Below are 45,560 nucleotides of genomic sequence, written 5' to 3'. Positions count from 1 at the left end.
AGGAGAAAATCTAAACTCAGCATTGTATCATTATAAAACGTGCTTGTTTGGCTTAAAAAACACAATCGATTAAAATTCCCAAGTCCATTTGCAAAATAAATCTAAGCTGCTGCGGCTTTTTAATCTTTTACTATTGCTGAGCAAGCACAGCAAATTTCAGGGTACACTCAAACCATAACAATAACCAAATGACTCAAGGAGCGCATATGTCGCTGGTCAATTCATCTTTGTTTCGTCCATTAGATTTAGGTTTTACCACTTTAAAAAATCGTGTGGTGATGGGTTCTATGCACACCGGTTTAGAAGACCGTTTTTATAACTACCCTAAATTAGCCGCTTATTTTGCCGAACGCGCCAAAGGTGGTGTGGGCTTAATGATTACCGGTGGAATTTCGCCCAATCGGCAGGGTTGGTTGTTGCCCATGGGGGGCACATTAAATTATCGCGCTGATGTGATTGCCCACCGTTTGGTCACCCGTGCTGTACATCAACATGGCGGCAAAATTCTATTGCAGATTTTGCATGCCGGACGTTATGGTTATCAGCCTTTTGTGGTGTCGGCGAGTCGGATTAAATCGCCCATTTCACCGTTTAAACCACGTGAGATGAGCCACCAAAATATTTTAGCCACCATTAATGACTATGCCCGCACTGCCGAATTGGCTCAACAAGCCGGTTATGATGGGGTGGAAATTATGGGTTCAGAAGGCTATTTGATTAACCAATTTTTAAGCCGGCATGTGAATTTGCGTAAAGACCGTTGGGGTGGCAGCTTAACCAATCGCATGCGTTTGGCAGTTGAGATTGTTCAAGCCATTCGTGAGCGTGTGGGTGATCAATTTATTTTATGTTTTCGCCTGTCATTACTAGATTTAGTTGAAGGTGGCAATCGTATGGATGAGGTGATTTTAATTGCCCAAGCCTTAGAAAAAGCCGGTATTCATATTTTAAATACAGGGATTGGTTGGCATGAGGCGCGTATTCCGACTATTGTCAGCTCTGTGCCACGTGCCGCTTTTGTCGATTACACCGCCGAAGTAAAACAACATGTAAGCATTGCGGTTATGGCATCTAATCGGATCAATATGCCTGAAACTGCCGCAAGTATTTTAGATCAAGGGCAAGCCGATTTAATTCAAATGGCGCGTCCTTTTCTAGCCGACCCAGAATGGGTCAATAAAGCCCAAAGCGGGCGTAGTGATGAAATTAATACCTGTATTGCGTGTAACCAAGCTTGCCTTGATCATACCTTTAAAAATCAACGTGCTACGTGTTTGGTCAATCCGCAAGCCTGTTATGAAACCGAACTGCGCTATTTACCCACTAAAACAATTAAGAACATTGCCGTGGTGGGTGCAGGTGTGGCAGGTTTGTCAGCCGCTACAGTCGCAGCAGGTCGTGGGCATCAGGTCACATTGTTTGAAGCCCAAAGCCACATTGGTGGGCAATTTAATTTAGCCAAAGTCATTCCTGGTAAAGAGGAGTTTTATGAAACCTTACGTTATTTTGAGGTACAACTTCAAAAGCTGCGGGTAGATTTACAACTCAATACCCAAGTGAGTGCTGAAATCTTGGCGCAATATGCGTTTGACGACGTGATTATTGCCACAGGTGTTGTGCCACGCAGTTTAAAACTACAAGGTGCAGATTCACCCAAAGTTTTATCCTATAGCGATGTATTAAAGGGAGCTCATGTTGGTCAGCGTGTGGCTGTGATTGGGGCAGGGGGCATTGGTTTTGATGTAGCAGAATTTTTATTAAAATCAGCGCATCAATCCGTTGCAGAGTGGAAAAAACAATGGGGTGTAGACCCGACAAGCAATTATCAAACAGCAGGCGGTTTGGTTATTGCCAAAACACCTGAGCCTAAGCGGGAGATTTATTTGTTACAACGCAAAACCACTCCCATGGGTGCAGGTTTAGGTAAAACCAGTGGTTGGGTGCACCGCGCAGAATTAAAAAAACATGGTGTGCGCATGTTAAGTGGTGTGCAATATCAAGCGGTCACCGAAGAAGGTTTATGGATTGAGTTTGCAGGGCAGAGCCAACTATTACGTGTAGATCATATTGTGGTGTGTGCAGGGCAAGAATCTGTAACCGATTTAATGCCGCAACTGCCTTTAAAAGGTCAAACCCATTATCACTTAATTGGTGGAGCCAAGCTTGCCGCTGAACTTGATGCCAAGCGTGCGATTCGTGATGGGGCAGAATTAGCAGCAAAACTTTAAGATTTGATGAAAACTTGTGCATTTAATTCAATTTATTGTATTTTTGCTTGCATGAGTGAAAGCTTGGCCGTAATATACACCGCATGGAAGCGTGGCAGAGCGGTTTAATGCACCGGTCTTGAAAACCGACGAGGGCTTATACCCCTCCGTGAGTTCGAATCTCACCGCTTCCGCCAAATTCAAAAAACCCCTGATTTTTAATCAGGGGTTTTTTTATTGCCTTTATTTTAATGTAAGAAAAAATTTAATTTTGAGTGCACCAAATTAAATAAGACTAAAATAATAAAAAAGAGGGCTAAGAAATGAACATACTTCTTGATTTAATCAAACAAAATAAAAAGATTGATAGTAAGGAAGGAGAACTCGGATATATACAAAAGATTCGACATCAGATTCAACAACAACCCATATCCGATATTGTAGATCAGCAAGGTAATCAATACATTGACTTAGTTTTAGAGGGCGGTACAGTTTGGGGAATTGCATTAATTGGCTATACCTACACGCTTGAAAAAGCAGGTATTCGATTTTTAAACTTGGCAGGAACATCTGCAGGCGCAATTAATGCGACGATACTCGCAGCCTTAGGTACATCATCTGAGCCAAAAAGCGAGAAATTGATTGAAATTTTTTCTGAAATGGATTTTAACAGCTTTATCGATGGCGGAAAAACGGCTCAAAATTTACTGAATGATATCAAAGAAAAAGATAATGTATGGACTGCAATTTTTCCCAAACTGCTTTGGTTAGGAATACGAGGAAAATTTCGTGGCAGCAAACTTGGCATCAATCCAGGGGATGTTTTTGAAGAGTGGCTCGAGAAAACCCTAGAAAAATATCACATAAAAAACACAGCGGATCTATTTCAAAAATTCAAGAATGAAAATTTAAGTATTCGAAAGGATGTACAGCGTACAGGGGCAGATAAAACTAGATTTAATAATAATTTTAAAGTCAATCATTTAGCGATTGTTGCCGCGGATATCACCACAGAAAGCAAAATTATATTTCCAGAAATGGGGTATTTATATTGGGATGAGCCGTTAAAAACCCATCCTAAAAAGTACGTACGTGCATCAATGTCAATTCCATTAATTTTTGAACCCGTACGAATAGAAAAATTACCTCAGAATCGGCAAGAGTATTGGCGTACATTGACGGGTTACCAAGGCCCAGTGCCCGAAATAGCTTATCTTGTAGATGGGGGAGTTATTTCTAATTTCCCAATCGATGTTTTTCATGCCAATGATGTGATTCCGCTATGTCCGACCTTTGGCGTAAAGTTAGGTATTGATAGAAAACAGGCATTAAAGATTAAAGATATACTGGATTTTGGAGGAGCATTGCTATATACAGTCACCAATAATAGTGATTACAGCTTTTTATTTCACAATGAAGACTACAGTAAATTAATTGCTTATATTGATACATCGATACCTTATAAAGCAAAAGAGCTAGATAAAAAAGGCACTTTTTGGCAAAAAATCCTGGCTAAATTTAAGCAGCCTGAGAGTGAGATATTTAGTTCTTTAGATTTTAATATGTCGAATCCCAAAAAAGCGGCACTTTTTGCTTTAGGTACAGAAGCTGCCTATGAGTTTATTTGCGGGAATGATTCTTATCATAAAACTTTAGATAAAGAAAAATTACCTCCCGATGCAATTTGTCCATTCGATTGGGAGGAATATAAGAAATTGCGAGAAAAATTGATTGTTACTGATACAGATTTATATAAGAAGAAAAAAGAACAACGTAGATTAAAATCTTTATTTCCTTAATTGAAAGGTTTGGTAAGTATTTTAAAAAGGATGATTTTTCGTAAGTTAGGCTAAGGACAATAGAAATCAAATAGTCACTGCGTATCACAAAGCGTTATCATAATTGCAATACATGCATTGGATTGCCTTATGAAAATGATTGCCGATGAGAATTTGGCCTTTACCGATTATTTCTTTGCTGAATTTGGCGAGATTCACCATAAAGCAGGACGTACTTTAACTGCGCATGATTTGTCTGATGCCGATGCACTTTTGGTGCGCTCGGTCACGCAAGTCAATGCAGCACTGTTAAAAGACAGCAGCGTGAAATTTGTGGGCAGTGCCACTATTGGTACCGATCATTTAGATCTTCAAGCTTTAGAGGCTCACAAAATTTCATGGTCGAATGCTGCAGGTTGCAATGCACAAGCTGTAGCAGAATACGTGATTACTGCTTTATTACATGTGCAACCTGAACTGTTACATGCTGAAGATCGCTTTACCTTAGGGGTGATTGGTTTAGGTAATGTCGGTTCACGCTTAGTGAAAATGGCGCAACTGTTAGGTTGGCGCGTCATCGGCTATGACCCATTGGTGAAATTAAACGGCGTTGAACAGGTTAGTTTTGAAACCTTGTTGACTTCCTCACAGGCGATCTCTATTCATGTACCTTTAACCAAAGCAGGTTCTTATCCGACTTATCATTTAATCAATGCGCAAGCTTTAGCCCAAATGTCACCGCAAACAATTTTAATTAACTCGGCGCGTGGTCCTGTGGTGGCAGAAGCCGATTTAATTACAGATATTCAAAAAACAGGGCGTAAAGTGGTGCTTGATGTATTTGAACATGAACCTGAAATTACAGCCGAAGTCTTAGATTTAATCACTCTTGTCACCCCACATATTGCAGGCTATAGCCTAGAGGGCAAAGCACGCGGTACACAAATGATCTATGACGCCTTTTGTGCAAAGTTTGCTTTTGATGCCACAAAACGTTTTGAAAGCCAATTGCCTGTGTGTGAGGCCTATTTTCAAGGTCAAGATTTAAAAGCAGCTTTGGCGGCTCATTTAAGCCAAATTTATGATATTGCCCGTGACGATGCCAATTTACGCGCTTGTGTAAAGAATGGCAAAGTTGAACAACACGCTTTTGATTTTTTAAGAAAAACTTATCCGCTGCGCCGTGAGTGGGCAGCCCATGCAGGACCAATCGCATGAGCCTTGAATATCAACCTAGCTGTGAGTTAAGTGCTTTACGTGCCCGTGCCAACATGTATGCACAAATTCGTGAGTTTTTTGCCAAGCGCGAAGTGCTTGAAGTAGAAACACCGATTTTATCGCAAGCAGGGGTGACGGATGTTTATTTGGCATCGGTGCAAGCCACACGCCATATGCTGGGTAAAGCCGCGACGCATTATTTGCATACCTCACCTGAATTTGCCATGAAGCGTTTATTGGCCAGTGGCAGTGGGCCAATTTATCAAATTTGCAAAGTTTTTCGTGATGACGAACATGGACGTAAACATAACAGCGAATTTACTATGCTTGAGTGGTATCGTCCCGGTTTTACTTTAAAAGACTTGATGTTTGAAGTGACCGATTTACTCAATGTGGTGTTACAGCAACGCTTTGGTGAAGTGCGTCCCACAATTTTAAGTTATAAACATGCCTTTATGGATCGGTTGGATCTTGATCCTTTACAAGCCACCACCAAAGAATTGCAAGATGCTGCACGCCGTGTGGGTTTAAACTTAGATTTAGGTGATGATCGTTTAGGATATATCGACTTACTGTTTTCACATATGGTCGAGCCAAGTTTAGGTTTTGATACGCCGGTATTTTTAACTGATTTCCCGCCTGAATTGGCATCGCTTGCCAAAACCCGTACAGATGAAGACGGTGAATTGGTTGCCGCACGTTTTGAGTTATATATAAATGGTTTAGAATTAGCCAATGCGTATGACGAATTAATGGATGCCACAGTGCTACGCAGTCGTTTTGAAGCCGACAATCAAGAACGTGCCAAACTTGGCTTAAGCGTCATGCCGATAGATGAATATTTATTGGCTGCATTGCCCAATATGCCTGAATGCTCAGGTATTGCTTTAGGCTTAGATCGTTTACTGATGATTGCAACAGAAAAAATGCGTTTAAGTGATGTGATCAGCTTTCCTGCCGATCGCGCTTAAATAAAAAAGCACCCTTGGGTGCTTTTTTTTATTCTTGTATAGGTTGTGCCGCTTTTAATTCCGCTAGCGCCAAAATACGCTGTTCAATCAACATTTCGCCAATATCAGGGCCTTGAATATCTCGGGGTAAATCTTGCGCTTTAATACTGCGTACCACTTGCATAGCATCTAATAAGTATTGCGCTTGAGGATAAGCGCGATTTTCTAAGCCTAAACGACCACGCGCATCACACTCACAGGCTTGTACAAAGGCTTCGACTCGTTCAGGACGACGTAGCACGTCTAAGCGTTGTAATAAGCGCCATAAAGTGCCGGGCTTTAAGTTAAACGCCTGATGACACTTTAAATGTTCTTTACACACCGCTAAAGCCAACTGTTTGGTGTTGGTCGGGACTTTTAAACGCTCACAGACTTGGGTGACCGGTTGGATACCACGCTCTTCATGCATAATGTGCCGTGGTAGCTCAGCTGGTGGGGTAAGGGCTTTACCTAAATCATGTACCAATACGGCAAAACGTACATCGAGTGAATAATTGGCCTGACAGGCTTGTTGCAACGACATTAAGGTATGAATGCCACAATCAATTTCTGGATGATATTCAGGGCGTTGGGGAATACCAAACAATGCATCAATTTCAGGAAACAAGACTTGAAGTGCACCACAGCTGCGTAGCACCTCAAAATACACCTCGGCATTGGCTTCCATGAGCGCACGTGAAGTTTCTTTCCACACTCGTTCAGCACTCAATGCTTGGAGCTCGCCTGATTCTGCCAAGCGTTGCATCAATTGCAAGGTTTCAGGGGCAACCTTAAAACCTAAGTGATGATAACGTGCGGCAAAACGTGCAATACGTAATACCCTTAGCGGATCTTCGACAAAGGCGTCGGACACATGTCTTAATAGCCTAAGCTCTAGATCACGTTGCCCATGATATGGATCATACACCTGACCGTCTTGATCCATGGCCATGGCATTGATGGTTAAATCACGGCGGATCAGATCTTCTTCTAAACTGACGTTGGGGTCGGTATAGAATTCAAAGCCATGATAGCCTACGCCTGCCTTACGTTCGGTACGGGCAAGGGCATATTCTTCTTTTGTTTTAGGATGTAAAAAAACAGGAAAATCTTTGCCCACCGGCTCAAAACCGTCGGCAAGCATTTGTTGTGGTGTCGCACCAACAACCACATAATCTTTTTCGTGATAGGGATGACCGAGCAAATGATCTCGTACTGCACCGCCTACTAAATAAACTTGCATGAAAAAACCTCTATTCTTAAGGCAATCATGCAACAGAATAGAGGTTTTCTCAAGTCAAGAAACTGCCTTTTGAGGCATTTGTCTTATAGCGCGTCTTGCTCTGCTTGCTGAATTTCAGCCACAGTTAACGCCGTCATATTCACCACACGACGCGTGGTTGCAGTTGGCGTTAAAATATGTACAGGTTTTGCTGCGCCCAACAAAATAGGACCAATGGTCACGTTATTACCCGATGTCGCTTTGAGTAAGTTAAACGAGATATTGGCAGCATCAAGATTTGGCATAATCAATAAGTTTGCTGAACCTTTAAAACGTGAGTTCGGGAAAGCAAACTGACGGATATTTTCATCCAATGCTGCATCGGCATGCATTTCACCTTCCACTTCAAGCTCAGGTGCAATTTCTGTCAAAATATCAAATACTTTACGCATTTTTTGCGCGCTGGCATCATTTTGATCTGAACCAAAACTTGAATGAGAGACCAATGCCACACGTGGAGTAACACCAAAACGACGCACTTCTTCAGCCGCTAAAATGGTCATTTCAGCCAATTGTTCTGCTGTTGGGTTGCGGTTAATGTAGGTATCGGCAATAAATAAGTTGCGATCTTCAAGCATCAAGGCATTTAAGGTAAAGAAGGTATTGTGACCTTCTTTTAGACCAATGGTGTTTTTCACAAAGTCTAAATGAATGTCATAGCTTGAATAGGTACCACACAACATACCATCTGCTAAACCATGACGCACCAACATTGAAGCAATTAAAGTTGAACGACGACGTACTTCACGCTGTGCGTATTCAGGTGTTACGCCTTTACGCTGCATGATGCTGTAGTAATCATCGGCAAACTTTTGGTAGTCTGGATTATTTTCTTGATCCACGATGGTCACGTTCACGCCATTTTCCAAACGTAAGCCTAACTTTTTAATGTTGGCTTCAATCACCGCAGTACGACCCACCAAAATTGGTTTGGCTAAGTCTTCGTCTACGGCAATTTGCACAGCACGTAATACACGTAAATCTTCACCTTCAGCATAAGCAATGCGTTTTGGATCAGTTTTGGCTTGCGCAAAAATTGGCTTCATCATAAACGCTGAGTTATACACGAACTCAGATAAACGCTGACGATACACCGCAAAGTCTTGGATTGGACGCGTAGCGACACCTGAATCCATCGCAGCTTTAGCCACAGCAGGTGCAATTTCTAAAATCAAGCGTTGATCAAGTGGACGAGGAATTAAGTATTCACGACCAAAAGATGCCGATTTTTCACCATAAGAGGCTGCATCTGCTTCAATGTGTGCCATACGCGCAATCGCATGTACACAGGCAATTTTCATGTCTTCATTGATGGTGGTTGCACCCACATCTAAAGCACCACGGAAAATATACGGGAAGCACAGTGCATTGTTTACTTGGTTTGGATAGTCCGAGCGACCTGTAGCCATAATTACGTCATCACGGGCAGCGTGGGCGTGTTCTGGTAAAATCTCAGGATCTGGATTGGCAAGGGCAAAGATAATCGGATCTTTGGCCATTTGCTTAACCATGTCTTGGCTTAAAATGCCTGCGGCAGATAAACCTAAGAACATATCTGCACCTGCCATCACATCGGCAAGTTGTGTACCTTGAATATCTTGTACATAGCGTTTTTTCGATTCATCTAAACCGGTACGCTGTGTAGTGAGCAAACCGCGTGAGTCGGCCACAGTGATATTTTCTTTTTTCGCACCTAAAGCGCAAAGCAAGTCAAGGCAAGACAACGCAGCTGCACCGGCACCTGAAGCAACAATTTTGATTTCATCAATTTTTTTGCCGTTCAGCTGTAAGGCATTGAGTAATGCTGAACCGACAATAATAGATGTACCGTGTTGGTCATCATGGAACACCGGAATGTTCATGCGCTCGCGCAATTTTTGCTCGATATAGAAACACTCTGGCGCTTTAATGTCTTCTAAATTAATACCACCAAAGGTTGGCTCAAGTGCTGCCACAATCTCTACAATTTTGTCTGGATCATTTTCAGCAATTTCGATGTCAAAAACATCAACACCAGCAAATTTTTTAAATAAAACGCCTTTACCTTCCATCACAGGCTTAGACGCCAATGGACCAATATTACCCAAACCGAGTACCGCAGTACCGTTGGTGATGACAGCAACCAAGTTACCGCGGGCGGTATACAATGCAGCCTTTGATGGATCACGTTCAATCTCTAAACACGGTGCTGCAACGCCTGGAGAATACGCCAAAGCCAAGTCGTGTTGGTTGATCAGTTGTTTACTTGGAGTAACGCTGATTTTCCCCGGGGTTGGGAATTCATGATAGTACAAAGCTTGCTGTTTTAATGATTGATCGTCCATTTGAATCTCTTTTTACCTTAAAATTGCCGACCAGACGTGCTGGTGGTGTTTGACCAAATTTGATCGAATATAACATCAGTACTAGGCTTCTAATAGCTAAGATTGTTGAATTTGTAAGCAATCTTAGAGCTACTATGCCTCAATTAAGATTTAAATTGTATAAATGAGGTGGGTTAAATTTAAGTAATTATTTTTATAAATTTTTCTTATGCTTTTTAAAAGCAATGATGCAAAGTTCTACTGAGTATAAACAAGCCCAAATTCCTGCAATAGCAGGTTTAGACTAAAGTACTTGCCAAATTTAGCCTGTATGTTGGCTTAAAAAGCAATCTTGGCTCAATCTCGGTACACCTAGATCATGTGGATAAGATTAAGTCCTTAAGTACGGCTTAGAAAAATACAACACGGTTTATAAAAACATCAGCTTTGCTTAATTCAAAATAAGTCTTAACTAAGTTTAAGCTTTAGATGCCAAGAGAATGACGTTTTTAAAGCAATCGCAAGATTGAACACAAAAAAAGCAGCGTTATCGCTGCTTTTTAAGATTTAAATATTATGCATCAATAAAATGATAATTTAAGATCGAAAGTGCCACTACAGGTGCTGTTTCTGTACGTAAGACGCGACGCCCAATACACCAATTAACAAAGCCTTGGGTATTAGCAGCAGCAATTTCAGCCTCGCTTAAACCACCTTCAGGCCCAATCAATAAAGCCAAATTTGGTGTCGCTTGCGTTAGCACATTGGCTGCATCTTTATTGGGTGCGAGCACTAATTTGGTCGCAGGCAGTTCACTCTCAAGCCATTGTTCAAGTGGCAAAGGCGCTAAAATTTGTGGCACGATATTCAAACCACATTGCTCACACGCTGCAATTGCAACCCCTTGCCAATGGTCTAATTTCTTTTGATCGCGGTCATATTTTAAGCGCATTTCACAACGCTCAGAGGTCAGTAATTGAATTTGAGCAACCCCCAATTCTACTGCTTTTTGAATGGCATAATCCATACGATCGCCTTTACTCATTACTTGACCCAAAAGGGCAGTAAAAGCAGGTGTACGATTATCGGGGTTAAAACTGAGCACTTGAACACGAGCGGATTTTTTTGCCACTTCAATCAGCTCAACCTGATACTCGCCACCTTGACCATTAAACAAGGTGGCAGTTTCACCGACTTGGGCGCGGAGTACTTTACACCAATGATGAAACACGGTTTCGGTTAAATCGGCAGACGTGTCAACCGTTAACGTCGCTTCCATATAAAAACGTGGCATAAAATACTCACTTTAAAAACAATAAAATTAAGCCAAACCTAAATCTTGAACCAATTGACGGGTTGGATCAGTGGTGTTCATGGTGTAAAAATGCAAACTTGGCGCACCGCCTGCAATTAAGCGTTCACACAGTTTAACCACCACTTCATGACCAAAGGCTTTAATTGAAGCCGTGTCATCACCATAAGTAGCCAATTGCTTACGAATCCAACGTGGCACTTCAGCGCCTGTACCATCGGCAAAGCGAATCAAGTTGTTGGCATTGGTAATTGGCATGATGCCAGGCGCTACAGGAATATTCACCCCTTCTTTTTGAATGCGGTCTACAAAGTAGAAATACGCATCTGGATTAAAGAAAAATTGAGTGAGGGCTGCATTGGCACCGGCATTCGCTTTATCACAAAAACGTTGAATGTCTAAATCAAAGCTGTCTGCTTGTGGGTGCATTTCAGGATAAGCTGCCACTTCAATATGGAAATGATCACCTGAATGTTCACGGATAAAACGTACAAGATCAGTTGCATAAGGGAGTTCACCTAAGCCCACTTGACCTGAGGGTAAATCACCACGCAGTGCCACAATACGGTCAATGCCTTGAGATTTGTATAAATCCAATAGTTCAGCAATACGTGCTTTGCTGTCGCCAATACAAGACAGATGCGGGGCAACTGGTGTGCCTTTGCCATTAAAGTCAGCTAAGGTAGACAGCGTGCGTTCACGGGTTGAACCGCCTGCACCATAAGTCACAGAGAAAAACTCTGGATTGAGCAGTTGTAATTCTTGATGTACGGTTTTAAGTTTTTCTGCACCAGCATCAGTCTTGGTTGGGAAAAACTCAAAAGAAATAGGAATCTGTTTTGACATGCTTAAATCCTTTTTACTTATCAATAAATAAACCACAAACAAAAGCAGGCACGAGGCCTGCTTTTATCAATGCTTAGTATTTATAAGCATCAGATTTAAATGGACCTTCAACAGCTACACCTAAGTAGTCTGCTTGTTCTTGTGTTAATTGAGTTAACACGCCACCAAAACCTGCAACCATTGCCGCAGCAACTTCTTCGTCTAATTTCTTAGGAATCAGTTCTACACGGATTTTTGCAGCTTTTTCAGCTTCAGGAAGATCAGCAAATTTCTCAGCAAACAAGTGCATTTGACCTAACACTTGGTTAGCAAAAGAACCATCCATAATACGTGATGGGTGACCTGTTGCGTTACCAAGGTTTACCAAACGACCTTCAGATAAAAGGATCAGGTAGTTATTTTCGTCTTCTGAACGATAAACTTGGTGAACTTGAGGTTTCACTTCAACCCACTTGTAACCACGTAAGTAGTTGGTGTCGATTTCAGTATCAAAGTGACCGATGTTACACACCACAGCACCTGCTTTTAATGAATCAAGCATTGCTGAATCGCAAACGTGGTAGTTACCTGTAGTTGTTACGATGAGGTCAGTATTTTGAAGAAGATCAGCATTTACGTCTTCTTTTTTGCCTGTTTGCACGCCATTTTTGTATGGAGAAACAACTTCAAAGCCGTCCATACATGCTTGCATTGCACAGATTGGATCCACTTCAGTTACACGTACAATCATACCTTCTTGACGAAGTGATTGAGCTGAACCTTTACCTACGTCACCGTAACCAATCACAAGCGCACGACGACCAGATAACAACATATCTGTACCGCGTTTGATGGCATCGTTTAGAGAATGACGGCAACCGTATTTGTTGTCGTTTTTAGATTTAGTTACAGAATCGTTTACGTTGATTGCAGGAACTTTTAAAGTGCCATCACGAAGCATTTCATACAGACGTTGAACACCTGTTGTTGTTTCTTCAGTGACACCGTGGATTTTAGCAATTACTTCTGGGTATTTTTCATGAACAAGAATGGTTAAGTCACCACCATCATCAAGAATCATGTTGGCATCCCAAGGTGTGCCATTAACATTGATTTGTTGTTCTAAGCACCACATGTATTCTTCTTCAGTTTCGCCTTTCCAAGCAAAAACCGGAACACCCGCAGCAGCAATTGCAGCAGCAGCATGGTCTTGTGTTGAGAAGATGTTGCAAGATGTCCAACGAACTTCAGCGCCAAGTTCTACCAAAGTTTCAATTAAAACCGCAGTTTGGATTGTCATGTGGATACAACCCAAGATTTTAGCACCTGCAAGTGGTTTAGCCGCAGCATAACGCTTACGTAAACCCATAAGCGCTGGCATTTCAGCTTCTGCAAGTTTGATTTCTTTACGACCGTAGTCAGCAAGAGAGATGTCGGCAACTTTGTAATCTGTAAATGAAGCATTAACCGCGTTCATCACGATCTCCTTAAAATTAATAATTGATCATTCAGTTCGCGGATGCCGTTGTTGGTCTGTCTAGAAAAAACAAACCGATCGTCGAGCCTGGCAGATCTTACATTTGGTGCCTGTAAGATCAGTCGCAGCATCCCTCGACTAACGCGGTATTGTACTTGGAAAATCAGAGATATAAAAGATCACTGACTTACGTTATCCTTTTTAGATATAGATTCGGCTAATTCCCAACCAATTTGGGTGACTTCACAGATTTGCTTAATTCCATTATGGTTACTTAGCTCTGCGATAATATTTTCCGTAAGCATATATTTAATGGCTGACTTCCATACTGCTATTTCTTTAGGATTATCAGTTCTATAATTAAATTTATCAGCATTAAAATCAGCTGTACCATCAATATATCTAGTGTAAGTGATGACACCATTGCCTTCTATAGCATGATTTAAAAGGGTGAGAGCTTCATTTGACAAAAATGTATTATTTTTTGGTGATGATTGTATGGGTCTAATTAACTCCTTTAGGTTTGCATTATTTTGAATTTGTAGAGATAGATGATCTTTAATTTTTTGTTTGAAAGAATAGCGATCATCATAAAACTCTAATAAACCATCGTTTAGCCAAAGTTGAGTCTGATCTCGTAAGAGTTGTAATTGCTGTAAATCTATATTGTCAGGATAAGACCTTTTAGAAATGTAGATAGACGCTAACTTATTTTTATCACAATGTCTGGATATTTCTTCTACCGTGCCACTAGCAAATTCACCAGTGGGTGAGCCTAAGCGAGTCCAGAATATACCAATTAATATATCTGAATCATTTAAAATATTTTTGTTAATAATTTCTTGAGGTCGTCCTCCCATTTGAGGTGCAACGTTATGTTCCCAACCAATAGGATTAAGCATGACACCGAATTGCTTAGAATGAATAGCGTTCCATTCATAGATTGCATCACGAACGAGTTGTCTTTCATCTGCCACATCACTAGGTGATGCGATCATGACATTGAGTACTGTTGCTTGGTAAGCCATTTTTTATCAGAATATTATGAATATTGCCGATTAATATATAGACACTTTTTTGATTTTACTAGATTGAATGTTAAAGATTAAAGCCCTCAATTGAGGGCTTTATTTTTATGCATCTTTAGCTTCTAAAGCATCGGCTTTTTGTGTCCAAAGCTCGGCTTTTTCTTCATCAGCATCTACACCTAAGGCATTGGCATAAATAAAGGCTAAATCACGCATGGCTTGTAATTCACCTAAATTGGCCGCTTGTTCGACCAATTCCACAGACTTTGCCACGTCTTTTTCTACCACATCACCACGGCGATAAAAACCTGCCAATTCTAAAATTGCAGCAGGGTGCTTATGCGCTGCCGCTTGTTTAAGCCAATTATGCGCATGTTCAAAATAGGTTTTAGCTTCTTCAGGGTCAGCTTCTAATAATTCTTTGGCATAGACGGTATAGCCTTCACCTAACCAATACATCGACTCAACATGACCTAAAGATGCAGCTTTAAGCGCCCATTCTTCAGCACGTTCAATATCTTCATCATGTTCGCTGCTCATATACAATTGAGCTAAATCAAATTGGGCATCTAGATTACCCGCAGTGGCACGATTCAGCAGCGCTTTAGGCACAGAAATAGGAGTGGTCATAACAAGATCTCAAGTAAATACTTAACAAGCCTAAGCTGCTTTATAAAAAAAGCAATTGCTGTGTTATAAATTTTACTAAGTTTGGGTAAAAGCCTGACCAAAGGATAAAAAAAAGCCCGCCAAATGCGAGCTTTTTTCATAGGGTTATTATATAGCAATCAAAGCAAAGCTGATGAGGGTTAAAACAACTGAAGCCAAAGCCAACGTTTTAACGTGGTTTTCAAAATAACTTAAGCTTAAACCCACCGCCAGTGCTGAAAAACTCAGTACCCCAAGACAATAGCTGATCATATTGCTGATGCTATCTTGATAGATTAAACAACTGATTAAACCGAGTGTTAACAATATCCAACCTATTACAGTAGCAAGGCGGGTTTTTTGTGGATCTAACTCACGTTTAAATATTTGTTTTTGATGCTTCGACATTGAACATGCCAAGGCAATAAAGCCCAAATTACACAACGCCCATACCAAGATAAACCAACTCATTCGTCATGCTCCTGTACAGCTTTGCCCGCTTTAGGTTTTTTTGCAGTTAAGCCTTTATGATTCTTTACTTTGATAAAGCTAAAGGCAAACAATAGCACGAGTACCCACATGGCCAAATCAAATGAAGCAATGACCCAAATACCATTGGAAATAGTGTGCCAAAGCGGCGCGCCACCAGTCATAAAGTTAAAGATCGGTAATGCAGCAAACAGCAGTGTGGCAAGGGCTAACATGTCTAGCCATGCTTGGCGATGTTTGCGTATGAGGGCATAAATAAACACCAAACCCCATGCAATAAAGAAGCAACGAATTTCTAAAGCACTGCGTTTTTCTAAATGGGCATCAATCAAACGGTTGGCATAAAAATACACTGCACAGGCAATCGGTAAACCAATAATCGCGGTAATGTTCAGCACTTCTACTGTGCGATAACCCAAAGATTTATAGCCTTGTTTTTCTTGCTGTGGCGCACGTTTGACACACCATAACAATAAACCTGTAGCCACCATTAATGTGCCTAAAATACCCGACAAGAACAATAACCAACGTAGCGGTAAATCGACACCGCGTGCCTCATGTAAGGTGGTGGTGACATTATAAATCGCCGCAGGAACGCTTGGATTGTTTAAGCTTGAGCCATCATCAGGTTTTTCAATGCCGGTTACACCGTTATAGCTTAAGCTTTGATAAATATTACGATGTGCCACGCTTTCGCCATGCAAGGCACGTAATTCAATTTCAGCTTTAGTGGTGTTTGGGGCAATAATGCTAATTGTACCCACTTGATTATCCGGCCATTGTGTTTGTGCATGGGCTAAGATGGGCGCAAGTGCAGCCAGTGGCGCAGCTTGTACTTGAGCTTGACCACGTTCGCCACGACCGCGCTGCGGATCACGCTCTGATTGAGCTTGAGCTTGTCGGCGTTGACTGCGTTCTTGTTGTGGAGTTGCAACCAAAGCTTGACGTTGTTCTTGTAAAAATGCGCCACGGTTTTCATACACCCGCTCAATGCCCCATGGCATTAAGGTAAACAGCAACAGCAATAAACCACTAAAGGTAATCATTAAGTGAAAGGGCAAGGCAAAAACCGCAGTGGCATTATGCGCATCTAACCATGAGCGTTGTCCTTTACCCGGACGGAAGGTGAAGAAATCTTTAAAGATTTTTTTATGCGTGATAATGCCGCTAATGATCGCTACAAACATTAATAAGGTGGCAATTCCAACAATCCAACGCGCCCAAATACGGTCTAAACCATATAGTTCAAAATGGAAACGATACAAAAAGCCACCACCACGGGTTTCGCGTGCTTCTAAAACTTCACCTGTGGCACTGTCTAAAATCACACGCGTACCACCACGCCGTGCACGCGGGTCTTCATTGGCACCACGTATATTCACAACCGTGGTATTTTGTCGTGAAGTGGGCAGTTGAATAGACCAACTGCCTGCCTCAGGATGATGTTGTTGTAAATAATTCAGCGCCACTTGGCTTTGTTGAATTTGTGATTGACTTGGCACTGACTGATGCAGTTCGGGCTTCATCCAAACGGTAATTTCATTTTGAAAAAAACTTAATGTACCAGTAACAAAAATTGCATACAGCAGCCAACCTAAAATCAGGCTGGCCCATGTATGCAACCAAGACATGGACTGACGAGGGCCTTCTGCTTTTCCATCTACACGCATTTTAGTTTCCTAACCATTTAATCAAGAGCCACAGCACCAAACTTGGCACAAGAATACCTAGGCTTGCCTTGAAGGTTTTTTGCACCATAAACACCCAAATAAAAGCACTGCAATACACGCAAAAGGCAATTAAGGTGGCACTCATGGCAGCGCTAGCACGTTGTTGAATAAATACTTCGGCAATGGCAATGGCGCTTAAAGCCGACAATACGTAGCCACCCACAAGGGCCAATACAAAGCGGTATAAAATCATCAAACGATAGCTAAGAGGTGTCTGTGGTTTGGCTTTGGCTTTCTTTTTTGCAAGGATATGCGGATGACCGATTGGGTCAAGAGAATCCATGGGGGCCGGATGGTTCATGAGGTTGAGTATCTGAAAGTGATTAAAATTTTCGAAATGATAACAATTATTATTTATATTTAAAATACGTTTCAGTAAATAAAAGTTAAAAAATTCATACAGATTAAACTTGAATAGATTGAATGTTAAAGAAAGAAAAATATATCTTTGCAAAAGAACCAAGCAGTACAGCATAAAAAAGAGCAGCTTAAGCTGCTCATGATGATTTATTCTTCAGGATAAGCCACGCGTTTTAAGGCTCGTGTGTCGGCATCAGGTGAGCACAGCGAAATAAACGCATAACCGTAACCACGTAACAAATGACCTTTACGCACCGCAAGCCATGTGGTGTTTAAACCAAACATGTTGGTGGCAATTTGTTTTAAGCGATAATCTCGTTCTGTGTCATAGGCCACATCATTGACAATACCAATGCCCATACCCAATTCAACATAGGTTTTAATCACGTCGGCATCCAGCGCTGACATCACGATATTAAAATCTAAGCCAGATTCTTCAAATGCCTTGTCAATTTTAGAGCGTCCGGTAAAACCGCCATGGTAGGTGATAATGGGGTATTGTGCTAAATCCTCAATCCCAATCGGGTTTTTTTGAGTTAAAGGATGATTTTGCGGCGTGATGATACTGTGTTGCCAATTATAAAACGGCACACTGGCCAAGTTTTCTTCGGCAGTGAGCGATTCTGTGGCAATGCCAATATCGGCTTCACCTTGTAACAGCATTTCAGCCACTTCTACGGGACTGGCTTGTTGCAAGATTAAATGCACTTTAGGAAATGCTTTTTTAAATTGATTGACGATTGGGGGTAACACATAACGCGCTTGGGTATGTGTGGTGGCAATCGTTAAGGTGCCTTCGTCGACTTTATTAAAATCATCGGCTAAGCGTTTGATATTGTCTGCATCGACCAACATGCGTTCTACAATTCCAAGCAAGGCTTGACCGGGCTCTGTTAAACCCAATAAGCGTTTACCTTTACGAATAAAAAGTTGTACGCCAAGCTCATCTTCTAAATCTTTAATATGCTTACTTACGCCTGATTGCGAGGTATACAACGCAGCCGAAGCTTCAGTCAGATTAAAGTTTTGTCTGACGGTTTCGCGAATAATCCGCAGTTGCTGGAAATTCATATGTTGTTTACCCTTCGATGCATGGGGCGAATGCCGCCCCATCTTTTTTATATCACTTAATGTGCAAATAAATGTAAGGCCGATACACTGAGCCATACAGTTTGATTTGGACGGAATTGATGCAATCTTGCTTCATCCGGTGTTAAAGAAATCTCTATTAGATTTCCATCACGTCCTTCAAGTTCTGCCACCACTTTACCTGCAATCCACAATTCACGAATAAACGTGGCTTGCATAGCATTGTCTTGTGGTTGCGCATGAATTTTTAGCTCGTCGGGACGGGCAAATGCAATCACGTTGCCTTGCGGGCCGTTTTTGGCGCTATTGAGTTGAATGTGGTCGGCACCAAATTGAATCTTGCCCGCTTGGTTAATCCCTTCAAAACGATTGGCTTGACCTAAAAAGTCAAATACAAATGGCGTTGCAGGTTGCTCGTAGACTTCGCGTGGTGAACCAATTTGCTCGACATTACCTTTGTTCATCACAATAATTTGATCGGCCACTTCCAAGGCTTCTTCTTGGTCATGGGTCACAAAAATTGAAGTGATGTGTAATTCATCATGTAAGGTACGTAACCAACGACGTAACTCTTTACGCACTTTGGCATCTAAAGCACCAAACGGTTCATCAAGGAGTAAAACGCGTGGTTCAACTGCTAAAGCACGAGCAAGGGCAATACGTTGACGCTGACCACCAGAGAGCTGTGCAGGATAACGATCGGCTAAGAAACCCAATTGCACCAAATCAAGTAAACGTGTAACACGTTTTTTAATCTCTGCCTCGCTTGGACGAGTGGCACGCGGACGAACACGTAAACCAAAAGCAATGTTGTCAAATACAGTCATATGACGGAACAATGCATAGTGCTGAAATACAAAGCCAACTTCACGTTCACGGACATGTACGTGGGTTGCATCTTCGCCTTCTAAAATTACCTGACCTGAGTCTGCTGATTCAAGCCCTGCAATAATACGCAGTAAGGTGGTTTTACCACAGCCCGATGGACCAAGCAGCGCCACCAATTGACCATCTGGAAAATCTAAAGAGATGTTGTTAAGTGCATGGAATGCACCAAAGTGTTTTTCAATATTTTTAACTTGAATACTCATGAGGTCATTCCTTAAGAAGCTGAAGCGTCATTTTTTTGGCTTTGTTTTTCTTGGCGAATTTCGACCCAACTCTTTAAGATTAAGGTTAAAATTGCCAATAAAGCCAACAGTGAAGATACGGCAAAGGCGGCACTAAAGGTATATTCGTTGTAGAGGATTTCTACATGTAAAGGCAAGGTATTGGTTTCGCCGCGGATATGCCCCGACACCACCGATACTGCACCAAATTCACCCATGGCACGCGCATTACATAAAATCACGCCGTAGATCAAACCCCATTTAATATTGGGTAAAGTGACTTTCCAAAAGGTTTGCCAACCTGAAGCGCCCAGTACAATTGCCGCTTCTTCTTCCTCGGTGCCTTGTGCTTCCATTAATGGAATGAGTTCACGCGCTACAAAAGGCACAGTAATAAAAATAGTGGCTAGAACAATGGCAGGCACGGCATATAAAATTTTAATGTCGTTGTCCATCAGCCAGCCGCCAAACCAACCTTGGGTACCAAACATCAACACCAACATTAAACCTGCAATAACCGGTGAAACCGAAAACGGCATGTCAATAATGGTGGTGAGGATAGATTTACCACGGAAGTTAAACTTTGCCACCGACCAAGCAGCCGCCACACCAAACACCACGTTAAGCGGTACGGCAATGGCAGCGGTCAGTAGAGTCAATTTAACCGCCGATAAAGTATCTGGATGCACCAACGCTTGGCTATACACGCCTAGACCTTGTTTAAAGGCTTCAACAAACACCAAAATTAAAGGCAACAATAAACAGCTTAAAAAGAAAATTAAGGCAATGGTAATTAAGGTATAGCGTACCCATACCGGTTCGCGTGTGGCATCACGCGATTGTAATTTGTCTGCTAAGGCATTGGCATTGATGTTCATCGTGCAGTTCTCCCGGTACGACGGCTTGCCCACGCTTGCACGAGGTTAATCAAGAATAAAATCGCAAAAGAGATCACCAACATCACCACAGCAATGGTGGTTGCACCGGCATAGTCATATTCTTCTAAACGCGAAATAATCATTAACGGTGCAATTTCAGTTTCAAACGGCTGGTTACCGGCAATAAAGATCACCGAACCATATTCACCAACACCACGGGCAAAAGCCAGTGCAAAACCGGTCAGTAATGCTGGAAATAAAATCGGTAAAATGACTTTGGTGATGGTTTGAAAACGGGTTGCACCTAAAGCCGCTGCTGCTTCTTCAAATTCACTTTCTAAATCGGCAAGTACAGGTTGTACGGTACGTACTACAAATGGAATACCAATAAAGATTAAAGCTAAGGTAATCCCAATGGGGGTGTAGGCCACTTGAATACCAATTGGTTCTAAATATTGACCCAGCCAACCGGTGGGTGCATATAAAGACGTTAAGGCAATACCTGCGACCGCTGTAGGCAGTGCAAAGGGTAAATCCACCAAAGCATCGACAATACGTTTGCCCGGAAAACGGTAACGCACCAAACACCATGCCAGTAATAAACCAAACACCACATTAATAAAAGCGGCCAAAAGTGCAGTGCTAAAACTCAGTTGCAGTGACTTTAAAATTCGTTCGGAACTAATAATTTCAATAAAACCGTCCCATCCAATGCCAAGCGATTTAATAAATACCGCAGACAAAGGAATTAAAACGATTAAGGATAAATACGCTAGGGTAAAGCCTAGAGAAAGACCAAATCCTGGCAGCACTCGGGATCGCTGCGACATGATGACTCCTCAAAGAGAGAATGTTGACCCAAACCAATCAACGCAAAATAAAAACAAAAAACCTGTTAAGCATAGAGAGCCATGCTCAAATTGCAAATTTAAAAAAATGCTTGCCATCATCAGTAATGCTGATATGTGACATCGTGTTTTCTGAGATGAGATAATCAAAAATCTGCGGAAATGGTCCAAAACCAGACGCGACATTTACATGTCCCACCCGCCCTAAATTGATCGCTTTGACTTGCCACGCATCAGCCAAAGCTTGAGCATCATCCAATGCCAACCAAGGATCATTTTCACTGATCAACATGGTGGTGGGCACATGTGGGGTTAAGCGATAAAAAAATTCAGCGTAGTTTTTTGCGCCATCAGCTGCAAAACCGTTATGACCAAAGCGTGCCGGATTGGCAGGTGCCACTAAAATCACCTGCTTAATCTTTGCGCGTAGCTGTGGGTATGCCTCCAATGCAGCCATCGTGGTTAAGCAGCCAAAGCTATGTGCCACAATTTGGATGGGAGCAGTAATATGAGATAAGGTGTTTACCAATGCAGCCACCCAATGTTGCAATATAGGCTGGTTCCAATCGTGTTGTTGCACACGTGAACACAGCATTAATTGCTGTTGTAACCAACTTTGCCAATGCTCAGCTTCACTGCCTGCCACACCCGGCACAATTACAGTATGTATTTTAGACATGCACATATACCTACATTTACACTTTATTTGGCACTGTTGGCTTTTACAATTTGATCAAAAATGCCGCCGTTTTCAAAGTGTGTGTGTTGCACTTTATCCCAACCGCCAAACTCTTGATCAATATTGACCAATTTTAACGGTTTAAAAATATGTATATTCTTTTGTAAGGTTGCCACATCACGCGGACGGTAATAATGCTTGGCTGCTAAATATTGACCATAAGGTGAATATAAGAAGTTTAAATAACCTTTGGCTAAATGTTGTGTGCCATGTTTTTGCACATTTTTTTCCACAATTGCCACAGGCGGTTCTGCCAAAATAGACAAACTTGGGGTAATCAGCTCAAACTTGCCCGGTTGTTCACGTAAAGCTAAATAAGCTTCGTTTTCCCAAGCCAGCAGTACATCGCCAATACCGCGCTCTGCAAAAGTGGTGGTCGCACCGCGTGCGCCTGAATCCAATACTTTGGTATTTTTATAAATTTGACGCACAAATTCTTGTGCAGTGTGCTCATTGCCACCGGCTTGATGTTTTGCCCACGCCCATGCTGCTAAATAATTCCAACGCGCACCGCCTGAAGTTTTTGGATTTGGGGTAATAATGCCTACACCCGGTTGCACCAAATCCCCCCAATCTTGAATTTTTTTAGGGTTACCTTTACGGACTAAAAACACAATGGTGGAGGTATAAGGGCTGGCATTGTAGGGTAATTTTTTTTGCCAATCTTGAGGTAATAATTTTGCTTTGCTGGCCAAAACATCAATATCAGCCGCCAAAGCCAGCGTCACCACATCTGCCGATAAGCCATCAATGACCGAACGTGCTTGTTTACCTGAGCCGCCGTGTGATTGTTTAAAGTTAATGTTTTGACCAGTACGTTGTTGCCAAAATTTGCCAAACTGCTGATTGACATCTTCATACAACTCACGCGTTGGATCATAAGACACATTGAGGAAGTCTTTGGCTGACGTTAAGCTTGTCATTGAAACAAGCGCAGCAATAAGTCCAAGTTTTAAGGTTGCTAAGCGCATAGTCTTCCCCAATGAAAGTAGATGTTGTCAAAGTGAAAGCAGCATAGCTTGAGTTTTTTTGCATAAAAAATAATAAAAAATGAATTTTATATCACTAAAAAAGAAATAGAATCTCATCAAGATGCTGTTACAGCCGTTTATGATTCTTAATAAAGAAGAAGGAGCTTCAACATGCAATGTTTTAAAAATGCCAAAGCAGTGAGTGATATCCAACTCAATGATCGTGCTTTTCATTATGGTGATGGTTGTTTTACCACGGCACGTATTGTTGAGGGGCAGATTGAAATGCAAGTGCGGCATATCGAGCGTTTACAAAGTGCTTGCCAAGCGCTGCAACTACGTGCCGACTTGGTGACCATACCTATGACTTTGGCGCATTTGCCAAAAGCCACCGGTACCCTCAAAATTGTGATTAGCCGTGGGGTAGGGCAGCGTGGTTATAGTTTGCCCTCGCAAGAGGCGGATGTATGGCTGTTTTTCTACCCACAACCATGCACGCCTTTTAGCCCACAACTCATTCAAAGTGATGTGCTTAAGTTGCGCTTAGGGCACACTATGCCGGCTTTGGTGGGCATTAAAACCTTAAATCGGCTTGAACAAGTGATGCTTAAAGCCGAAGCTGATACGCGCGGTTTAACCGAAGCTTTGGTCTTAGACAGCCATGACTATATTGTTGAAGGTATTAGCAGTAATTGCTTTTTAAAACTCAAAGACATTTGGGTCACTCCTGAACTTGGCTATAATGGCGTGCATGGTATTATGCGTGCTGAAATTCTCATGCGTATGCAACAACAGGGCATTGCCTGTCAACAGCGTGCAGTGCATGTAGATGAATTGGCTCAGTTAAACAGCTTATTTTTTTGTAATGCCTTAAGCGCGATGAAAATCGTCGATCAATTTGCTGGCCAATCTTTAGATAGTGCAGCATGTGAGGCGCTGTTTTCACAACTTCAACTTAATCAAATGACTTAAATTATGCCGTCAACCGCAAAAAAGAAATCTTCACATTGGGTCAAAGCCATTTTGGTGATGCTCTTGGGTTTAAGCGTGCTCATTGCTACTGTGTTATGGGCAAGTTTATTTAAAGCCTATCCGATTACAGGCAATAAACAGATGCTTGCCATTAACCAAGGTGACACCTATTCAGGGCTGATTGATCGGCTTGCCCAAGAAGACAAAATCAGCTTTCCGATTGTGCTTAAACTGTATCAAAAATTTGTGATTGGCGAGAGCTTAAAAGCCGGTGTATATGAAGTCACTGAGCAAATGAGCGTAGCGAAGGTGCTGAGCATGTTGGCGGATGCTAAAAATGCGCAAATGAACCGTATTTTAGTGATTGAAGGCACCACGTTTAAACAATTGATTGAGCGCTTAAAAAAAGATGCATTGGTCAAGCAAGAAGTTTCACATTTACCGTATGACCAATTGCTCAAAGCCTTAAATATTCCGTATACCCATCCAGAAGGCTTGTTTGCACCAAATACCTACTTTTTTGCCAAAGGCGAAAGCGATAAGAATATTTTACTGGATTTATATCAGCGTCAAATGAAAGCCTTAGATGAAGCTTGGCAAAATCGTGCTGAAGATGTGCCTTATAAAACCCCTTATGAAGCTTTAATTATGGCCTCGATCATTGAAAAAGAAACCAATGTGGATAGCGAGTTAGAGCAAGTGTCAGGGGTCTTTGCACGTCGTTTAAAAATAGGCATGCGCCTGCAAACCGACCCGACCGTTATTTATGGTATGGGCGACCAATATGACGGCAATATCACCCGCCAAAATTTACGTACACCCACACCATACAACACTTATACCATGCATGGTTTACCACCCACGCCTATTGCTTTGCCAAGTCAAAAAGCCATTGAGGCGACTTTACATCCTGATGATGCCGATGCCTTGTATTTTGTTGCCACGGGCAAAGGCGGACATACTTTTAGTGCCACCTTGGCCGAGCACAATCGTGCTGTGCAAGAATATTTAAAAGTATTACGTGCCAATAAGGAATAATCATGTTTATTAGTTTTGAAGGCACAGAAGGTGTCGGGAAAACCACACTCATTCGTCGTATTTTTGAGAGCTTACAGGCTCAAGGTCACGATGTATTATTGACCCGTGAACCGGGTGGTACGCCCATGGCGGAGCAAATTCGTGGCTTATTGCTAGCGACTGATCATAGCGAAGCCATGAGCCATGACACAGAATTATTGCTGATGTATGCCGCACGTGCGCAGCATTTAGCCCATGTGATTGTGCCTGCACTTAACGCAGGTAAAACAGTACTATGTGATCGTTTTACCGATGCAAGCTTTGCCTATCAATGTGCTGGACGTGGATTAAGTGCAGACAAATTGGCCTTATTAAATACCCAATTTGTATCAAAGATGCCTGATTTAACTTTTTGGCTCGACGCACCTATTGAATTGGGCATGACCCGTGCGCGTGCGCGCGGTGAACTAGATCGCTTTGAACAAGAAAAAGCTGCATTCTTTGAAAAAGTACGCACAGGCTATGCGCAGTTGCATCAACAGCAGCCACAACGCATTAAACGCCTTGATGCAACGCAAACAGCAGAGCAGGTCTTTGCAGCAGCCATACAGCATATTTTGGTTAAATAATTGGCAGAATATGTGATTTAGTCACAACTTACATTATGTTAAGGTGAGCGCCTTGCCAAAACAGCTTCTGTTTTGAGCAAGGTAAAAAACAATCATCAACAAAGATTGTCAGTCGTAAAAATTGGGGATACGCATGTCAAATGTAGATCATGAGTTAGTACAACGCTATCGTGAGCAAGGCTACTCATTATCAGAAACACTGGTGGAAATGTTAAATGAACATTACAACCATCAAACTGAACGCCGTGGTTGTGGTTATACCCAAGCCACCCGTGTGATTTCAGAATTTGTCAATGTTGAACGTCATGCGGACGAATACAAAGATTTACGCCTTTTTCAAGATATAGACAGCAAAGCTTTAAAATCTGTGATGGCACAAGCCAATGCCCATGGTTTGAGCTTAGAGACATGGCGCAACTTAGATCAAAATCCTGATGTTTTAGCCTATATTGCCGAACATGACAATGATTATGCCAAAGCCCTAAGTACGCAGGTTGAATGGCAAAAACAATTACGTAAAATCAGTGATTTACTCGAATTTGAAGAAAGTAAAGTTATTGCCAATTTTATTGAAGATATTATCTTACCAAAAACTGCTGCACAAACCGGTTATATCCAACTCAATACTTTGATGGATAAACCCAAAGTAGGCTCTTGTCCAATGGCTGAGAAGTTTTTCTTAAAAATTGCCCATGACCAAGTGTTACGCCGTGGCGAGATTAATATTTTTGTAGATGATCACTATCAACCTGTGTTGATGGAAAAGCTTAATATGGGCGACAACCATTCGTGTATCAGTTTGCAGCCGGTAATTATGAATGGGGTGCGTTTACCAGAAGGCTCTTTATTTTCAGTGCAATACAACACTGAGCAGTTAACGACTCAACGTCAAAATAAGGGCTATGCCGGTTTTGTTGCAGATGTGAGTGAAATCCCAGGTTTTTACTTCTTGCGTTTAACCACGCTTGCGATTTCTTCAGCCAACCGTCGTCGTGCTTTTAGTAGCCATTTTGAACAACAAGTACAAAATGGTTTATATAGCCCAGAAACCACGCAACTGTCACAAATTTTGCAGGTTGCCAAAGCGCAATAGGGAAGAAAATCGTGCTTCATGTTTGTTATTCACCGCAATATTTTGCTCACACCCCCACCAACAGTATGGAAAAATTGGCATTGGTGGCACAAGCTTTAAATGAATACGACTATGTACGTTTTTATGAGCCTGAGGCATTAGATATTGAAGTGCTCAAACAGTTGCACGATGAAAATTACGTCAATGCCTTTTTAACCGGAGAGCCGCGTAAGCTTGCCACCATTCAAAGCTTTAAGCCATGGAATGAGCAGCTACGCGATGCAGTACTTTGTGTGAATGCGGGGCAAATTAAAGCTGCTGAGTTGGCCTTTGAACATGGTTTATCGGCCAATATTGCACAAGGCTTTCATCATGCTAGTCCTGATTTTGGTTGTGCCTATTGTACCTTTAATGGTTTGGCTTTAGTGGCCCAGCAATATCCAGATAAACGTATTTTTATCTTAGATTGTGATCAGCATGGCGGCAATGGAACAGCCGAGTTTGTACTTAAATTGCCCAATTTATACAATTTTAGTATTTATGGACAAGCCTTTGGTTGCGGTTGCTATGAGCGTGCAGAGATTCGTCACATTCACCAAACCCAAGGCAATTTTAGTGAATATCAGCATGCGATTCATGAAGGTTTTGCGGCCGCTCAAGCATGGGGCGCAGATTTAATTATCTATCAAGCCGGCATGGACTGTCATCAGGATGATCCGCATGGTTCGGCATGGTTTAGTACCGATTTAATTGAAAAACGTGAAGAGTTGGTCTTTCGTTTAGCCAAGCAAAGTCAAATTCCATTGTCTTTTGTGTTGGCAGGTGGTTATCAAAAATTGTCTAAATTGGTGCCATTGCATGTGCGCACTTTTGAAATTGCCCAAGCGATTTATTATCCTGACGAATAAAAAAAGGATGCTTAAAAGCATCCGTTTTTTCTCAAGCATGGTTTAAGTACACAGCTCTACATTCACCAAAGGTTGCTCTACGCTAAAATCTGGTGGATTGAGCACAGTTTTACGCAGTTCAGTGCTTAACTGTGGATAGTCAAGGGTATAATGTAAGCCGCGTGACTCTTTACGACTTAGGGCACAGCGTACAATCATCTCGGACACCAAGACTAAATTACGCAATTCAATTAAGTTTTTACTGACCTGATAATCTTGATAATACTCGGCAATTTCTGTTTTAAGCATCTCAATACGATGCAAAGCGCGTTGCAAGCGTTTGGTCGAGCGTACAATTCCCACGTAATTCCACATGGTTTGACGCAACTCGTCCCAATTTTGTAAGATCACCACATCCTCATCAGGATCAATTACCTGAGAATCATCCCACGCGGGCACAGTTGGTAAATCTTGCTCTTGAGTTGATTTACTTTCAATGTCTTTAGCAGCGGCCATACCATACACAAAACATTCAAGTAATGAGTTACTTGCCATACGATTGGCACCGTGTAAACCAGTGTATGAGGTTTCGCCAATGGCATATAAACCGGCAATATCGGTTTGGCTATGTTCATCGACCACCACACCGCCACAGGTATAATGTGCAGCTGGCACCACCGGAATCATCTCTTTGGTGATATCAATGCCCAATTCCATTAAACGTGCATACAGCGTTGGGAAATGCTCCATGATAAATTCAGCCGGTTTATGGGTAATGTCTAACCAGACATGACGAATCCCTAAGCGCTTAATCTCATGGTCAATGGTACGTGCCACCACATCACGCGGTGCAAGTTCTGCGCGCTCATCAAAACGTAGCATAAAACGCTCACCATCGGGTAAACGTAAATAAGCCCCTTCACCGCGCATGGCTTCGGTAATTAAAAACGAACGTGCTTGTGGATGATATAAACACGTTGGGTGAAATTGGTTAAATTCCATATTGGCAACACGGCAACCGGCACGATAAGCCATTGCAATGCCATCACCTGTGGCGATATCAGGATTGGAGGTATACAGGTAAGCTTTCATTGCACCACCGCATGCCAGTGCGGTAAAAGGAGCTAAGAAGGTATGAACTTTTTGGCTATTGTCATCTAGTGCATATAAACCAACTGCGCGGTTGTCGCCACTTTGCCCCAATTTTTGCGTGGTAATAAGATCAATAGCAATGTAATTTTCAAAAATCTGTAGATTAGGCTGCGCACGGGCACGTTCAACTAGTGTTGTAGAAATGGCACGACCTGTGGCATCGGCTGCATGAATAATGCGTCGCTGTGAATGCCCACCTTCACGGGTCAAATGCAATTGTTGTTGCTCATCAAGGGTAAATTGTACGCCTTGATTGAGCAAGAAATCTACGGATGGTTTACCGCCCTCTACAGTTTGTTTTACCGCATCTTGTTCACATAAATGCGAACCGGCAATCATGGTGTCTGAAATATGCTGTTCAATCGAATCGGTTTGATCAAGTACCGCTGCCACACCGCCTTGGGCGTAAAAAGTACTGGCATCGGTTAAATCAGATTTGGCTAATACAGCAATCTTCATGGTGGTAGGTAAAGATAACGCTAAACTTAAGCCAGCACCGCCACTGCCCACAATAATCACGTCAAAATGATGGGTTGTATGTAAATTAGACATGTCCATCCGCTAATTTAAAAAAAGTCCGACAATAACAGCGCTTTTTTGTACAAAAGGCAAGCCTAAAAATCCGATCAAACTGACAAAATGAATTTTTTTTGAGATTGAGCAGTTAAAAAAGCATGCAATCTGTCTTCAACATATTGTTACTCAATTGATCTTTGCTTTATGTTAAAACTCTAATTCCCCCTCATCTTGATCATAAATTTTGCGATTTTGCTATGAATAAGCGTATGTTTAAACAAAGTTTTTCGGGTGTTGTTGTAAGCATTGCTGCCATGACGACACAGGCAGCCACAGTCGATTTTTCCAACTTAGTTGCCAATGTGAGCCCTGCGGTGGTGACGGTGAGTGTCACGAAAAAAATGACTGAGCAAGAGTTGTTGCAACAACAAGTGCCAGAATTACTGCGACGTTTCTTTGGTCCTAATATTGTTGTGCCAGAACCGGCTTTACCGCAAGAAAAAAACAGTTATGGCACCGCATTTTTTATTGATAAAAACGGATATTTGTTGACCAACCATCATGTGATTGCTGATGCTTCAAAAGTCACCATTCGTTTAAATGATCGCCGTGAAATTGATGCCACTGTGGTGGGCAGTGACGAACGTACCGATGTCGCTTTACTCAAAGTCAGTGGCAGCAGTTATCCGCAACTGAGTATGGGCAACGTGGCACAGCTGAGAGTAGGTGAGCCAGTACTTGCCATTGGTTCACCATTTGGTTTTGATTATTCAGCATCCGCTGGAATTGTCAGTGCCAAAATGCGTAACGTGATGGGTGAAACGGCAGTACCGTTTATTCAAACCGACGTGGCACTTAATCCGGGTAATTCAGGTGGGCCTTTGTTTAATCAAAAAGGGGAAGTAGTGGGGGTCAATTCGCGGATCTTTAGTGGTACAGGCGGCTATATGGGCTTATCTTTTTCTATCCCTATTGATGTAGCTATGGATGTTGCAGATCAACTCAAACAACATGGTCGTGTGATTCGCTCATACTTGGGGGTGCAATTGCAAGATATTGACCGTACTTTGGCCGAAGCCTATAAATTATCTAAACCTGAAGGGGCACTGATTACCCAAGTGACTGCCAATTCACCTGCTGCCCGTGCGGGATTAAAAGCCGGCGATGTGATTTTACAAATGAATGGTACAGCCATTAGTGAAACTTCACAGTTGCTAAATTTGTTGCATCGCACAGCACCCAATCAAGTGATTAACTTACAAGTCTTACGTAATGACAAATTACAAAATCTCTCAGCAACTTTAGTGGTAGCGCCCGATAGCACACCTGCAAATGAGCAAATGAGTGCCAAAACAGTCAAAAAAGGTCCTGTATTGGGCATTGCGATTCGCAATTTAAGTCAAGATGAATTGCGCCGTAATAATGTGACCGGTGGGGTGTTGGTCCAAAACTTAAGTCGTGGTGGGATTGCAGCGAGTGCCAAAATTCAAGTGGGTGATGTGATTACCGCATTAGATAATCAACCGATTGACCATAGCCAAGACTTTATTGACACTGTCGCGCAATTGCAAAAAGGTCAAGTGGTACGTGTGTCGCTAATGCGCCAAGGTCAACCTTTAATTGTCGGCATGCGCATCTCTTAGACACTGCAAATACAGCCATGTTTTTACATGGCTTTTTTAATAAACCACGTTACACTGCACAAAAAAAGGATGACCTAAGCAGCATGAGTGATATTTTTGATTTAATAATTCAAGTGCAACCTGAACATATTGACGGTTTAGGGCATGTCAATAACGTGGTGTATATGCAGTGGATGCAAGAGGTGACGACTGCACACATCGAAGCCATTGGTTTAGGTTTAAAACAATACCATGCTTTAAAACACGCCATGGTGGCGGTTGAGCATCAAGTGCAATATCGTAAAGCTGCGTTTTTAGACGATAAAATTATTTTAAGAACATGGTTAAGTGATCTAAATAGCTTATACTCTATTCGCCAATATGCGTTTTATCGCTTTGAGGATCAAAGTCTTCTGTTTACCGGTTTGACCAAATGGGCATGTATTGAGATAGCCACAGGGCATCCCAAACGTATGTCACCTACATTTTTACAGGCCTATCAGCCGCTCGATGCTGATAAAAATCCTTATGATTTTAGCTTGAATCAAAATTGTGCTTAAAAAACATGCACTCGTGGTGCATTGATGCTGATTTAGCCAAATTAAATATAGCTGTTAGCAAAACTAATCATCTATAATATGCTCAAGCCTATGCCAAACATCCCTCTTCTCGTTTGGCATAGGCTTAAAAATAAGCGCAGTCTTATTTTCCTATCTTTTTTAAATGCATTTTGTTGCATAAATTCACTATATCTAAATTCACTTGAGCCTCAATTTTTTAAAATAATTTCGAGTGATATTTGTTGAGTTCTATGTATTTTTAACGCATGCCTGCTTATACTGTGCAGCATCTTCGGAATATCTTTTTTGCACCGTACGATTGCTGATGTAGTCTTGTAATCTGATTGTGTACACATTTTTAGAGTAGTTTATGGCAGTTGCTAAAAAGTCTGTAAATATCAAAAACATACGTAACTTCTCCATCATCGCGCATATCGATCATGGTAAGTCAACCCTCGCTGACCGTTTTATTCAAACCTGTGGTGGTTTGCAAGACCGCGAAATGCAAGCGCAAGTTTTAGACTCTATGGAGCTTGAGCGCGAACGTGGGATTACCATTAAAGCCACTTCGGTTACCTTGTACTACACCCATCCTAATGGTGAAGAGTATCAGCTCAACTTTATTGACACCCCAGGACACGTAGACTTTTCTTATGAAGTATCACGTTCATTGGCAGCGTGTGAGGGTGCATTGTTGGTGGTTGATGCGGCACAAGGCGTTGAAGCACAATCGGTAGCCAACTGCTACACCGCAATTGAGCAAGGTCTTGAAGTTCTTCCAGTACTCAACAAAATTGACTTGCCACAAGCTGAACCTGAGCGTGTGATTCAAGAAATTGAAGACATTATTGGTGTTGAAGCGACTGAAGCTCCGACTTGTTCGGCAAAAACGGGTCTAGGTATTGAAGGTGTACTAGAAACACTGGTAAATGTTATTCCTGCACCTACGGGTGATCGCGAAGCGTCATTACAAGCGTTAATTATCGACTCTTGGTTTGATAACTACTTAGGCGTTGTGTCTTTAGTGCGTGTGAAACATGGTCGCGTGCGTAAGGGCGACAAGATGTTGATGAAATCAACAGGTCAAACGCACATCATTACCTCTGTGGGTGTGTTTAATCCAAAGCATACGGAAACTGACATCCTTGAAGCGGGTGAAGTGGGCTTCGTGATTGCGGGTATCAAAGACATCTTCGGTGCGCCAGTAGGTGATACGATCACACTTGCAAGCACGCCAGATGTTGAAATTTTACCGGGTTTCCAAAAAGTTAAACCACAGGTATATGCGGGTTTATTCCCAATCGATGCAAGTGATTTTGAACCGTTCCGTGAAGCGCTACAAAAATTGCAAATTAATGACTCAGCATTGTTCTTTGAACCTGAAAGTTCAGATGCCTTAGGTTTTGGTTTCCGTTGTGGCTTCTTAGGGATGCTGCACATGGAAATTGTACAAGAGCGTTTAGAGCGTGAGTACGATTTAGATCTGATTTCATCAGCACCGACGGTGATTTATGAAGCGGTGATGAAAAATGGCGACACCATTTACATCGACAGCCCATCAAAAATGCCAGATGGTTCAACCGTTGAAGATCTACGTGAGCCGATTGCTGAATGTAATATTTTAGTGCCGCAAGAATACTTAGGTAACGTAATGACCTTATGTGTTGAGCGCCGTGGTGTGCAAAAAGACATGAAGTTTGTCAGTAACCAAGTGGCAATCACTTTTGAAATTCCAATGGCAGAAGTGGTCATGGACTTCTTTGATAAATTGAAGTCATGTTCACGTGGTTTTGCATCACTTGATTATAACTTTGTGCGTTTTGAATCATCATCATTGGTCAAAGTTGATGTATTAATTAACGGCGACAAAGTCGATGCGTTAGCTATGATTTGTCATCGTCAAGATGCGCGTCATCGTGGTATTGCACTTGTAGAAAAAATGAAGGACTTAATTCCACGTCAAATGTTTGATGTGGCCATTCAAGCGGCGATTGGTGCACAAATTATTGCGCGTTCTACTGTAAAAGCCATGCGTAAAAACGTTTTAGCCAAATGTTATGGCGGTGACGTATCACGTAAGAAGAAACTTCTTTCGAAACAAAAAGAAGGTAAGAAACGTATGAAACAAGTGGGAAGTGTAGAAATTCCACAAGAAGCGTTCCTTGCTGTACTCAAAGTAGAACGTTAAGCGCACATAAGGGAGTCATATTGCTCATGGATTTTGATTTTAATTTAATCCTCGTTCCAGTCACATTACTGTTTATTGTGCTGTGGTTGCTCGATAAGTTTGTCTTTAAACAGCGCGAGCGAAAAGGTCGAGGCAATGAAAATTTTATCATTACTTGGGCATATGACTTTTGGCCAGTACTCGCTGTAGTACTGGTATTACGCTCTTTTTTGTATGAACCGTTTAATATCCCCTCAGATTCTATGGTACCGACCTTAGAAACCGGTGATTTTATTTTGGTGAATAAGTTTGAATATGGCGTGCGTTTACCCATTATCAATACTAAAATTATAGATGTAGGTGAACCTGAGCGCGGTGACGTTGCTGTATTTCGTTACCCACCACAACCCACCATCAGTTATATTAAACGTATTATTGGTCTACCCGGCGATCATATTGTTTATGATCGTGGGCAATTGAGCATTAATGGTGAGCAGGTTAAAAAAGTACCGTTTGAATTTAGTCGTGCCAAAGATATTCAAGACACACCAAATTCACTTTATTATAAAGAAACTTTAGGTACACAAACCTTTTTGATGCGTGAACTTGAAGGCGTCAATGTTGCACGTCAAGCACCATTTTTAAACCATATCAATCATGGTCAATATGCGTCAATGCAAGGCTTATATTGGGAAGTCAAAGTGCCTGAGGGTCATTACTTCACGATGGGGGACAATCGTGATCAAAGTGCTGACAGTCGTTTTTGGGGCTTTGTACCACAAGAAAACTTAACTGGTCGTGCGTTTTTCATTTGGATGCACAAAGAACCAGGCTTCAAACTGCCGTCATTTAGCCGTAACGGGAGTATTGATTAATACTTTAGGATAAAACTATGCGTCGCACACAACAAGGTACGTCTTATATCGGAATTTTATTAGTCATTATTGCCGCAGCTTTTATGGTTAAAGTGCTTGTGGCTATTTGGAGCCCATATTGGGATAACCATGTGATTAATACACAAATCGAAGAGCTTATGGTGATAGCACCTAATAATACCAGTCCAGCACAATTTAAAACAGATTTGGTAAGGCGTCTCACTATAAACAATATTCATAATGTAAAAGCTGATGATTTTGTTCGTGTGAGCAATGCCGATGGTTTACATGTCCAAACCAACTATGAAGTAAGAAAACCGTTCTTACTCAATATTGATTTAGTGTTAAAGTTCGAGAAAAGTTTTGATAAAAACTCAATCAAAAATTAATGATATGCGCTTGGCAAGCCGTATCGGTTATCAATTTCAACAGCCTGAATTGTTGCAATTGGCCCTGACACACCGATCGGTGAGCCATAAATACAACTATGAGCGTCTAGAGTTTTTAGGCGACGCATTGTTGGGCATGATTATTGCCAATTATTTGTATGAGACTTATCCAAATGAAAATGAAGGACGCTTAACCCGCATGCGGGCAACGTTGGTGCGCCAAGAAGCATTGGGTAAAATTGCCAATGATTTAAAGCTCAGTCAAAGCTTAATTTTAAGTACCGGTGAGCTAAAATCAGGTGGTCATCATCGCGAATCTATTTTAGCCGATACTGTCGAGGCAATTATTGGCGCTATTTATATCGATTGTAATGATCTCAATCAATTGCGCCCAATTGTGCTAAAATGGTACGTGCCTTATTTAAATGATCTTGAACCAACGGATCAACTCAAAGACCCAAAATCACGCTTACAAGAGTATCTACAAGCGCGTAAGAAACCTCTCCCAATTTACGACGTGATTGATATTCAAGGTGATGCACCCAATCAACATTTTAAAGTAAAATGTCAGGTGCAAGGTTTAAGCGCGATGGTGGGTGAGGGTGCGAGTCGTCGTTTTGCTGAGCAAGCAGTAGCGGCGGATATTTTGAAATTATTGGAGCAGTAATCTGCCATGACACATTCTTCCGATCACATCGATGCTGATCACGAGTCGCAAGACAGCAATGACTTAATCAGTCAATTTTTTAGCGAACAAGGTACAGACATTCCTTCGGATTACCGCAGCGGCTTTGTGGCAATTGTTGGTCGTCCAAACGTGGGTAAATCAACTTTAATGAACCATATTTTGGGTCAAAAGTTGTCGATTACGTCACGTAAGCCGCAAACCACACGTCACAAAATTGTGGGTATCGATTCGCGTGAAAAATCACAAGCGGTATTTGTGGATACCCCAGGGATGCACAAAAAAGAAGTACGTGCCATCAATAAAATGATGAACCGTGCAGCGCATTCAGCATTGCGTGATGTTAATTTAGTCTTGTTTGTATTAGATGCTGATAAGTGGACACAAAACGACGACCTCGTTTTAGAAAAGCTAAAAAATGCTGAAATGCCGGTGATTTTAGTGATCAATAAAATTGACACACTAGAAAATAAAAACCATGCATTACCTTTGATTCAAGAGCGTGCAAAGCTGATGAATTTTGCTGAAATCGTACCGGTTTCTGCATTACGTGGTGCCAATTTGGATCACTTACGTGACACGATTGCCAAATACTTGCCGTTCCAACCGCCACTGTATTCGTTAGATCAGTTAACCGATCGTTCAGAACGTTTCTTAGCTTCTGAAATTATTCGTGAAAAGATCATGCGTCAGTTAGGTGAAGAACTGCCATACGATTTAACGGTACAAATTGAATCATTTAAAACCGAAGAAGCGACTTTAAATGAAAAAACCGGTCGTATGAAAGCACCATGTACCTATATTGATGCGACAATTTTTGTCGATCGCGCAGGCCAAAAAGCCATTGTGATTGGCGAAAAAGGCACCAAGCTGAAGAAAATCGGTATGGATGCTCGTGTGGATATGGAAAAAATGTTTGAGCAAAAAATCATGCTGACGCTTTGGGTGAAAGTCAAAGGCGGTTGGTCAGATGACGAACGTGCTTTAAAGAGCTTAGGGTATAGCGATATCTAAACTTTAAATCAGGAGCAGTGATGTTACGCGTACTCTGTATTGTGTTAGCCATGGCTTTACTTCAAGGCTGTATTCATAAAGTCGTCACTGTTCCTGTTAAAGTCGCTTATAAGACCACCAAGGGTGTTGTCAAAGGTACAGCGGCCGTGGTGGGTGCTGTGATTCCCGATGGGGATGACGAAGAACAGTCAAATAAGAAGCGAGATTAATGCGCAATCAAGCACTGCATGGTTATTTAATTCATCACCGTAAATACCGTGAGCGCAGTCATATTGTGCATTTATTTACCCAAGAATATGGTCGTATCGACGGGGTATTGCGCCAAATTCCGCCACCTCAATATCAACCCATTGGTTTACAGGCCTCTGGTAAATCTGAACTTAAAAATTTTTCTAAACTTGAAATTATTCAGCAACCAATCTTCTTTTTTGGTGATGCCTTTTTTGCCGGCTTTTATCTGAATGAACTTTTGTTAAGGCTGTGTCCGCTTGAAGAACCCATGCCCCAAACCTTTGTGCAATATGGCTTAACTTTAAATGCCTTACAACATTTAGCCGATATTGCTCATCCCTCTGAATATTTAAAACAAATTTTACGCCAATTTGAGCATGTATTATTACAAGAGCTCGGTTATGGCATAGATTTTAGCGTCGATGCCAAAGGCGAGGCACTTGATCCGGCTGCACATTATATTTTTCAGTTAAACGATGGATTTTTGCTAACTACCACCACACATAACAGCTTTTTAGGTCAGCAGTTGTTGGCGCTGAGTGATTATGAAAAGGGTAGGGATTTTCATCCACAGCAGTTACAATTGGTGTCGAAATTGTATCGACAAATCTTAAGTGCCTTACTTGGCGACCGACCATTAAAGAGTCGTCAATTATGGATTCAAAATACGCAAACGCAGGATAGATAGGAACAGATTATGGCTGCATTATTGGGTGTTAACATTGACCATGTCGCAACTTTACGCCAAGCGCGTGGTACGACGTATCCCGATCCAGTCAATGCTGCATTGATGTGTGAACAAGCAGGTGCTGAAGGTATTACTTTGCATTTGCGTGAAGATCGTCGTCATATTCAAGATGATGACGTGCGTCGTATGCGCCCATTGCTAAAAACGCATATGAACCTTGAGCTTGCTGTCACCGATGAAATGGTGGCTTTTGCCAAAGAAATTTTGCCGCAACACGTCTGCTTTGTGCCAGAAAAACGCCAAGAAATTACCACAGAAGGTGGTTTGGATGTGGTGGGTCATTTTGCAGAGGTGAAAAAAGCCACGCAAGAATTAGTGGCTTTAGGTTGCGACGTTTCGTTATTTATTGATGCCGATGTTGCCCAAATTGACGCAGCTGTAGCCTGTGGTGCACAAACCATTGAAATTCATACAGGCGCGTATGCCGATGCCTCAACCCCAGAAGCGCAACAAGCCGAGCTTGAACGTATCATTCAAGGCGCTCAATATGCAGCTGCTAAAGGTTTGGTGGTGAATGCAGGTCATGGTTTACATTTAGACAACGTGACGCCAATTGCGGCAATTCCAGAAATTCATGAACTCAATATTGGTCACTCAATTATTGCAGATGCCGTGTTTGTCGGTTTGCCGCAAGCGGTACAGCAAATGAAAGCTGCCATTAAAGCTGCACGATAAGAGGCTGTTATGGATTACGATGCACTGATGAAGCCAGTGATTGGCTTTTTAGGTTGTGAAACACCAACCGCTTGGTTGGATAAAGCATGTGATCATTTGGATATCTTAATGCAAGATCATGCCAACTGTGAGAAAAAAGCGGCCAGTACTGCCATGAATCTGATGTTCCGTTATAACTTTTTCTCAGATCTACAGGTGCGTTTAGCCCAGTTGGTACGTGAAGAAATGCTGCATTATGAGCAAGTTTTAGAACTGATGAAAAAACGTGGTCAAGAATGGCAAGCTTTAAGTGCCGGACGTTATGCAGGGGCATTACGTAAAGAAGTGCGTACCTATGAACCTGAAGCTTTAATTGATATCTTAGTGATTGGTGCTTTTGTAGAAGCACGCTCATGCGAGCGTTTTTATGCACTTGCACCGCGTGTAGATGAGGAATTAGGACGTTATTATCGTTACTTGCTGAAATCTGAATCGCGACATTATGAAGATTATTTAACTTTGGCAGTTGATGTGGCCAAAACCTATAAGTTAAAAAATCCGCAAGAAACCATTCAAGATCGCATTGATCATATTCGTGAAGTGGAAAAAAATCTGATTTTAAGCCCAGATGATTTGTTCCGTTTCCATAGTGGTGTGCCAAGCGAAGCCGCTTAAATGAAATCCCTCCTTGCGAGGGATTTTTATTGCAAATAAGAATTATTTGCATAAAAATCTTGAGCAGCGTAGCATTATGATACAGATCAATGATTTAATTATTCTATGAAAATTCTATCCGCATCAATCTTGGCTCTTGTTATGGGTTTAAGTGCAAGTACACATGCACATCATCCTTTTGTGGCACCGCTGAGTTATCAAACTTTTAACAATCATACTGCACTACTTGCAGGCTTTTATGACAATCCATTTGTATCAGAAGTTGCCATCAAAAACTTTAAGTTTCACTACCATAATCCACAAGGTAAAAAAACCTATTTGGAAGATTCAGCATTTGCTCAAACTCAAACCCTCAGCAGCTTTAGCCTTGAAAATAAAATAGATGGCACCTATCGTATCCGTGGTGAAAAGCAAGCTTCAAGTAGCCGTTTTGTATTAGATGGTAAAACTTGGAAGCCAATTATTGCTGCTCAGTTTGACCCTGCAAAAGCCAATGACAAGGTGTTTTATGCACAACACTTAAACAAAAATAGCCAAGTGAAAACACTACAAACACTTGAGATCATTGAAACTTTTGTATCACGTCGTGCAACCTCCAAGCATGTGATTCATCATATACATGATGGTTTTGACCTACAGTTTGTCACGCATCCCAATGCAATTAAAACAGCACAGGCAATACAATTTAATATCTTAGATCATAAAAAAGGTGTTGCTGAAGTTGAAGCACATATTTTGGCGCAAACCACAGATTTTAGCCGTGAGCAAAAGGTGCTTAAAACTGTGAAATCAAATGCCAAAGGTGAACTACATTTTAAATTAGAGCAAGCAGGGCAATATTTACTTAGCATTGATTATCAGCAGCCTTTTAGCCAAACAGGTGATCAGCTTAAACGTTATAAATACACCCTTGCGTTTAATGTGACGCCATAAAGTTTAAACCTGCTACGGCAGGTTTTTTTATGGCTGATGGTAGTCAATTAAATAGCGAGTATCAGGATGATAATACCCAAAAATCTGTGTGGGTTTAATGTGATGAGTTGTGTGAATACTCAGATCATGTGGGAAGTCTTCATCTGTTTGCTGACGTTGTACGATGCACATGAAATCAAGCAGTAAACTATCAAAGTTAGTCATGTGCTCGATAGGAACATGAGCATTAAAAATTGTAGCGATACCGTGGTTTTTTAAGTAATTTTGATAGCTACATGAGTAAGGCTTAATCTCATTTGCTAGCATATGTAGATATTCACTTCCATACAGTAAATAGCCAGTACTTGTTTCGAGTAACTCTTGTTCTCTGATCTGTAAATAAATACGATTTTCCCTATAGGGTAGATGTTCTTTGCACCTATCAATAGATGAATTTAATTGCTCAAGCGTAGGTTGATTTAAGCCTGTGTAATTTTGAAAAATCTCAATAAATTTTTGATTGTATTGCTCACTCTTGAGCGGTATAAGTCCTTGTGTATAGACGCTGTCAATAGATGATATTTTTGACAAAATAAACGTTTTATATGTGTGCAATAGTCATCTGAACAATCGACAAGATTACCCAAATAGTAAGATAAATTCTCAAGACAATCTTTTGCATGATATCGTTAAGAAAATCTACCCAAGTCTTTGGGTTTGAATATTGCCAAACATTTTGAGGTAAGTTAGCACGAAGTAAAGGGTCTGAAGAGATTAAGTTTGTACGCATTAATTTTTAATGCTAATTATAAAGATAAAGTCAGATCTATAGGCATAAAAAAAGCCCAAGTCTTAAATGCTTGGGCTTTTTAAAATTTGGCTCTCCAACCTGGGCTCGAACCAGGGACCTGCGGATTAACAGTCCGTCGCTCTACCGACTGAGCTATTGGAGAATCTGAAAGCGATTATAGAGTGTTTTTTTTAACGGTCAAGTCATAAATTCAAAAAACTCAAGAAATATAACTTGAATGTTGTATCTTTAAGCACATATACAATTTTTTAAAACCAAGACTTGTCAAAGCTAGATATGCTTGCTAGGCTAAAAATATCAAAAGCGTTTAGGTTTTCCCTAAACAGTGTGGATTTAAACCCAACTTGCCAGCACTCAAATGGCTAAATCGGAGACAAGCGTATGCAAACGCTCACTATTGCTCAAATTTTTTCTCAAATTGATCTTTATCAAGCGCAATACCTTGATATTTTACAAGACCCTCGTCAATATTCAATTTTGGTTGAAGATGCCACTTTAAGTATATGGCCATGTCAGCCAGCTCAATTGTGTTTAGGGGAATTATTGCAACTGTGGTTTGGCAATAAATGGACCTTACATTCACAGACACAATTGTTTGATGCAGAGCCGGTGTTAAAACGTCATCTGCCGCAATCTGTAGATTTATATCTTTATCACATAAGCGGTAATTTACTGACTGGGTATGCTAAAGCGCAAGCTTGGTCGGTGAGTCAACAGCAGTCTGTTTGTGTAACGCTCGATGCAGCTTGGCAATATTACAGTGTGTACAAGAGTTTAAATACAGCGCAAGCTGCCTAACAGATGTACTTTACAAAGGCTGTTGAGTTGATTATGTTGAGTGCAATAACAACAATAGATCAGCCACATGAGCATCACTTTAACTCAAAAATATATTGCCACCTCTTTGGGACAGCTGTTTAGCCAAGCTTGGCAGGTTAAATCTTGTGACAAAGCCCCGATTATTTTGCTGCATGATTCTTTAGGGTGCGTTGAGTTGTGGCGCGACTTTCCAAACCAATTGGCACACATAACGCAAAGAACTGTGATTGCGTATGATCGTTTAGGTTTTGGAAAATCAAATTTACATCCTGCTCAGCTAGATGCAGATTTTGTGGTAAGTGAGGCCACTGAAAATTTTAAAGCCTTGCTTGTAGCCTATGAGCTAGATGATTTTGTGGTAATGGGGCATAGCGTAGGTGGTGGGATGGCAGTGGCGTGTGCTGCGGTTTATCCTCAGCAATGTGTTGCGTTAATCACAGAAGCTGCACAAGCATTTAATGACGATAAAATTAGGCGAGAGATTCAAGCGGCGGGGCAGCTTTTTCAAGACCCACAGCAATTGGCACGTTTGGCCAAATATCACGGTGAAAAAGCTCAATGGGTGTTAGGTGCTTGGGTGAACACTTGGCTAAGCCCAAAATTTGAGCATTGGCATATCGATCAGCAGGCAGCTTTGGTGCAAGCGCCAAGCTTGATTTTGCATGGTGAGTTGGATGAATATGGTTCGCTTGCCCAGCCTGAACGTTTTAAAGCCAATTTGGCTGATTTAGCCCAAGTCCATATCATTCAAGGTGGACATCATATCTTACATAAACAGCAGCCTCATCTTGTGTTAAAAATCATTCAAGATTTTTTAGCACGTGTGGCTTAACTTGCAGCATAGATCTTGAGTTATAGCATCAGTTGAAGGTTCAAGCTTAATTGCGTGACATGTAAGTCTTATCAAAGCTGTCAAACTGACTTAATACTTTTAAGCCAATGCGCTCGCCCATGGCAGAGGATGCGTGTTGATGATCTTCACTGACATCTAAAATATCTAAATCTAGGCATAAAATACGTGGGCTTTGTATCACAATAAATTGCGGTGAATGCGGTTGAAGGCATTTGGCAATATAATGCTTCAGGTTGTGCTTGTGATACACATCAATCACTTGATAACGCATAGTTGACCCAGTCTAGCAATAAGATGAGGGCTATTCTAGGCGCATGTCATGTGCATGAATAGCAAAAATACGTTGCAAGATATGTAGGCTTGGTAAAGTTAAGTACAAGTTTCTTAAAAATTAACTCAAAAAATGAGCATTTGACATTACAAGGCACGATGTTTTACATGTGTATAGGCATAAAAAAACCCGCATTAAATGCGGGTTTTTTTATTTGACTAAGTTAATCAAATTATTTTTCAGCAGCAATGGATGCAATTGCGGCATCTACGCCTTCAATTGAATCTGCAGCTTTTTTGATACGTGCAAGCGCGTCAACCAATACTTCGTCAGCAGTTGCATAAGAAATACGCATGAAGCCGCCTAAACCGAATGCATCACCCGGAACAACCGCAACACCTGTTTCTTCTAATAACCACTCAGAGAATTCTGTGCAAGATTTTAAACCTTTAGCACGAATTAACGGACGGATATTTGCATATGCATAGAATGCACCATCAGCAGGTAAGCAAGAAATACCGTTGATGTCGTTTAAGCCGTTTACCACTAAATCGTGACGACGTTTGAACGCTTCAATCATTGGCTCAAGTACGTCTTGAGGACCATTCAATGCAGCTTCAGCAGCAACTTGCGAAATTGAAGTTGGGTTTGAAGTTGATTGAGATTGGATTTTTTTCATCGCACCGATCAGTTTTGCAGGACCCGCTGCATAACCAATACGCCAGCCTGTCATTGCATAGGCTTTAGACACACCGTTTAAAACGATAACGCGGTCGTAAAGGTCAGGCGCTACAGTTGCGATGTTGTAGAATTCGTCGTCCCAACGGATTGGTTCGTACATATCATCAGAAGCCACATAAACTTCTGGGTATTTACGAAGAACCTCAGCTAACGCTTCTAATTCTTCTTTGGTGTAAATCATACCTGTTGGGTTAGATGGGCTGTTTAACACCACTAAACGTGTTTTGTCAGTAATTGCCGCTTCTAATTGCGCAGGAGTAATTTTAAAACGTTGCTCTTCACCACATTTTACAATAACAGGTGTACCTTCAGCGATAATCACCATATCTGGGTAGCTTACCCAGTAAGGTGCAGGAATAATGACTTCATCGCCTTTATTTAACAAAGCCAGTGCTAAGTTAAAGAACGATTGTTTACCACCGCAAGACACTAAAATTTGGTTTGCTGCATATTCTAAGTTGTTGTCACGCTTGAATTTAGCAATGATTGCTTTTTTAAGGCCTGGCGTACCGTCAACAGCTGTATACTTTGTAAAACCATTGTTAATCGCTGCAATTGCTGCATCTTTGATGTGTTGTGGTGTGTCGAAATCAGGTTCGCCTGCACCTAAACCAATCACGTTTTTACCCGCAGCTTTAAGTTCTGCGGCCTTGTTGGTCACAGCAAGAGTAGGGGACGGTTTGATGCTATTTACACGATCAGAGAGACGTACGTCCACGGCAATATTCCTTCTTATAGGGATTAAAAAATAAAAAGCATATTATCTTAGCCCAAAAATAGGGCATGTGCTGCAAAAAAAGTAAAAAAATGAAATTTAATTCGATAGATTGAGCTTTTTTTCTGAAAAAGTTTAACGTTCTCGCATCAAAGGCAAAAAAACCTTAAAATGGCGCTCAATTTGATACGAGTTGTCGTCATGACTAAACAAGCGAATGCAAAAAAGCCGTTGGTAAGTCTCCCATTCCCAACACAAACTGCTGAAGAGAAAGCCCAAATGGATGCGCTACACAATCAAGTGCGCCCAAAACCTGAACAGTATGCCGATCGTACTTGGATGCCACCGCGTGGTACACGTCGTTCGATGGGTAAACGTTAAAAAAAGCGCTCAACAGAGCGCTTTTTTTTCATCAGCGTTTGGCTTTATGTGCAGCTTTGGGCGGGGCAATCTCACGTTTGCCATGCCAGACGTCGGCAAAATCTTGCTCATTGATGGCATATAATTCAAGTAAAGCCAAGATCACCCCACCAAACAGCATCGGTGCTTCAGTTTTACGGTCAAAATCAAATACCTTGCCGTTTAAATTATGCAAGATATCGGCAATTTCAAAGACGCGATCACGACCATTACTGTCGGTTGGATACATTTGCGTGTGTAAAATAATCCGTGCTAGGCTTTTTTCATTTTCACTTAATGCCAAGACTTCAATTAAGGCATCGCTATTATCAGAAAAAATAATTTCATCACGGAACATGGTGTGTAAAAAGTGTTGGCTGAGCTTAGGTAACGCTTTTTCTACAAATGGACGGAACGATGCAGGGAAAATTACATTACGTGAAATGCCTTTAAACATTGGGGCAATTTCTTCAACCGTGTAGCCGGCAATCCCACAACCTACGGCGGTGAGAAAATATTTATTCTTGGTATGATTCTTGGTATAAATTTTAAAATCATCAACATAATGCTGAATCTGTGACAAGGGCATTTGTTGTAAATGTTCATTCATAGTGGGAATGGCAAAACTTTGCCCCGACCAGCCGCGCCCTACACCCAGCAAAGCGCCAAAATGCGCTAAAGCAGTGGCTGCGGCACCGCCGTGATGTTTGCCAGCTAAGTTACTGCCAAATACAAACACAGTATCTTCAGGCAAAGTTTTCACAATACTTTCATCGTGATATTGGTAAGTCATGGTGATGTACTTAGTATTAGAATTAGATTAACACTCATGGTGCAGTTGCCAAGTCTATTGGTCAAGTGATGATGGTTATTTTTTATTGCAAATTGCAATCA

General features: G+C 41.5%; 45 protein-coding genes and 2 tRNA genes. 25 read left to right on the top strand and 22 right to left on the bottom strand.

Features of this window, described 5'->3' with window-relative positions; genetic code table 11:
* The first annotated feature begins 206 nt into the window (after window positions 1-206).
* From Q0017_RS06245 to epmA, 5 genes are all read left to right on the top strand, one after another.
* Window positions 207-2,228: an NADPH-dependent 2,4-dienoyl-CoA reductase gene (locus Q0017_RS06245; RefSeq protein ID WP_298144157.1), complete on the top strand. Its 2,022-nt coding sequence runs from the start codon at window positions 207-209 to the stop codon at window positions 2,226-2,228.
* An 85-nt stretch (window positions 2,229-2,313) separates the two neighbouring features.
* Window positions 2,314-2,404: transfer RNA gene (locus Q0017_RS06240), tRNA-Ser, on the top strand.
* 126 nt (window positions 2,405-2,530) lie between these two features.
* Window positions 2,531-4,006: a patatin-like phospholipase family protein gene (locus Q0017_RS06235; protein WP_298144154.1), complete on the top strand. Its 1,476-nt coding sequence runs from the start codon at window positions 2,531-2,533 to the stop codon at window positions 4,004-4,006.
* A 129-nt stretch (window positions 4,007-4,135) separates the two neighbouring features.
* Window positions 4,136-5,203, top strand: a complete 1,068-nt coding sequence (locus Q0017_RS06230) for a 4-phosphoerythronate dehydrogenase (protein WP_298144151.1) — start codon at window positions 4,136-4,138, stop codon at window positions 5,201-5,203.
* Complete coding sequence (gene epmA, locus Q0017_RS06225) at window positions 5,200-6,174, top strand: EF-P lysine aminoacylase EpmA (protein ID WP_298144148.1); 975 nt, start codon at window positions 5,200-5,202, stop codon at window positions 6,172-6,174. Before Q0017_RS06230 ends, epmA begins: the two co-directional genes overlap by 4 nt.
* Window positions 6,175-6,202: 28 nt before the next feature.
* Here epmA and Q0017_RS06220 read toward each other — a convergent pair whose 3' ends face one another.
* The 16 genes from Q0017_RS06220 to Q0017_RS06145 all read right to left on the bottom strand — a co-directional run bounded on the left by Q0017_RS06220 (window position 6,203) and on the right by Q0017_RS06145 (window position 23,280).
* Window positions 6,203-7,435, bottom strand: a complete 1,233-nt coding sequence (locus Q0017_RS06220; RefSeq protein ID WP_298144145.1) for a multifunctional CCA addition/repair protein — start codon at window positions 7,433-7,435, stop codon at window positions 6,203-6,205.
* Window positions 7,436-7,518: 83 nt separating this feature from the next.
* Window positions 7,519-9,798, bottom strand: coding sequence for an NADP-dependent malic enzyme (locus Q0017_RS06215; protein WP_298144142.1), 2,280 nt, complete (start codon window positions 9,796-9,798; stop codon window positions 7,519-7,521).
* 553 nt (window positions 9,799-10,351) lie between these two features.
* Window positions 10,352-11,071: a 16S rRNA (uracil(1498)-N(3))-methyltransferase gene (locus tag Q0017_RS06210; protein ID WP_298144139.1), complete on the bottom strand. Its 720-nt coding sequence runs from the start codon at window positions 11,069-11,071 to the stop codon at window positions 10,352-10,354.
* Between the two features lie 27 nt (window positions 11,072-11,098).
* Complete coding sequence (gene metF / locus Q0017_RS06205) at window positions 11,099-11,935, bottom strand: methylenetetrahydrofolate reductase [NAD(P)H] (RefSeq protein ID WP_298144137.1); 837 nt, start codon at window positions 11,933-11,935, stop codon at window positions 11,099-11,101.
* Window positions 11,936-12,008: 73 nt separating this feature from the next.
* Window positions 12,009-13,391: an adenosylhomocysteinase gene (ahcY, locus tag Q0017_RS06200; RefSeq protein WP_298144135.1), complete on the bottom strand. Its 1,383-nt coding sequence runs from the start codon at window positions 13,389-13,391 to the stop codon at window positions 12,009-12,011.
* A 179-nt stretch (window positions 13,392-13,570) separates the two neighbouring features.
* Window positions 13,571-14,419 carry a DUF4062 domain-containing protein gene (locus tag Q0017_RS06195; RefSeq protein WP_298144133.1) on the bottom strand — a complete coding sequence of 283 codons (849 nt, stop codon included), beginning with the start codon at window positions 14,417-14,419 and terminating at the stop codon, window positions 13,571-13,573.
* A 105-nt stretch (window positions 14,420-14,524) separates the two neighbouring features.
* Window positions 14,525-15,049, bottom strand: coding sequence for a tetratricopeptide repeat protein (locus tag Q0017_RS06190; RefSeq protein ID WP_298144130.1), 525 nt, complete (start codon window positions 15,047-15,049; stop codon window positions 14,525-14,527).
* Between the two features lie 147 nt (window positions 15,050-15,196).
* Window positions 15,197-15,538 carry a DUF3325 domain-containing protein gene (locus Q0017_RS06185; RefSeq protein WP_298144127.1) on the bottom strand — a complete coding sequence of 114 codons (342 nt, stop codon included), beginning with the start codon at window positions 15,536-15,538 and terminating at the stop codon, window positions 15,197-15,199.
* Window positions 15,535-17,226 (bottom strand): PepSY domain-containing protein, encoded by a 1,692-nt coding sequence (locus Q0017_RS06180; RefSeq protein WP_298144124.1) that lies wholly within the window; start codon window positions 17,224-17,226, stop codon window positions 15,535-15,537. Before Q0017_RS06180 ends, Q0017_RS06185 begins: the two co-directional genes overlap by 4 nt.
* 1 nt (window position 17,227) lies before the next feature.
* Complete coding sequence (locus Q0017_RS06175; protein WP_298144122.1) at window positions 17,228-17,587, bottom strand: hypothetical protein; 360 nt, start codon at window positions 17,585-17,587, stop codon at window positions 17,228-17,230.
* Between the two features lie 206 nt (window positions 17,588-17,793).
* Window positions 17,794-18,717 carry a CysB family HTH-type transcriptional regulator gene (locus Q0017_RS06170; protein ID WP_298144119.1) on the bottom strand — a complete coding sequence of 308 codons (924 nt, stop codon included), beginning with the start codon at window positions 18,715-18,717 and terminating at the stop codon, window positions 17,794-17,796.
* A 56-nt stretch (window positions 18,718-18,773) separates the two neighbouring features.
* Window positions 18,774-19,826 carry a sulfate/molybdate ABC transporter ATP-binding protein gene (locus Q0017_RS06165; RefSeq protein ID WP_298144117.1) on the bottom strand — a complete coding sequence of 351 codons (1,053 nt, stop codon included), beginning with the start codon at window positions 19,824-19,826 and terminating at the stop codon, window positions 18,774-18,776.
* 11 nt (window positions 19,827-19,837) lie between these two features.
* Window positions 19,838-20,722, bottom strand: a complete 885-nt coding sequence (gene cysW, locus Q0017_RS06160; RefSeq protein ID WP_298144114.1) for a sulfate ABC transporter permease subunit CysW — start codon at window positions 20,720-20,722, stop codon at window positions 19,838-19,840.
* Entirely contained in the window at window positions 20,719-21,552 is an 834-nt protein-coding gene (gene cysT, locus Q0017_RS06155; RefSeq protein ID WP_298144111.1) for a sulfate ABC transporter permease subunit CysT, read from the bottom strand. The genes cysW and cysT overlap by 4 nt, the downstream gene beginning before the upstream one ends.
* A gap of 85 nt (window positions 21,553-21,637) precedes the next feature.
* Window positions 21,638-22,249, bottom strand: a complete 612-nt coding sequence (locus tag Q0017_RS06150; RefSeq protein ID WP_298144108.1) for an alpha/beta hydrolase — start codon at window positions 22,247-22,249, stop codon at window positions 21,638-21,640.
* A gap of 23 nt (window positions 22,250-22,272) precedes the next feature.
* Window positions 22,273-23,280 (bottom strand): sulfate ABC transporter substrate-binding protein, encoded by a 1,008-nt coding sequence (locus Q0017_RS06145; RefSeq protein ID WP_298144105.1) that lies wholly within the window; start codon window positions 23,278-23,280, stop codon window positions 22,273-22,275.
* A 171-nt stretch (window positions 23,281-23,451) separates the two neighbouring features.
* Here Q0017_RS06145 and pabC point away from each other — a divergent pair, with 171 nt between their 5' ends.
* From pabC to Q0017_RS06120, 5 genes are all read left to right on the top strand, one after another.
* Window positions 23,452-24,252, top strand: a complete 801-nt coding sequence (gene pabC, locus Q0017_RS06140) for an aminodeoxychorismate lyase (RefSeq protein ID WP_298144102.1) — start codon at window positions 23,452-23,454, stop codon at window positions 24,250-24,252.
* Window positions 24,253-24,255: 3 nt separating this feature from the next.
* On the top strand, window positions 24,256-25,290 hold the full coding sequence (gene mltG / locus Q0017_RS06135) for an endolytic transglycosylase MltG (RefSeq protein ID WP_298144099.1): 1,035 nt from the start codon (window positions 24,256-24,258) through the stop codon (window positions 25,288-25,290).
* A 2-nt stretch (window positions 25,291-25,292) separates the two neighbouring features.
* On the top strand, window positions 25,293-25,898 hold the full coding sequence (tmk, locus tag Q0017_RS06130) for a dTMP kinase (protein ID WP_298144096.1): 606 nt from the start codon (window positions 25,293-25,295) through the stop codon (window positions 25,896-25,898).
* 133 nt (window positions 25,899-26,031) lie between these two features.
* On the top strand, window positions 26,032-26,991 hold the full coding sequence (locus tag Q0017_RS06125; RefSeq protein WP_298144093.1) for a hypothetical protein: 960 nt from the start codon (window positions 26,032-26,034) through the stop codon (window positions 26,989-26,991).
* Window positions 26,992-27,002: 11 nt separating this feature from the next.
* Window positions 27,003-27,878: a histone deacetylase gene (locus Q0017_RS06120; RefSeq protein ID WP_298144090.1), complete on the top strand. Its 876-nt coding sequence runs from the start codon at window positions 27,003-27,005 to the stop codon at window positions 27,876-27,878.
* 42 nt (window positions 27,879-27,920) lie between these two features.
* On the opposite strand, the gene nadB is transcribed toward Q0017_RS06120, so the two are convergent.
* The gene (nadB, locus tag Q0017_RS06115) at window positions 27,921-29,567 is read right to left on the bottom strand and encodes an L-aspartate oxidase (RefSeq protein ID WP_298144087.1); all 1,647 of its coding nucleotides are present in this window, start codon (window positions 29,565-29,567) and stop codon (window positions 27,921-27,923) included.
* A gap of 215 nt (window positions 29,568-29,782) precedes the next feature.
* Between nadB and Q0017_RS06110 the strand changes: the two genes are divergently transcribed.
* The 12 genes from Q0017_RS06110 (at window position 29,783) to Q0017_RS06055 (ending at window position 40,078) form a co-directional block, all read left to right on the top strand.
* Window positions 29,783-31,168 (top strand): Do family serine endopeptidase, encoded by a 1,386-nt coding sequence (locus Q0017_RS06110; protein WP_298144084.1) that lies wholly within the window; start codon window positions 29,783-29,785, stop codon window positions 31,166-31,168.
* A gap of 83 nt (window positions 31,169-31,251) precedes the next feature.
* Entirely contained in the window at window positions 31,252-31,707 is a 456-nt protein-coding gene (locus Q0017_RS06105) for an acyl-CoA thioesterase (RefSeq protein ID WP_367277102.1), read from the top strand.
* A 370-nt stretch (window positions 31,708-32,077) separates the two neighbouring features.
* Entirely contained in the window at window positions 32,078-33,895 is a 1,818-nt protein-coding gene (lepA, locus tag Q0017_RS06100; RefSeq protein WP_298144078.1) for a translation elongation factor 4, read from the top strand.
* Window positions 33,896-33,921: 26 nt separating this feature from the next.
* Entirely contained in the window at window positions 33,922-34,749 is an 828-nt protein-coding gene (gene lepB, locus Q0017_RS06095) for a signal peptidase I (RefSeq protein WP_298144075.1), read from the top strand.
* 17 nt (window positions 34,750-34,766) lie between these two features.
* The gene (locus tag Q0017_RS06090; RefSeq protein WP_298144072.1) at window positions 34,767-35,138 is read left to right on the top strand and encodes a DUF4845 domain-containing protein; all 372 of its coding nucleotides are present in this window, start codon (window positions 34,767-34,769) and stop codon (window positions 35,136-35,138) included.
* On the top strand, window positions 35,113-35,805 hold the full coding sequence (rnc, locus tag Q0017_RS06085) for a ribonuclease III (RefSeq protein WP_298144069.1): 693 nt from the start codon (window positions 35,113-35,115) through the stop codon (window positions 35,803-35,805). Before Q0017_RS06090 ends, rnc begins: the two co-directional genes overlap by 26 nt.
* A 6-nt stretch (window positions 35,806-35,811) precedes the next feature.
* Window positions 35,812-36,837 (top strand): GTPase Era, encoded by a 1,026-nt coding sequence (gene era / locus Q0017_RS06080; protein ID WP_298144066.1) that lies wholly within the window; start codon window positions 35,812-35,814, stop codon window positions 36,835-36,837.
* A 20-nt stretch (window positions 36,838-36,857) separates the two neighbouring features.
* Complete coding sequence (locus tag Q0017_RS06075) at window positions 36,858-37,046, top strand: NF038104 family lipoprotein (RefSeq protein WP_298144063.1); 189 nt, start codon at window positions 36,858-36,860, stop codon at window positions 37,044-37,046.
* Window positions 37,046-37,756 carry a DNA repair protein RecO gene (locus Q0017_RS06070; RefSeq protein WP_298144060.1) on the top strand — a complete coding sequence of 237 codons (711 nt, stop codon included), beginning with the start codon at window positions 37,046-37,048 and terminating at the stop codon, window positions 37,754-37,756. The genes Q0017_RS06075 and Q0017_RS06070 overlap by 1 nt, the downstream gene beginning before the upstream one ends.
* A gap of 9 nt (window positions 37,757-37,765) precedes the next feature.
* Window positions 37,766-38,491: a pyridoxine 5'-phosphate synthase gene (gene pdxJ / locus Q0017_RS06065; protein WP_298144057.1), complete on the top strand. Its 726-nt coding sequence runs from the start codon at window positions 37,766-37,768 to the stop codon at window positions 38,489-38,491.
* A gap of 9 nt (window positions 38,492-38,500) precedes the next feature.
* Window positions 38,501-39,145, top strand: coding sequence for a tRNA-(ms[2]io[6]A)-hydroxylase (locus Q0017_RS06060; protein ID WP_297426232.1), 645 nt, complete (start codon window positions 38,501-38,503; stop codon window positions 39,143-39,145).
* 105 nt (window positions 39,146-39,250) lie between these two features.
* Window positions 39,251-40,078, top strand: coding sequence for a DUF4198 domain-containing protein (locus tag Q0017_RS06055; protein WP_298144054.1), 828 nt, complete (start codon window positions 39,251-39,253; stop codon window positions 40,076-40,078).
* Window positions 40,079-40,105: 27 nt separating this feature from the next.
* On the opposite strand, the gene Q0017_RS06050 is transcribed toward Q0017_RS06055, so the two are convergent.
* Both Q0017_RS06050 and Q0017_RS06045 read right to left on the bottom strand, forming a co-directional pair.
* Window positions 40,106-40,672: a hypothetical protein gene (locus Q0017_RS06050; RefSeq protein ID WP_298144051.1), complete on the bottom strand. Its 567-nt coding sequence runs from the start codon at window positions 40,670-40,672 to the stop codon at window positions 40,106-40,108.
* Between the two features lie 262 nt (window positions 40,673-40,934).
* Window positions 40,935-41,010, bottom strand: a tRNA-Asn gene (locus Q0017_RS06045).
* A 239-nt stretch (window positions 41,011-41,249) separates the two neighbouring features.
* On the opposite strand from Q0017_RS06045, the gene Q0017_RS06040 reads away from it, so the two are divergent.
* Both Q0017_RS06040 and Q0017_RS06035 read left to right on the top strand, forming a co-directional pair.
* Entirely contained in the window at window positions 41,250-41,666 is a 417-nt protein-coding gene (locus Q0017_RS06040; RefSeq protein WP_298144049.1) for a hypothetical protein, read from the top strand.
* A gap of 67 nt (window positions 41,667-41,733) precedes the next feature.
* Window positions 41,734-42,519 (top strand): alpha/beta hydrolase, encoded by a 786-nt coding sequence (locus Q0017_RS06035; RefSeq protein WP_298144045.1) that lies wholly within the window; start codon window positions 41,734-41,736, stop codon window positions 42,517-42,519.
* Between the two features lie 46 nt (window positions 42,520-42,565).
* Here the strand turns inward: Q0017_RS06035 and Q0017_RS06030 are convergent, their stop codons facing one another.
* Complete coding sequence (locus Q0017_RS06030; RefSeq protein ID WP_298144042.1) at window positions 42,566-42,811, bottom strand: hypothetical protein; 246 nt, start codon at window positions 42,809-42,811, stop codon at window positions 42,566-42,568.
* A gap of 232 nt (window positions 42,812-43,043) precedes the next feature.
* Window positions 43,044-44,270 (bottom strand): pyridoxal phosphate-dependent aminotransferase, encoded by a 1,227-nt coding sequence (locus Q0017_RS06025; protein WP_298144039.1) that lies wholly within the window; start codon window positions 44,268-44,270, stop codon window positions 43,044-43,046.
* Window positions 44,271-44,438: 168 nt separating this feature from the next.
* Here Q0017_RS06025 and Q0017_RS06020 point away from each other — a divergent pair, with 168 nt between their 5' ends.
* A complete protein-coding gene (locus tag Q0017_RS06020; RefSeq protein WP_298144034.1) occupies window positions 44,439-44,648 on the top strand; it encodes a hypothetical protein in 210 nt (69 codons plus the stop codon).
* Between the two features lie 31 nt (window positions 44,649-44,679).
* Here Q0017_RS06020 and Q0017_RS06015 read toward each other — a convergent pair whose 3' ends face one another.
* Entirely contained in the window at window positions 44,680-45,459 is a 780-nt protein-coding gene (locus Q0017_RS06015; RefSeq protein ID WP_298144031.1) for a hypothetical protein, read from the bottom strand.
* Window positions 45,460-45,560 lie beyond the last annotated feature (101 nt).

Source organism: uncultured Acinetobacter sp., assembly GCF_947624825.1.
Lineage (GTDB): Bacteria > Pseudomonadota > Gammaproteobacteria > Pseudomonadales > Moraxellaceae > Acinetobacter.
The sequence above is the reverse complement of the archived record's forward strand: the minus strand, read 5'-3'. Positions and strand labels throughout refer to the sequence as shown.

Coding starts and splice junctions, on each gene's coding strand:
- lepB (WP_298144075.1), top strand. CDS start 33,922: ATGGATTTTGATTTTAATTTAATCCTCGTTCCAGTCACATTACTGTTT.
- Q0017_RS06070 (WP_298144060.1), top strand. CDS start 37,046: ATGCGCAATCAAGCACTGCATGGTTATTTAATTCATCACCGTAAATAC.
- Q0017_RS06220 (WP_298144145.1), bottom strand. CDS start 7,435: ATGCAAGTTTATTTAGTAGGCGGTGCAGTACGAGATCATTTGCTCGGT.
- Q0017_RS06175 (WP_298144122.1), bottom strand. CDS start 17,587: ATGAACCATCCGGCCCCCATGGATTCTCTTGACCCAATCGGTCATCCG.
- Q0017_RS06195 (WP_298144133.1), bottom strand. CDS start 14,419: ATGGCTTACCAAGCAACAGTACTCAATGTCATGATCGCATCACCTAGT.
- Q0017_RS06105 (WP_367277102.1), top strand. CDS start 31,252: ATGAGTGATATTTTTGATTTAATAATTCAAGTGCAACCTGAACATATT.
- Q0017_RS06215 (WP_298144142.1), bottom strand. CDS start 9,798: ATGGACGATCAATCATTAAAACAGCAAGCTTTGTACTATCATGAATTC.
- Q0017_RS06125 (WP_298144093.1), top strand. CDS start 26,032: ATGTCAAATGTAGATCATGAGTTAGTACAACGCTATCGTGAGCAAGGC.
- Q0017_RS06150 (WP_298144108.1), bottom strand. CDS start 22,249: ATGTCTAAAATACATACTGTAATTGTGCCGGGTGTGGCAGGCAGTGAA.
- Q0017_RS06165 (WP_298144117.1), bottom strand. CDS start 19,826: ATGAGTATTCAAGTTAAAAATATTGAAAAACACTTTGGTGCATTCCAT.
- Q0017_RS06145 (WP_298144105.1), bottom strand. CDS start 23,280: ATGCGCTTAGCAACCTTAAAACTTGGACTTATTGCTGCGCTTGTTTCA.
- cysT (WP_298144111.1), bottom strand. CDS start 21,552: ATGTCGCAGCGATCCCGAGTGCTGCCAGGATTTGGTCTTTCTCTAGGC.
- Q0017_RS06090 (WP_298144072.1), top strand. CDS start 34,767: ATGCGTCGCACACAACAAGGTACGTCTTATATCGGAATTTTATTAGTC.
- cysW (WP_298144114.1), bottom strand. CDS start 20,722: ATGAACATCAATGCCAATGCCTTAGCAGACAAATTACAATCGCGTGAT.
- Q0017_RS06170 (WP_298144119.1), bottom strand. CDS start 18,717: ATGAATTTCCAGCAACTGCGGATTATTCGCGAAACCGTCAGACAAAAC.
- Q0017_RS06185 (WP_298144127.1), bottom strand. CDS start 15,538: ATGAGTTGGTTTATCTTGGTATGGGCGTTGTGTAATTTGGGCTTTATT.
- Q0017_RS06075 (WP_298144063.1), top strand. CDS start 36,858: ATGTTACGCGTACTCTGTATTGTGTTAGCCATGGCTTTACTTCAAGGC.
- Q0017_RS06015 (WP_298144031.1), bottom strand. CDS start 45,459: ATGACTTACCAATATCACGATGAAAGTATTGTGAAAACTTTGCCTGAA.
- Q0017_RS06060 (WP_297426232.1), top strand. CDS start 38,501: ATGGATTACGATGCACTGATGAAGCCAGTGATTGGCTTTTTAGGTTGT.
- lepA (WP_298144078.1), top strand. CDS start 32,078: ATGGCAGTTGCTAAAAAGTCTGTAAATATCAAAAACATACGTAACTTC.
- pabC (WP_298144102.1), top strand. CDS start 23,452: ATGCAATGTTTTAAAAATGCCAAAGCAGTGAGTGATATCCAACTCAAT.
- ahcY (WP_298144135.1), bottom strand. CDS start 13,391: ATGAACGCGGTTAATGCTTCATTTACAGATTACAAAGTTGCCGACATC.
- Q0017_RS06020 (WP_298144034.1), top strand. CDS start 44,439: ATGGCGCTCAATTTGATACGAGTTGTCGTCATGACTAAACAAGCGAAT.
- Q0017_RS06235 (WP_298144154.1), top strand. CDS start 2,531: ATGAACATACTTCTTGATTTAATCAAACAAAATAAAAAGATTGATAGT.
- Q0017_RS06210 (WP_298144139.1), bottom strand. CDS start 11,071: ATGCCACGTTTTTATATGGAAGCGACGTTAACGGTTGACACGTCTGCC.
- Q0017_RS06180 (WP_298144124.1), bottom strand. CDS start 17,226: ATGCGTGTAGATGGAAAAGCAGAAGGCCCTCGTCAGTCCATGTCTTGG.
- Q0017_RS06110 (WP_298144084.1), top strand. CDS start 29,783: ATGAATAAGCGTATGTTTAAACAAAGTTTTTCGGGTGTTGTTGTAAGC.
- Q0017_RS06230 (WP_298144151.1), top strand. CDS start 4,136: ATGAAAATGATTGCCGATGAGAATTTGGCCTTTACCGATTATTTCTTT.
- tmk (WP_298144096.1), top strand. CDS start 25,293: ATGTTTATTAGTTTTGAAGGCACAGAAGGTGTCGGGAAAACCACACTC.
- metF (WP_298144137.1), bottom strand. CDS start 11,935: ATGTCAAAACAGATTCCTATTTCTTTTGAGTTTTTCCCAACCAAGACT.
- Q0017_RS06030 (WP_298144042.1), bottom strand. CDS start 42,811: ATGCGTTATCAAGTGATTGATGTGTATCACAAGCACAACCTGAAGCAT.
- Q0017_RS06055 (WP_298144054.1), top strand. CDS start 39,251: ATGAAAATTCTATCCGCATCAATCTTGGCTCTTGTTATGGGTTTAAGT.
- nadB (WP_298144087.1), bottom strand. CDS start 29,567: ATGGACATGTCTAATTTACATACAACCCATCATTTTGACGTGATTATT.
- Q0017_RS06190 (WP_298144130.1), bottom strand. CDS start 15,049: ATGACCACTCCTATTTCTGTGCCTAAAGCGCTGCTGAATCGTGCCACT.
- Q0017_RS06245 (WP_298144157.1), top strand. CDS start 207: ATGTCGCTGGTCAATTCATCTTTGTTTCGTCCATTAGATTTAGGTTTT.
- mltG (WP_298144099.1), top strand. CDS start 24,256: ATGCCGTCAACCGCAAAAAAGAAATCTTCACATTGGGTCAAAGCCATT.
- epmA (WP_298144148.1), top strand. CDS start 5,200: ATGAGCCTTGAATATCAACCTAGCTGTGAGTTAAGTGCTTTACGTGCC.
- Q0017_RS06040 (WP_298144049.1), top strand. CDS start 41,250: ATGCAAACGCTCACTATTGCTCAAATTTTTTCTCAAATTGATCTTTAT.
- Q0017_RS06035 (WP_298144045.1), top strand. CDS start 41,734: ATGAGCATCACTTTAACTCAAAAATATATTGCCACCTCTTTGGGACAG.
- pdxJ (WP_298144057.1), top strand. CDS start 37,766: ATGGCTGCATTATTGGGTGTTAACATTGACCATGTCGCAACTTTACGC.
- era (WP_298144066.1), top strand. CDS start 35,812: ATGACACATTCTTCCGATCACATCGATGCTGATCACGAGTCGCAAGAC.